We start from the raw sequence: 56,508 nt of genomic DNA on the forward strand, positions 1-56,508 counted from the left end.
CGCATTGTCAGTTTTTTCTCTCAGCGGGGCGATCATCTGGCCGCTGGCGCTGGCAATGGCGCTCGCCGCCTTTCTGGGCGCACAATTGGGGGCTCGCTGCGCAGTTCGCTTCGGCTCGCGCCTCATAAAACCGCTGCTGGTCAGCGTCTGCTGCATCATGGCACTCAAACTGCTGCTCGATACCGGCAACCCGCTCGGCGAATGGCTCAACCAGTTCCTCTAGAGAGCACCATGCACATTGATATGGCTTCCCCGCAGCGCGTGAAGTGGCAGTTTGACGAGCCCGCCCCGGGCAAAGAGCTGTTCATCAATGAAGTCTTTGAAAACTACCAGCAACAGGCGCGATTGCTGGTACCTGATATCGAGCGCGCAGCCCCCGCATTCGTTTTGGGGGGCGCGCGTTCCGACTTTACCCGGCTCAACCCTCTGCTTTATCGCCTGCAAACCGCAGGCATTGGTTCACTCACTGGCAATCTGTCAGGTCATAGCCTCGCCAGCGAGCCAGGCGCGATGTCGCCGTCACTGGCTACGAACCTTGATGAAGCAAAGCGTTTCCACGCGCATATCGCGCCTCGATGCCGAACGCTCATTGGCCACAGCCTTGGCGCGGCAATTACGCTTAAGCTTGCAGCACAGTTGCCACAAGTGGACAGCATCGTATTGATCTGCCCTGCAGTTTATCCAGACGATGCCCACCAGGCGCCGTTCGGCCCGGCATTCACTGCCGCCATCAACAAGCCTTTCGGTTTTCTGGAGAGCGATAGCTACACCTTCCTCAACCAGTTTCGAGGAAGAGTATTGATGGTGATCGGCGAGTACGACGGGCTCAACTCCCAGCGATTCGGCAAAGGCCCCGGCACCAGCGCTGGCAACCTGTGGCTTGCTGGCACTGAACGCTATAGCCCGATTCCTGAAGAAGTTACCCTCGCCTTGATGCGAGCAGTTTCAGCGTCACGTTTGCAATGCCTGTTTCTTACCGACTGCGACCATGGCATCACAGCTCATTTGCGCAGTACTCCGGCAATAGCGGACCAGGTTGCCGACACGGTCGCAACGTTCATCCTCGACAATGCTAAAGGCGTTTAGCATTACTCGATCTCGAACAGACCATTGCGCAATGGCGCCACGCTCAATCGCTCGCGCACATCGTCATCTATGCGCGGATCATCCGGCCGGTACAGTTTCACCTGCCGATACGCATTGATGCGATTGATCTCCTCGCCCAGGTATTCCCACACCACCCGGGTACAGGCCGGGTTTCGCCGGTCACCGCTGGATACGCCGGCCTTCAAGCCATTCAGCCGGGTAATGCGGCTTTTGAAGCTGGGGATGAGGATGGTCTGGCTCATTTCGTTGAACGTCAGCGACTCGTAGTCGATGAGGAACATCCGGTCCTGCAGCTGGAACGCCGCCCCCAGGTAGCGGCAGCGTACCTCGGCATGCTGATCGGTGGCACTGGAGCGCTCCTGCCGTTCCTGGCGCTCGAACAGAAAACGGCCGCGTTCTTCCCACAGGTGCACCAGCGACACGAGGGTCGTGCCCGGCACCGACATGCAGTTGGAGTACTCGAAGTAGTAACCGCAATAGCGCGAAAGGTTGCCGCCATGTTCGTGCAACGGGCGGAACAACTCGCTGATCGGGTCACTGGGCTGCTGGGCCTGGGGCGATACCCGCGCACCGATCAGACGGGCGAACTGCTCGGCGGGCAGGTTCAGTTCGTAATCCTCGACACCGAAGAAGTCGCCGATACGCTTCAGGTTGAAAGCCGTCGGACGGCTTTGCCCGCTCAGGTACTTGTTGAACTGCGCGCGGTTGATCGACAGCTGGCGGCAAACTTCGGAAATAGAGCGGTAGTGACTGCAGGCAAGTTTGAGGTTTGTAGCGAAGTGATCGCTCATATGCGGAATCCAGGTGACGCGAATGACGCCATTGTAGCATCAAGTCGCATCAAGTCAGAGCAATCCGCGAAATTGTAACCACTCTTGTCATAGCCAACCATGCGCCCCAACGAATAGCGGTGCGCCTGCCGTCCGCTGGTCTTTCCACACGAAGAATAAGAATCGAGGTCATTTTCCAATGCTCGAAGTAATCAACGATTTCCTTTCGGGGAAACTCCTCATCGTGCTGATCGTCGGGCTGGGTAGCTACTTCACCATCCGCTCCCGGTTCGTCCAGTTCCGCCACTTCACCCATATGTTCAGCGTGTTCAAGGAATCGCTGCGTGGCCAGGCAGGCCAGCTGAGCTCCTTCCAGGCCCTGATGCTGAGCCTGGCCGGCCGCGTGGGCGCCGGCAACATCGCCGGTGTCGGTATCGCAGTGACCCTGGGTGGCCCTGGTGCCGTGTTCTGGATGTGGGTTACCGCACTGGTGGGCATGTCCAGCAGCTTCTTCGAATGCACCCTGGCCCAGGTGTACAAGCGCGCTGATGGCGACGGCCTGTACCGTGGCGGCCCGGCCTACTACATCCAGCACGGGCTGAAGCGCAAGAGCATGGCCATCGTGTTCTCGATCTTGCTGCTGGTCACCTACGGCTTCGCCTTCATCGGCCTGCAGTCGTACACCGTCACCCACTCGCTGCAGAATGCCTTTGCCTTCGACCCAAGCCACACCGGTATTGTGCTGGCCGTACTGCTGGCCATCACCTTCATCGGCGGCATCAAGCGCATCGCGGCGGTGTCGGACCTGCTGGTACCCGTCAAGACCCTGGCCTACATCGGCGTGACCCTGTACGTGATCGGCACCCAGATCGAACACGTGCCAGCCATGCTGGAAACCATCTTCAAGAGCGCCTTCGGCCTCGACCCGGCGTTTGCCGGCCTGCTCGGCAGCGCCATCGTCATGGGCGTGAAACGTGGCGTGTTCGCCAACGAAGCAGGCCTGGGCAGCGCGCCGAACGTCGCCGCCGTGGCCGCGGTGAAACACCCGGGCGCACAGGGCGTGGTCCAGGCCTTCAGCGTGTTCCTCGACACCTTCGTGATCTGCACCTGCACCGCCTTGCTGATCTTGCTGTCGGGCTTCTACACCCCGGGCTTCGAAGGTGACGGCATCGTCCTGACCCAGAACTCGCTGGCCGCCGTAGTCGGTGACTGGGGGCGCGTGTTCGTCAGCGTGGCGCTGTCGCTGTTCGTCTTCACCTGCATCCTCTACAACTACTACCTCGGCGAGAACAGCCTGCAATTCCTCAGCCGTAACCGCGCAGTGTTGATGGTGTTCCGTGGCCTGGTGCTGGCACTGGTCGTGTGGGGTTCGATGCAAGACCTGTCGACCGTGTTCGCCTTCGCCGACATCACCATGACCTGCCTGGCCTTCGTCAACCTGGTGGCCCTGGCCCTGCTGTTCAAGGTCGGCCTGCGGGTCATGCGCGACTACGACGACCAGCGCAAGGCCGGTGTAAAGCAGCCTGTGTTCGACTCGTCCAAGTTTGCCGACCTGGACCTGGACCGCAATGCCTGGCCTGCCAATCCGCAGGTGGAAACAGCCACTGACAAAGCAGTCGGCCAAGTTCAGACGCAGCGCTGATATCCTCCCCTGCCCAGCCGCCCCTTCCGCGGGCGGCTTTTCTTTGTCCGCTCACCGCTACGGATGCTTTCCATGCGCGCAGTAAAGAATCTTCTCGTTCTCTATACCGGTGGCACCATCGGCATGCTCGAAACACCCGAAGGCCTGGCACCGGCCGGTGGTTTTGACGCGCGGATGCGTGAACACTTTGCCCAGATGGCCAATGCACCCCAGGTGCAATGGACACTGCACGAGCTGAACCCGCTGCTCGACAGCGCCAATATGCAACAGCACAACTGGCTGGCGATGCGCGATGCCATCGTCGCGGCGGTGGATGTCGCGGGCCACGATGGCGTGTTGGTGCTGCACGGTACCGACAGCATGGCCTACAGCGCTGCTGCGTTGTCGTTCCTGTTGCTGGGCCTGCCAGCACCAGTAGTGCTGACCGGCTCGATGCTGCCGGCAGGTGCCCCGGACAGCGATGCCTGGGACAACCTGTGCGGCGCATTGCGCCAGTTCGAACACGGCCTGGAAGATGGCGTGCAGCTGTACTTCCACGGTCAGCTGCTGCATGGCTGTCGGGCGTCGAAGCTACGCAGCGAAGCGTTCGATGCCTTTGCTGCGCTGCCACGCCACCGTGACGCTGAGCGGGCCGATACGATCCCTGCCGAGCTGGGCTACAAGCAACCGCGCAAACCGGTCAACCTGGCGGTTGTGCCGGTGTTCCCGGGGCTTCAGGCCGGGCATTTGCAGGCCTTGATCGACAGTGGTGTGCAGGGTTTGCTGCTGGAGTGCTACGGCAGCGGGACCGGGCCATCGGATGACCAGGCGCTGCTGAATGTGCTGAGCGCAGCGCGCCAGCGCGGCGTGATGCTGGCGGCTATCAGCCAGTGCCCGGAAGGCTCGGTGGTGTTCGACACCTATGCAGCGGGCAACCGCTTGCGCGGGGCCGGGCTGGTCAGTGGCGGTGGCATGACCCGTGAAGCAGCGCTGGGCAAGATGGTGGCGCTACTGGGCGCAGGGTTGGATGCTGACGCAGCAGACCGCTGGTTTGTCCTGGATCTGTGTGGCGAACGGGCTTGATCAGCGCCTTTTAGGGCCTCTTCGCGGATAAACCCGCGCCTACGACGATTGCGTTTCCTGTGTAGGAGCGGGTTCACCCGCGAAGAGGCCCTGAAGGGTGAAAAAATGGCGGAAGGCAGCGGGAGTCGAACCTGCCCGGGAACGGCTGCCGTCCCCAACCGGGTTTGAAGCCCGGCCGCGCCACCGGGCGCGATTGCCTTCCTTGAACTCAGTGCCTGGCCTGCTGTTGGGCCAGGGCGCTGTCGGCGCGGATGTGACGCTGGTCGGCCACCCTCCGGGTCAGACCGATGCGGTCGAAGTATTCCAGAATCTGCACACTGCGCTTTCGACCGATGCCCAACATATCGCGAAACGCGGCAACCTGCACTATCTGCGTTTCGCTGGCCTGCCCCAGCATCAACGCTGCCATGCGCTGCAGCGTAGCCTCTGGATAGAACAGGTCGCGCACCACCTGATGCACCAGGCCCAACCGGGCCAACTTGCGCAGTAACAGGCGCACATCGGCTTCGGCACGGTTCTCCTCACCCGCCAGCGTCCTGACCCAAGGTGGGTCGTATTGCCCTGCGATCAACTTCGGCTGCAGACGTGCCCACAATGCACTGTCGGCTTCGCTCAACTGCACCTTGTGATCGGGCAGATGCAGCCATGGCCCGCTGCTGGCGATGGCGCTGTCGTCGAGCAGTTCATCCAGCAGGCTGACGAAAGCCGGCCGTTCCAGGGGCAAGGCTACAAAGCGCCGCAGGCGATCGCGGTCCGGGCCGAGCTGGTCGGGCTCTTGCTCGTGAAAGCGCGCCAGCTGTTCCAGAACCTGCTGCTTGAGCGCCTGCCATTGGGCGTTGGCGAACAGCAGTTGGCCCTGCCGGGTGGCCACCACCCGCACATCATCCGGTAACTGCCAGGTTTCCCGCAGGCGGTTGAACTGCCGCTCGAGTCGCTGCGGGCTAATGCCGCCCGGTGCACTGGCGAGCAGTGCTGGCAGTGCCTGCTCCAGATCCGCTGCATCGCGCAGCACCTGCAACTGCTGCAGACGGGCATCGCTGCGGCGTTGGCGGCTTGGTGCGAACGGGTCGAGCACCTTGCCGCCGCCCAGTGTGCGTTGGGCGCGCTGATCGCGCAGCACCAGGCGGTCGCCGTGCACGGCCTGCAACGGCGCGTTGAGCAACAACTGGGCAAACATGCGTTGGCCGGCAGCCAGGCTTTCGCCTTCGAGCAAGGCGACCCGGGCCGTTACATCCTGGGTGCCGAGGTGCACATGCACAGCACTGAAATGTTCGAAAGCACGCTTCTCGCCAGGTAACAGGTTCAGCTCGATATCCACCCGAACACTGGGCGCATGCAACCATTCGGGCACCAGCCAGTCGCCCCGGTGCACCTGCTCCACGGCCAGGCGCTCGGCAGCGATGTTCAGCGCCACCCGTTGGCCTGCTTCTGCCACCAACGCGGCCTGGTTCTGTGCATGCAGGCCACGCACGCGTACCACCTTGCCGGCCTTGCCCAGCAACAACGTATCACCCGCACTGACCCGCCCGGCCAGTGCCGTGCCGGTGACCACCACACCGGCGCCGGTAACCGCAAAGGCACGGTCGACGGCCAGGCGAAAACCACCGAAGACACTACGCTGCCGTGTACCTGCTTCGGCCTCCAGCAGGGCCTGACGCAACGCGTCCACGCCCTCCCCGCTGATGCTCGACAGCGGAAACTGCCGCGCACCGGCATATGGCCCAGGCGCCAGCAATTCACTGACTTGCATCTGCACCTCGGCCAGACGCGACGGCTCGACCCGGTCGCATTTGCTGATCGCCACCAAGGCCTGGGGAATGCCCAGCAGCTCGATGATCGCCAGGTGCTCACGGGTCTGCGGCATGACCCCGTCGTCGGCCGCCACTACCAACAGCACCAGGTCGATGCCATGGGCGCCGGCCAGCATGTTGTGGATAAAACGCTCGTGGCCCGGCACATCGATGAAGCCGGTCAGCGGCGCGCCTTCGCTCAGCGCCGCATAGCGGTAGCCAAGGTCGATGGTCATGCCGCGGGCGCGCTCTTCTTGCCGCTGATCGCCGGCCTGGCCGGTCAGCGCCAGCAGCAGTGCGGTCTTGCCGTGGTCGATGTGGCCAGCGGTACCAACGATCACTGCACCGGCCCCAGCTGCAGGGCTGGCAACTGGGCCAGCCACTGGGCTTCGTCATCCAGCTGGCGCAGGTCCAGCCACAGGGCATCGTCATCAATGCGGCCCAGCACCGGCACCGGTAGGTCACGCAGGGCTCGCTCCAGCACATGCAGGCTGCGCCCGCGCAACTTCTTCGACACTTGCGGGCGCAGGCACAGCGCGGCACTGGGCAAGCGTGCAACCGGCTGGCTGCCACTGCCGATCATGCCCAACGCGGGCTCTACACGGATGGCCCATTGCTCGCCGAGGCGCGCCTGGAGCTCAGGCGCCAGGCGCTCGGCCTGGGCCTGAATCTCGGCCTGGCTGCGAGTCAGCAAGCGCAGGCTGGGCAGGCGCTCGGCCAGGCGATCGGGGTTACGGTACAGCGCCAGCACCGCTTCGAGTGCAGCGAGGGTGATCTTGTCGACGCGCAACGCACGCTTGAGCGGATTTTTCTTGATCCTGGTGATCAAGTCCTTGTGGCCGACGATGATCCCGGCTTGCGGCCCCCCCAGCAGTTTGTCGCCACTGAAGGTGACGATATCGGCACCATCGGCCAGGGCCTGGCGTACCGTGGGTTCGGCGGGCAGGCCCCAGCGGGTAAGGTCGAGCAGGCTGCCGCTGCCCAGGTCTTCAAGCAGTGGCAGTTGATGTTGGTGGGCGATACGTGCCAGCTCGACAGTAGGCACCTGGGTGGTGAAGCCCTGGATGCTGTAATTGCTGCAATGCACCCGCATCAGCAGGCCAGTGCGCGGGCCGATGGCCGCCTCGTAGTCGCGGGCGTGAGTACGGTTGGTGGTGCCAACCTCGTGCAGCTTCACACCGGCACGGGCCATGATGTCGGGAATGCGGAAGGCACCACCGATCTCGATCAGTTCACCGCGAGAGATGATGCCTTCCTTGCGCGCGCCCAGGCTGTTGAGCGCTAGCAGCACGGCGGCGGCATTGTTGTTGACCACAGTGACGGCTTCGGCGCCGGTCAGCTCGCGGATCAGGCCTTCGATCAGGTCATCACGGTCGCCACGTTTGCCGGTGGCCAGGTCGAATTCCAGGTTGAGCGGGTAACGAGCCGCGGTCTGCATGGCCTCGATGGCTTCTTCCGGTAGCAAGGCGCGGCCCAGGTTGGTGTGCAGCACGGTCCCGGTGAGATTGAACACGCGGCGAACCTGGCTGCGTTGCTGGAGGGCGAGGCGTTCGCCGCTGCGGCCAAGGAGGATTTCCGGAGCCAGTTCGGCGCTGCCGAGTTCGCCATTACGGGCGGGTTCGCGCAGGTCGTCGAGCAGCTGGCGCAGGGTATTCAGCACGGCGTCGCGGCCGTGGCGATCGATCAGTGGGAGGCAAGCCGGGTGGCGAAGGAGAGTATCGATGGACGGCAGGCGTGGGGTGTCGCTGGCTAGGCTGTTGGACATGCGGTACTACCTTGGACTGATCCGTTGTCTGTGCTGGCCCATTCGCGGGTGAACCCGCTCCTACAAGTACAGCGTGATCCGGAAGGTTGGCGCAATTACCTGTAGGTACGAAGGCAAGTCGGTGATTCAGTGTAGACCCTCAGCCACTACCCGGGGCGAGCATCAGGTTGGGCGCCAGGCGATGGAAGCCCTCCCCGTCCAGGCGTATATCCAGGGCCAGGCTGGCCAGATCATCGGCCAGCGGCTCGGCCGCCGCATCGTTCTCCAGGTAGTTCTGCTTCAGGTAGCTGTCGCACCCGGGGCAGCATTCCGCGCGCAGCGGCGCTTTGCCTGGCGCATGGCGATCATCCTCAAGGCTGGTGTAACGCAAATCCTTGCTCGACTCGCAGTACACACACTTGACCCGCACCACATGCCACTCACAGGCACACAACGAACAGGCCAGGTAACGCAAGCCGTTGTGCTTTCCACGGTTGCGCACCACCCCGGCCATCGCCGGCGAACCACAAGCCGGGCATTGGGCCAGGCTGCCGGCAGGCTTGAGCTGGTGTGCGGGCAGCGCCAGCAACCAGCTGGACCAGGCCGCCTGCAACGCGGCACCGAGAAACGGCACCAGTGCTGCAGGCACACCATCGTACTGGCCTGCCAGCAAAGCAATGCCCCAGCCCTTGCGCTGATTGTCATCACTGCGTCGTAGCACCTGCAGCGCCTCACCCATCGGGCCACGGGTTTCGCCGCTGAGGTGCTCTAGCAGTGCCTGCAACCAGACCAGCCATGGCCCTTCACGCACCAGGCTGTCAGCCGCCAGCGGCGGCAAACCATGATCCATGCACAGGCGCTGACGCGCCTCGGCCACGGGCAAGCCGCTGGGCGGGTTATCCACAAGCTGCTGCTGGATGCGGCATAAACGGGCAATCAGCCTCAGGTAATCGCCAAGCGCGTTGCCCTCAGCCAGTTGCTCCAGGCGCGCGGCGCGCAGTTCAAACAGGTTGGCGACAGGCAGGTGCAGAAATGGCGGCGTGACTGCCGACGCTTCGATCTGCCCGGGTTCGAGTAGGGTGCTCAAGCGCTTATCCTTCTTTTCGTCCGTGATCACCCGGCGTCTTGTCGCCGGTCACTTCGCGGTACCACAACTCATGATGCTTGCGGGCCCAGGCGCGGCTGACCCAGCCATGCAGCATGGCGCCGATCGAGCCCTTGATCCAGATGCCGGCGTAGATGTGCACGATGATGCTGAGAATCAGCACGAAGGCCGCCAGCGCATGCAGCAGCGCAGACAAGCGAATGGCATCGATGCCAAACCAATGGCTGAAGTATGCGCGCCAGATCACCACACCACTGACCAGCAGCACCAGCATGCACACCAGCAGGGTCCAGAACAGCAGCTTCTGCCCGGCATTGTACTTGCCGATCGGCGGTACGCCCTCCTCCTCGTTGCGCATTACCCGGTCCACCCGGCGCAGCCACAGGCGGTCATTGGCGGTGATGAAGTTGGCCCGCCAGAAGCGCAATACCAGGCCGAGGAAAAACACGAACATCGCCACCCCGATGAAGGGATGCAGAATGCGCGTCCACGGCCCGCCGCCGAACAGGTTGCTGAGCCAGAATAGCGCCGGATGGAACAGCGCAAGCCCCGACAGCCCAGCCAGGATGAACAGGATCGCCACCACCCAGTGGTTGCTACGCTCGTTGGCGTTGTAGCGCAGGATGGGTTTGTTGTCGTTCATGGCCGCTGCTCCCCTTGCCCACCGGGCTGCTTCGGATCATAGACATGGACCGACGGGTCCACTTGATGCACGCTTTCGTCCGGCGGTGTCGGGTGTTCATCCTCCTCGACACGCTGTGGGCCGATCCGCACATAGTGGAAGAACCCCGCCAGCACCGCCGCGCCCATGGCCAACAGCGCCAGCGGCTTGGTGAAGCCCTTCCACAACCCCACCAACGGGCTGATCACCGGCTGGTCCGGCAGGCCGGCATACAGCTTCGGCGTGTCGGCATGGTGCAGCACGTACATCACGTGGGTACCACCGACGCCATCCGGGTCGTACAACCCGGCCTTGTCGTAGCCCCGCGACTTCAGATCGACGATGCGCTCGGCCGCATGCACTTTCATCTCGTCCTTGCTGCCGAACACGATCGCTCCGGTCGGGCAGGTTTTCACACACGCCGGCTCCAGCCCCACGCTGACGCGATCGGAACACAGGGTGCACTTGTACGCCTTGTGGTCTTTCTGCGAGATACGCGGGATGTTGAACGGGCAGCCGGTGATGCAGTAGCCGCAGCCGATGCAGTGGTCCTGGTTGAAGTCGACGATACCGTTGGCGTGCTTGATGATCGCGCCCGGGCTCGGGCATGCCTTCAGGCAACCTGGGTCGGCACAGTGCATGCAGCCGTCCTTGCGGATCAGCCACTCCAGGTTGCCGTCGTCGCGCTCATGCTCGGTAAAGCGCATCAGTGTCCAGGTCTCGGCAGTGAGGTCCTGGGGGTTGTCGTAGGTGCCGTGGTTGTGGCCAACCTCGTCACGCAGTTCATTCCACTCCGAGCACGCCACCTGGCAGGCCTTGCAGCCGATGCACTTGGTAGTGTCGATCAGCTTGGCGACCTGCTCCTGCTGACGCACCGAGGGCGGCACGGTAGTGGTGGCCGAGCGGGCGATGATGTCTTGGCTGGCCATCAGAGTTTCTCCACTTTCACGAGGAACGACTTGGACTCTGGCGTCTGGGTATTGCCGTCACCGAGGAACGGCACCAAGGTATTGGTCAGGTAGCCATGCCGGGTAGCGCCGGTGAAGCCCCAGTGCAGCGGAATGCCGATTTGGTGCACGGTCTGATTTTTGACCTGCAGCGGGCGAATCCGCTTGGTCACCACCGCCACCGCATCGATATGCCCACGCTTGCTCGACACCCGTACCCGGTCGCCGGCCTTGATGCCTTTCTCGTTGGCCAGCACCTCGCCTATCTCGACGAACTGCTCGGGCTGGGCAATGGCGTTGAGCCGGCAATGCTTGCTCCAGAAGTGGAAATGCTCGGTTAGCCGGTAGGTGGTCGCCGCATAAGGGAACTCATCGTGCGTGCCGAGGGTGTCCCACACAGAATCGAAGATGCGCCCGGCCGGGTTGCTGGTGGCCTTCTTGTTCTGCGGGTGCAGCGGGTTGATGCCGATCGGTGTTTCGAAGGGCTCATAGTGCTCGGGGAACGGGCCTTCGGCCATTTTGTCGATGGCGAAGAAACGCGCCACGCCTTCGGGGTTCATGATGAAGGGGTTCATCCCCGCCTCGGGCGGCGAGTCGACCTTGAAGTCCGGCACGTCGGTGCCGGTCCAGGCCTTGCCGTTCCACCATACCAGGCGCTTTTTCTCCGGGTCCCACGGCTTGCCTTGCGGGTCGCTGGAGGCACGGTTGTAAAGGATGCGGCGGTTGGCCGGCCAGGCCCAGGCCCAGTTCTGCACCTGGTGCATGCCATACGGGTCGCTGTTGTCGCGGCGAGCCATCTGGTTGCCCTGTTCGGTCCAGCTACCGGCAAAGATCCAGCAGCCAGACGCGGTGCTACCGTCGTCCTTGAGCTGACCGAAGCCCGCCAGTTGCTGGCCCGCCTTGATCACCGCGCCAGTCGGGTCGGTGACATCGGCCACCGCCCAGCCGTTCATCTCCTTGGCCAGCTCCTCCGGGGAGGGCTCTTCAGGGATCTTGTACGGCCAGCTGATATTCATTATCGCGTCAGGGTAGGCGCCCCCTTCGGCCTGGTAACGTTGGCGCAGGCGCAGGAACAGCTCGCTCATGATCTGCACGTCGGTGCGCGTCTCGCCCGGGCCGTCTGCGCCCTTCCAGTGCCATTGCAGCCAGCGGCTGCTGTTGACCAGCGAGCCGTCTTCCTCGGCGAAGCAGGTAGTGGGCAAGCGGATCACTTCGGTCTGGATAGAGGCCGTGTCGACATCGTTGAACGGCCCGACGTTACGCCAGAATTCCGAGGTCTCGGTGGCCAAGGGGTCCATGATCACCAGCCACTTGAGCTTGCCCAGTGCCGCAGTGACGCGGTTTTTGTCCGGCAGCGCGGCGATCGGGTTGAAGCCCTGGCACATATAACCGTTGACTTTGCCCTGGCCCATCATCTCGAACATGCGCAGCACGTCGTAGGCCGGTACATCGAGTTTGGGCAGCCAGTCATAACCCCAGTTGTTTTCCGCCGTGGCATTGGCGCCGTACCAGGCCTTCATCAGGCTGACGTGGAACTTGCCGTAGTTCTGCCAGTACGACAACTGCCCAGGCCGCAGCGGCTTGGAAGCGCGCTTGTCGATGTAGGCGGCGTAGTCCTGCTCGGCGTCACCGGCCAGGGTCAGGTAGCCCGGCAGCGAATTGGACAGCAGGCCGAGGTCGGTCAGGCCCTGGATGTTGGAGTGCCCGCGCAGGGCATTGACCCCGCCACCGGGCATGCCGACGTTGCCGAGCAGCAGCTGGACCATGGCCGCACTGCGGATAATCTGCGCACCGATCGAATGCTGCGTCCAACCTAGCGCATAAAGGATCGTCATGGTCTTGCCCGGAACCGAGCAGGAGGCGATCTCTTCCCAGACCTTCATCATGGCGTCCTGTGGCATGCCACAGGTCATGCTCGCCAGTTCCGGGGTATAGCGGCTGTAATGCTGCTTCATCAGCTGGAACACGCAGCGAGGATGCTGCAGTGTCGGGTCGACCTTGGCATAGCCGTCCTCACCCAGCTCGTAACCCCAGCCGGACTTGTCGGCGTACACACGCTTGGCCTCGTCGTAGCCGCTGAACAAGCCATCCTCGAAGCCATAGTTCTCTTTGACGATGAACGACACGTCAGTGTAGTTGCGCACGTACTCGTGCTGGATCTTGTCGTTGCTGAGCAGGTAGTTGATCAGCCCGCCCATGAAGGCGATATCGGTGCCGGTCCGGATCGGCGCGTAGTAGTCCGCCACCGAAGCGGTACGGGTAAACCGCGGGTCGACCACAATAAGCCGCGCCTTGTTGTGCGCTTTGGCCTCGGTCACCCACTTGAAGCCGCACGGATGCGCTTCTGCTGCGTTGCCACCCATCACCAGGACCAGATTCGCGTTGGCGATATCGGACCAGTGGTTGGTCATGGCGCCACGGCCGTACGTCGGGGCAAGACTTGCCACCGTCGGGCCATGTCAGACACGTGCCTGGTTATCGAACCCCAGCATGCCTGTTGCGCGGATGACCTTGTGGGTCAGGTAGCCAGCCTCGCTGGAAGCAGCGGAAGCGGCAAGAAAACCGGTGGTGAGCCAGCGGTTGACCGTTTGGCCTTGGGCATTCTTCTCGATGAAGTTGGCATCGCGGTCCTGCTTCATCAGGTCGGCGACGCGGTCCAGCGCCTCGTCCCAGCTGACCCGCACCCACTCTTTGCTGCCCGGCTTGCGAACCTCGGGGTACTGCAGGCGGCTCGGGCTGTGGATAAAGTCCAGCAAGCCGGCGCCTTTCGGGCAAAGTGTGCCGCGGTTGACCGGGTGGTCGGCGTCCCCTTCGATATGGATGATGTTCTGTTTGACGTTCTTCCCCGCATCACCCTGGCTGTACAGGATCAGGCCGCAGCCGACCGAACAGTAGGGGCAGGTGTTACGGGTTTCTTTGGTATGCGCCAGCTTGAAGTGACGCACCTGCTCGGCGAATGCCGGCGTTGGGGCCATGCCCAACGCCGCAAGGCTCGAGCCTCCAAGGCCGACGGCGGCGACCTTGAAGAACTGCCGACGGTTCAGGTCCATCGTGCACTCCTGATCAGGTGGTGGACGCGCGGAACATTGCCGGCGCCTCTTGGTAGTCACGGTGGCGGCCAATTGATGGCCGCCAAAGGATAAGACTAGTCAAGAATCCAGAAGGTGCGATGACCTGGGTCAGTGGTGCGGCCCCGATCAGGCACGTGGCAAGTTGCGCACCACATTCAGCGCCGCACTGCTCTGCGCCACAGGCATGATCTCGATGGTATTGATATTCACATGCGCCGGCTGCTCGGCAACCCAGGCTACCGTTGCTGCGATGTCCTCCGGCAGGAGGGCCTCTACATCCCGATACAAGGCCTGCACGGCGTCCAGGTCGCCATTGAGGCGCACCACCGAGAAGTCAGTGCCTGAGCACAGCCCCGGCTCGATATTGCTCACCCGCACGCGGGTGCCAGCCAGGTCGGCACGCAGGTTGAGGCTGAACTGGCGGACGAACGCCTTGCTGGCGCCATACACGTTACCGCCCGGGTAGGGGTAAGTGCCGGCGATCGAGCCGATGTTGATGATCATGCCGCTATCGGCTTCCACCATTTGCGGCAGGATCTTGTGGGTGACCATGGCCAAGCCGGTGATGTTGGTGTCGATCATCTGCTGCCAGTTTGCGGCACTGCTGGTTTGGGCTCGATCCACGCCCAGCGCCAGCCCCGCGTTGTTGACCAGCAGATCGATCTGCAGCGACGCCTCACGCAGCTGCTCGACCGCCTTCTCGAGCGATTCGGGGTCAGTGACATCCAGCGCCAGCGGAATGAAATTTACGCCCAGTTCGTCCTCAAGTGCTTTCAGTTTGTCCATGCGCCTGGCGCCACCGACCACACGGTAGCCTTTGCCGATCAGGGTGCAGCAGATGGCGCGGCCAAAGCCTGAGGAAGCACCGGTTACAAATGCGGTTTTCATTCGTTATCTCCTATCAATGGGTCAGGTCAGGTACTTCACGCCCAGGCTGGTGAACAGGCAGAGCATCGAGAACACCAACGCCTTGCGCACCACATCGTTGCCTTTACGCAAGGCCAGGGAACTGCCCAGGTGGTTACCGAGGATGTTGCAGGCCACAAGTGGCAATGCCAGCAGGTAGACGACCTTGCCTGCGCTGACGAACGCCACCAAAGCACCGATGTTGGAAGCGAAGTTGAAGGTTTTGGAGTTGGCTGAACTGGAGACCAGGTCCATGCGCAGCAGGTAATGGAAAGCGATGATGAACATGCTGCCGGTACCGGGGCCGAAGAAGCCGTCATAGAAGCCGATGACCAGGCAAGTCAACGGCACTACGGTGTACAGCATTCGCGAAGACAGCTCGCGCTCCTCGACCGGACGATCCTTGGGGGTAAGGAAAATGAGAATGCCGAGCGGGATCAGTGCCAGGATGATCTTGCCCACCGTTTCCTGCGAGATCGATACGATCAGGTGTGCCCCCAGGTAGGCGCCTAATAGCGAAAACGGCACCCCGACCAACGCTACCTGCCAGACCATCTTGCTGTTGGCCAGGAAGTTGCGGATAGCCGCCAGCGTGCCGAGGGTACTGACCAGTTTTTCCTGGCCCAGTGCCACTTGGGGCGGCAGGCCAACCAGCAGAAAACCCGGCACCAGAAACAAACCACCACCACCGGCAATGCTGTCGACGAAGCCCGCAACGAAGGCGATCGCGCCAAGTATGAGGACTGCCAGCAACCAGTGCTCCGCCCAGTAAGAACCCAACATTTCCATAGCGATGTCCATCCAGTGGAGCGTTATGCCAGGCGCAGCCCGAGTGTGGCCGGTCTGATCGGTGCGATGATTGTAATTTCAAAAATTGAATCGATTCAATCTAAAATAAATTCAACTCAATTTAACCAATTACCATCATTACCTGCATCCGAGCTTTCATGCTAGGCTTTCGCGCTCTTGCAGAGCCTGGTGCCATCTCCCATGTGGGTTCCCCAATACAGCCATCAAACACAGCCGGTTTACCTGATGATCGCTGATGCCCTTGAACAGGACATCGAACGTGGTCGGCTTGCAGAAGGTGATCGCTTACCCACGCTCAAGGACCTGGCCGAGGCGCTGAATGTAACCCCCGGCACGGTTGGCAGGGCCTACGACGAAGCAGCCAAGCGTGGTTTGGTGGCTGGCGAGGTAGGCCGAGGCACATTTGTCAGGCAACTGCGGCAGCCATTACCCGCCCCGTCGGTGCCCACACCCGTTGCCGGCGAAAGTAGCCAGATCGACCTCTCGATCATCAAGCCCAACGACGCTCACATGAGCGAGTGGCTAGGCACGGCTATCCGCGAACTGGCCGCCTCCTCGGACTTGGGGCAGGTACTCGACTATGTGACAGAAGGTGGCCACACGTCCCACAAACAAGCCGGTGCGACCTGGATACAGCGCTGGCTGCCTGATGCTCGCTGGCAGCAGGTGGTACTGACCGCTGGCGCCCAGCATGGGCTGCTGGTGGCCATCAGCAGCCTGTCGAAGAGTGACGATGTGGTGCTGTGCGAGTCGCTCTGCTACCCGGGCATCATATCCCTGGCCCACAGCCTGGGCCGGCGCCTGCGCGGCGTCGCCATGGACGAACACGGGCTCATCCCGGAGGCATTGCGCGCGGCCTGCCTGGAACACCGCCCTTCCCTGCTGGTGTGCGTCACCACGCACCAGAACCCGACCAACTCGATCATGCCCCCAGCAAGGCGTCAGGCTATCGCCGAGATCGCCCGTGAGTTCGACCTGTTCATCGTGGATGACGATATCTACGGTTTTCTCGAGCCCGACCCGGGCTACAAGCCGCTTGCAGCGTATGCGCCTGAACGCTCGGTGTACCTCACCAGCCTGTCCAAAAGCGTGCTGCCGGCACTGCGCATCGGCTACCTGTACGCCCCGCCGCAAACCCTGTCGCGGTTATCATCGATGGTACGCAGCAGCGTGTGGATGCCATCGCCACTGATGGCGCAACTGGCCAGCAACCTGATCAACAGCGGCAAGGCCGACCAGCTGGTGCGTATGCAGCAACAGGAGGCGGCCGCGCGCCAGCACATGGCCCGGGAGATTCTTGGCCAATACAAGATCCGCACCCAGCCTCACAGCTTCCATATCTGGCTGGAGCTGCCAGAACCGTGGACCAGCGACGAGTTTGCCAACCTGGCGCGTGATAACGGCGTAACGGTGGTCAGCGGCAGCCAGTTCCTGCCAGAACGCAGCCACCCCACCAGCGGTGTGCGCATCGCCCTGATGGCACCCAGCCGCCAGGCACTGGGCTTTGCCCTGACCAAGCTGGCAAGCCTGCTGGATTCGGCGGAGCCGCGGTTGTTCTACTGAAAGCGATGCCAGATACGCGGTGCTGCCCATAAAAAACCCAGGGCAACTGCCCTGGGTTTCTGGTCTTGCTGAACGCCTTACCGCTCTGATCAGAACGGAATATCGTCATCGAAGCTGTCGAAGTCAGCAGCCGGCTGCGGCGCAGGCTGTTGCGGCGCTGGGCGCTGAGGGGCCTGTTGCGGGCGCTGGGCCTGCTGGCGTGGCGGTGCCTGGTTGTACTGTTGCTGCTGGCCGCCACCGTAATTGCCGCCACCCTGGTTGTATGGGTCGCCGCCCTGCTGCTGGCCTTGCGGACGACCGCCGAGCAGCTGCATGGTGCCGTTGATGTCGACGATGATCTCGGTGGTGTAGCGCTTGATGCCGTCTTTTTCCCACTCGCGGGTCTGCAGCTTGCCTTCGATGTAGCACTGCGAACCCTTGCGCAGGTACTCGCCAGCGATTTCGGCAACCTTGCCGAACAGCGACACACGGTGCCACTCGGTACGCTCGACCTTCTGGCCCGACTGCTTGTCAGTCCACTGCTCGCTGGTGGCCAGGCTCAGGTTGGTCACGGCGTTACCGTTGGGCAGGTAGCGGACTTCGGGATCCTGGCCACAGGTACCGACCAGAATGACTTTGTTAACCCCACGGGCCATAACGTTCTCCTAGGCTTCGCACGCCGAAGAGGCTGGATTCACCAGTCGCTCGAGGGTCGCACGGTCCAAAATTTTCGTATCCAGTTTGATATAGATGGCGGCTTCTTCTGCCACCACCACAGCGTCGGTCACACCCGGCACGGCCATCAGGCGCTCGGTCAGGCCGGCTTCCCGGACCGCCTCAGGCGTCAGGGGCATGCGCAGGCTGGTCACATATGGCGGCTCGTTCATGCGCAAGGCGACGATCAGCCAGATAGCACACAGCACCGCGCTACCGAGGAACACCGTGTTCAGCCCACCGTGCTGGAACAGCCAGCCGCCAAGGATCCCGCCTAACGCTGCACCGAGGAACTGGCTGGTGGAATACACCCCCATTGCCGTCCCCTTGCCACCGGCAGGCGATACCTTGCTCACCAGAGAAGGCAGCGAAGCCTCCAGCAGGTTGAATGCGGTAAAGAATACCACGGTGCCAATCACCAGTCCGCGCAAACCGTCAGCCCACTCCCAGAAGTATATCTCTGTGAGCAGCAAGACGCTGACTGCGCCGGCCAACACACGTTTCATCTTGCGCTTTTTTTCGCCGTAGATGATGAACGGGACCATTGCAAAAAATGAGATGAACAGCGCAGTCAGGTACACCCACCAGTGCTGCTCCTTGGGCAGGCCGCCACGCTCGACGAACGCCAGTGGCAGCGCAACGAAGCTGGCCATGAGGACGGCGTGCAGGATGAAAATGCTTATGTCCAGGCGCAGAAGGTCCGGATGACGCAGTGTCGGGCCGATGGCTTGGCGCGCCACCCCCGACTCGCGGTGCTGCAAAATGCTGTGGGTGTTGGGTACGACAAACGCGATCAACAGGATGCCGACCAAGGCAAGCCCGGCCGTAACCAGGAACAAACCTGACAAACCAAAGGCACTTGTCAGCAATGGACCAACGACCATGGCGACAGCAAACGACAGCCCGATGCTCATGCCGATCATGGCCATGGCCTTGGTCCGGTGTTGTTCGCGGGTGAGGTCCGACAGCAGTGCCATCACCGCGGCAGAAATTGCCCCCGCGCCCTGCAGGATGCGCCCGGCAATCACGCCCCAGATAGAGTCAGCCTGGGCCGCCAGCACACTGCCCAGGGCAAAGATCACCAGCCCCAGATAAATCACCGGCCGGCGACCGATGCGGTCGGAAACCATCCCGAACGGGATCTGCAATACCGCCTGAGTCAGGCCATAGGCACCAATGGCCAGGCCGATCAGGGCAGGCGTGGCACCAGCCAGGTCCATGCCGTAGGTGGCCAGTACCGGCAAGACCATGAACATGCCCAGCATACGAAAGGCAAAGACCAGGGCAAGGCCGCCAGCGGCGCGGGTTTCGCCGCCACTCATACGCTCGTTGTGGGTGTCGTGCATGGATTAACCTCGTGTGAACCGGCGGCGATTCTATCAGTCCGACAGCTTGACGGCATCAACGCGACGCTTTGCCGCGTCATACTGGCGCGCCGTATACTTCCTTGTTTATGCCCGCCAAGCGAGGCCGCAGTGGACAAGATCCTGATTCGTGGGGCACGTACCCACAACCTGAAGAACATCGACCTGACCCTGCCCCGGGACAAGTTGATCGTGATCACCGGCCTGTCCGGTTCCGGCAAGTCGTCCCTGGCGTTCGATACCTTGTACGCCGAAGGCCAGCGCCGCTACGTGGAATCGCTGTCGGCCTACGCCCGGCAGTTCCTGTCGATGATGGAAAAGCCCGACGTCGACACCATCGAAGGCCTGTCGCCGGCGATTTCCATCGAGCAGAAGTCGACCTCGCACAACCCGCGCTCCACGGTCGGCACCATCACCGAAATCTACGACTATCTGCGCCTGTTGTACGCCCGCGTCGGTACTCCACGCTGCCCGGACCACGATATCCCGCTGGAGGCGCAAACGATCAGCCAGATGGTCGACCTGGTGCTGGAGCGCCCGGAAGGCAGCAAGCTGATGCTGCTCGCGCCGGTGGTGCGCGAGCGCAAGGGCGAGCACCTGGCGGTGTTTGACGAGCTTCGCGCCCAGGGCTTCGTGCGGGCCAGGGTCAACGGCAAGCTCTACGAACTCGATGAATTGCCCAAGCTGGACAAACAGAAGAAGCACAGCATCGATGTGGTGGTGGACCGCTTCAAAGTCCGCGCCGACCTGCAACAGCGCCTGGCCGAATCGTTCGAAACCGCGTTGAAGCTGGCCGACGGTATTGCCCTGGTGGCACCGATGGACGACGAACAAGGCGAAGAGACGATCTTCTCCGCGCGCTTCGCCTGTCCGGTGTGCGGCCACGCAATCAGCGAGCTGGAACCGAAGCTGTTTTCCTTCAACAACCCGGCGGGCGCTTGCCCGACTTGCGACGGCCTGGGGGTCAAGCAGTTCTTCGACACCAAACGCTTGGTCAACACGGAACTGACCTTGGCCGAAGGCGCGATCCGCGGCTGGGACCGGCGTAACGTGTACTACTTCCAGATGCTCGGTTCGTTGGCTGCGCACTATGGCTTCAGCCTGGAGGAGCCTTTCGGCGAGCTGTCAGCCGAACACCAGAAAGTGATCCTGCAGGGCAGCGGCAAGCAGAGTGTCGATTTCAAGTACCTCAACGACCGAGGCGATATCGTCAAGCGATCGCACCCGTTCGAAGGCATTGTGCCGAACCTTGAGCGCCGCTACCGTGAAACCGAATCGGCCACAGTGCGTGAAGAACTGGCCAAATTCCTTGGTACGCAACCGTGCCCGGATTGCCGGGGTACGCGCCTGCGCCGCGAGGCGCGCCATGTGTGGGTGGGCGAGAAAACCCTGCCGGCGGTAACCAATTTGCCGATTGGTGAAGCCAGCAACTACTTTGGTCAACTGACCCTCACCGGCCGCCGTGGCGAAATCGCGGCAAAAATCCTCAAGGAAATCTGCGAACGACTTCAGTTCCTGGTCAATGTCGGCCTCGACTACCTGACCCTGGATCGTAGCGCCGACACCCTGTCCGGCGGTGAAGCGCAACGTATCCGACTCGCCAGCCAGATCGGCGCCGGTCTGGTGGGGGTGATGTACATCCTCGATGAACCGTCCATCGGCCTTCATCAACGCGACAACGACCGCCTGTTGGCCACCCTCAACCATTTGCGCGACCTGGGCAACACGGTGATCGTGGTGGAACACGACGAGGACGCCATTCGGCTGGCCGACTACGTGGTCGATATCGGCCCAGGCGCCGGTGTTCACGGTGGGCAGATCGTCGCCGAGGGCTCGCCCCAGGAGGTCATGAACCATCCCGATTCGCTGACTGGCAAGTACCTGTCCGGGCGCAAGAAGATCGTCGTGCCGGCCAAGCGCACGCCGCGCAACAAGAAGCTGCAGCTCAAGCTCAAAGGCGCGCGTGGCAACAACCTGCAGAACGTCGACCTGGAAGTACCGATCGGCCTGCTGACCTGCGTGACTGGTGTATCCGGCTCGGGCAAATCGACGCTGATCAACAACACCCTTTTCCCCTTGGCCGCCACGGCACTCAATGGCGCAAGCAGTCTGGAAGCCGCACCGCACAGCAGCATGGACGGCCTGCAGCACCTGGACAAGGTGGTGGATATCGACCAGAGCCCGATCGGCCGCACACCACGCTCCAACCCGGCGACCTACACCGGCATCTTCACGCCGATCCGCGAGCTGTTCTCCGGTGTACCGGAGTCACGCTCGCGGGGTTATGGTCCGGGGCGTTTCTCATTCAACGTCAAGGGGGGCCGTTGCGAGGCCTGCCAGGGCGATGGCCTGATCAAGGTGGAAATGCACTTCCTGCCGGACATCTACGTGCCGTGTGACGTGTGCAAGAGCAAGCGCTACAACCGCGAAACCTTGGAGATCAAGTACAAGGGCAAGAACATCCACGAGGTGCTGGAAATGACCATCGAGGATGCCCGAGAGTTCTTCGATGCGGTGCCGGCGCTGGCGCGCAAGCTGCAAACGTTGATGGATGTGGGCCTGTCGTACATCAAACTGGGGCAATCAGCGACCACGTTGTCCGGCGGTGAGGCGCAGCGGGTGAAGCTGTCGCGCGAATTGTCCAAGCGCGATACCGGCAAGACCTTGTACATCCTCGACGAACCTACTACCGGTCTGCACTTTGCCGATATCCAGCAACTGCTGGATGTGTTGCATCGCCTGCGCGACCACGGCAATACCGTGGTGGTGATCGAGCATAACCTGGATGTGATCAAGACTGCCGACTGGCTGGTTGACCTGGGGCCTGAGGGCGGCTCCAAGGGTGGGCAGATCATTGCCTGCGGTACGCCAGAAGAGCTGAGCGAGATGAAGCAGTCATATACCGGCCATTACCTGAAACCATTGCTGGAGCGGGATCGGGCCTAAGTGTTGCCAGCGCAATGAAAAAGCCCCTGGTACCGAGGGTGCCAGGGGCTTTTACTTGAGCCTGTGGGTAACTTACATCTGCGACTGCAGGTAGTTTTCCAGCCCAATGGCCTTGATCAGGCCCTGCTGCTTCTCAAGCCAGTAGGTGTGATCTTCTTCGGTGTCGGCCAGCTGCGCACGCAGGATGTCACGACTGACGTAGTCCTTGTGCAGTTCGCATAGCTCGATGCCTTTACAAAGCGCACCGCGCACCTTGTATTCGAGCTTGAGGTCTGCCTCGATCATTTCCGGCACGGTGCTACCGACCTCCAGGTCATCCGCACGCATGTCAGGGGTCCCTTCGAGCATGAGGATACGACGCATCAGGGCATCGGCGTGCTGCGTCTCTTCCTCCATCTCGTGGTTGATGCGCTCGTAGAGCTTGGACAGGCCCCAGTCTTCGTACATGCGCGAATGAATGAAGTACTGGTCGCGTGCCGCCAGTTCGCCCTTCAGCAGCGTGACGAGATAGTTGATTACATCCGGGTGGCCTTGCATCGCCCTGATTCTCCATGTGAAAACGTCTATGCCACATAGTGTGAACCAGCTTTTGCCTATGGTCACTGAAAAACGCGCAATCAGACGCAAAAAATCGGTTAACCAGTAGTGATATTCATTGAAAAACCGCCCAAATGAGGGCGGTTCTTCTTATCACTTCGACTTAGGCGAGATTGATGCCCAAAGCCTTCGCAATCCCTTCGCCATAGGCCGGATCCGCCTTGAAGAAGTACTGTAGCTGACGCTGAATCACGTCTTCGCTGACACCCGCCATGGCACCGGCGATGTTGCTGATCAGCAGGGCTTTCTGCTCATCGCTCATCAAACGGAACAACGCGCCGGCATGACTGAAGTAGTCAGTGTCCTCACGGTGATCGTAGCGATCAGCCGAACCATTCAGGGCCAATGCTGGCTCAGCATGACGTGGCGACTGTTTCGGGGCATCGCTGTAGCTGTTTGGCTCGTAGTTCGGTGCACTACCGTAACTGCCGGTGGCCATCGAGCCGTCGCGCTGATAGCTGTTGACCGGGCAACGTGGCGCGTTGACTGGCAATTGCTGGTGGTTGGTGCCCACGCGATAGCGGTGCGCGTCGGCGTAGGCGAATACACGGCCTTGCAGCATGCGGTCCGGTGAAAGACCGACGCCGGGCACCATATTGCTCGGGCCGAACGCGGCCTGCTCGACCTCTGCAAAATAGTTGAGTGGGTTACGGTTGAGCTCCAGCACACCCACCTCGATGAGCGGATAATCCTTCTGCGACCAGGTTTTGGTCACGTCGAATGGGTTCTCGTCGCGGCTGGCAGCCTCGGCTTCGCTCATCACCTGAATGCAGACAGTCCAGCGCGGGTAGTCGCCACGCCCAATGGCCTCGAAGAGGTCGCGCTGAGCGTAATCCGGGTCGGTACCTGCCAGGCGTGCAGCGTCTGCCGGGGTGAGGTTCTTGATGCCTTGTTGGGTCTTGAAGTGCCACTTGACCCAAGTGCGTTCGCCCTTTGCATTGATCAGGCTGTAGGTGTGGCTGCCGAAGCCATGCATGTGACGGTAGCCGTCCGGAATGCCACGGTCGGAAAACAGGATGGTGACCTGATGCAGCGCTTCTGGGGAGTGCGACCAGAAATCCCACATCATCTGAGCGTTCTTCAGGTTGGACTGCGGGTGGCGTTTCTGGGTGTGGATAAAGTCCGGGAATTTCAGTGGATCGCGAATGAAGAACACTGGCGTGTTGTTACCGACGATGTCCCAGTTGCCTTCCTCGGTGTAGAACTTCACCGCGAAGCCACGCGGGTCACGCTCGGTATCTGCAGAGCCGCGCTCGCCACCAACGGTGGAGAAACGCAAGAAAGTCTCGGTTTGTTTACCGACCTCTTCGAACAGCTTGGCGCTGGTATAGCCGGTGATATCGTGAGTAACGGTAAAGGTACCGTAGGCGCCCGAGCCTTTGGCATGGACGCGGCGCTCAGGAATGTTCTCGCGATTGAAATGGGCGAGCTTCTCGATCAGGTGGAAGTCGTCGAGCAACAGCGGACCGCGCGGGCCGGCGGAGCGGGAGTTCTGGTTGTCGGCTACAGGTGCACCGCTGGCGGTGGTGAGAATCTTGCTCATGGGCTCTCCTTTTCGGTCTTCAAGGGCCGGCTAATCGGCTGTAGAGAGAGTATTGACGAGCAAGATTACAGGGACAAATTCATTACATGACTTACATCAATAGAAATAAACAATAGATGTAAAAACAAAAAACCGGGCACTAGGCCCGGTTTTCTGTAGCAGACAGAACGTCTTACTCAGCAGCTTCTACAGCACCGCCGACCGGACGATCAACCAGCTCGACGTACGCCATAGGCGCGTTGTCGCCAGCGCGGAAACCGCACTTCAGGATGCGCAGGTAGCCGCCCTGACGGGTGGCGTAACGCTTGCCCAGATCGTTGAACAGTTTGCCAACAGCGGACTTCGAACGGGTACGGTCGAAGGCCAGACGACGGTTAGCAACGCTGTCTTCCTTGGCCAGGGTGATCAGCGGCTCGGCAACGCGGCGCAGTTCCTTGGCTTTCGGCAGGGTGGTTTTGATCAGCTCGTGCTCGATCAGCGACACTGCCATGTTCTGGAACATAGCCTTGCGGTGAGAGCTGGTGCGGCTCAGGTGACGTCCACTTTTACGATGACGCATGATTCATTCCTTACCAAACACTACGTTCGGTGATTACGACGATCAGGCGGTCGCCTTGTCGTCTTTCTTAAGACTTGCAGGCGGCCAGTTGTCGAGGCGCATGCCGAGAGACAGACCACGAGAGGCCAGAACGTCCTTGATTTCAGTCAGGGACTTCTTACCCAGGTTAGGAGTCTTCAACAGCTCTACTTCGGTACGCTGAATCAGGTCGCCGATGTAGTAGATGTTCTCCGCCTTGAGGCAGTTGGCCGAACGTACAGTCAGTTCCAGGTCGTCAACCGGACGCAGCAGGATCGGATCGATCTCGTCTTCCTGCTCGACTACGACAGGCTCGCTGTCACCTTTGAGGTCGACGAACGCGGCCAACTGCTGTTGCAGAATGGTCGCAGCGCGGCGGATAGCCTCTTCAGGATCCAGGGTGCCGTTGGTTTCCAGATCAATGACCAGTTTGTCCAGGTTGGTACGCTGTTCAACACGGGCGTTCTCGACCACATAGGCGATACGACGCACCGGGCTGAAGGAGGCGTCCAACTGCAGACGGCCAATGCTACGGCTTTCGTCTTCGTCGGTTTGACGGGAGTCGGCCGGCTCGTAACCACGACCACGAGCTACAGTGAGCTTCATGTTCAGAGCGCCGTTCGACGCCAGGTTCGCGATTACGTGATCGGGGTTGACGATCTCGACATCGTGATCCAGCTGAATATCGGCAGCGGTAACCACCCCCGAACCCTTTTTCGACAAGGTCAGCGTAACTTCGTCACGACCATGCAGTTTGATAGCGAGACCTTTCAGGTTCAACAGGATTTCAATTACGTCTTCCTGAACACCTTCGATCGCGGAGTACTCATGGAGTACGCCATCGATCTCGGCCTCGACTACTGCACAGCCAGGCATGGAGGACAACAGGATGCGGCGCAGCGCGTTGCCCAGGGTATGGCCGAAACCACGCTCGAGAGGCTCGAGCGTAATTTTGGCGCGGGTCGGACTGACTACCTGCACATCAATGTGGCGGGGAGTCAGGAACTCATTTACCGAAATCTGCATGGATGCACCTATTTTCTAGCCCTTACTTGGAGTAGAGCTCGACAATCAGGTTTTCGTTGATGTCGGCAGACAGGTCGCTGCGAGCAGGAACGTTCTTGAAAACGCCCGACTTTTTAGCAGCATCCACATCAACCCACTCAACGCGGCCACGCTGGGCGCACAGTTCAAGGGCTTGAACAATGCGCAACTGGCCCAGCGATTTCTCGCGGACTGCGACCACGTCACCCGGACGAACTTGGTAGGATGGAATGTTTACAGTCTTACCGTTGACGCTGATCGCTTTGTGCGAAACCAGCTGACGGGACTCGGAACGAGTCGAGCCGAAGCCCATACGGTAAACGACGTTATCCAGACGGCACTCGAGCAGTTGCAGCAGGTTCTCACCGGTTGCGCCTTTTTTCGAGGCAGCAGCTTGGTAGTAACCGCGGAACTGACGCTCCAGAACACCGTAGATACGACGGACTTTTTGTTTCTCACGCAGCTGGGTGCCGTAGTCGGACTGACGGCCACGGCGCTGGCCGTGGATACCTGGGGCTGCTTCGATATTGCACTTCGATTCCAGAGCGCGAACGCCGCTCTTCAGGAACAGATCGGTGCCTTCACGACGAGACAGTTTGCATTTTGGACCAATGTAACGTGCCATTCTTCTGTCTCCTGATTACACGCGACGCTTCTTCGGCGGACGGCACCCGTTGTGCGGGATTGGCGTCACGTCGGTGATGCTGGCGATCTTGTAGCCGCAGCTGTTCAATGCACGAACGGCGGACTCACGACCTGGACCTGGACCCTTGACGTTAACGTCGAGGTTCTTCAGACCGTATTCCAGCGCAGCTTGACCAGCACGCTCAGCAGCGATCTGAGCTGCGAACGGGGTGGATTTGCGCGAACCACGGAAACCCGAACCACCGGAGGTCGCCCAGGACAAAGCATTGCCCTGACGGTCGGTGATGGTCACGATGGTGTTGTTGAAAGAAGCATGGATGTGGGCGATGCCATCAACCACTGTCTTTTTGACTTTCTTACGAGGACGAGCAGCAGGTTTTGCCATGTCTATATTCCTGGGCGATTACTTGCGGATCGGCTTACGCGGGCCCTTACGGGTGCGTGCGTTGGTCTTGGTGCGCTGACCGCGAACCGGCAGACCTTTACGATGACGCAGGCCGCGGTAGCAACCCAGGTCCATCAAGCGCTTGATCTTCATGTTGATGTCACGACGCAGGTCACCTTCGGTGGTGAACTTCGCGACTTCGCCACGCAGGGTTTCGATTTGCTCGTCGCTCAGATCCTTGATCTTAGCGGCTGGGTTTACACCAGCGTCTGCACAAATCTTCTGTGCAGTTGTGCGACCGACACCATAGATGTAGGTCAGCGAGATAACAGTATGCTTGTTATCTGGAATGTTGACGCCTGCAATACGGGCCATTCAGTGGGACTCCAATTGACAGCTACCTACGCCCCGGAAGCCAAGAAATAGGGCGCGAGATAATATCGCTGTAGAAACGAATAATCAACCCAGCAGCACACTAGCTGCTGGGTTTGAAGCGCAGATCACACTCAGCCTTGGCGCTGTTTGTGACGCGGTTCCGCGCTGCAGATCACTCGTACGACGCCTTCGCGACGGATGATCTTGCAGTTACGGCACAGCTTTTTCACCGATGCACGAACTTTCATTACCGACTCCTCGAACCTTAGGGGCGTATCAGCGCAGCAAACCGCTGCCACCGTAGCCTTTCAGGTTGGCTTTCTTCATCAGGGATTCGTACTGGTGCGAAACGAGGTGCGATTGTACTTGGGACATGAAGTCCATCACAACCACTACCACAATCAGCAACGAGGTCCCGCCAAGGTAGAACGGCACATTTGCTGCCACCACCAGGAACTGGGGCAGAAGGCAGACGGCCATCATGTAAAGAGCACCGAACATGGTCAAACGGGTCAGAACGCCATCAATGTAGCGCGCCGACTGCTCACCAGGACGGATACCCGGAATAAAGGCACCGGACTTCTTCAGGTTTTCCGCTACGTCTTTCGGGTTGAACATCAACGCTGTGTAGAAGAAGCAGAAGAAAATGATCCCTGCACTAAACAGCAGAATGTTCAACGGCTGACCAGGAGCGATCGACTGCGAGATGTCCTGCAGCCAGCCCATACCTTCGGACTGACCAAACCAGGCACCCAGCGAAGCCGGGAACAGCAAAATGCTGCTCGCGAAAATGGCCGGGATAACCCCCGCCATGTTCACCTTCAGCGGCAAGTGGCTAGTCTGCGCAGCGAAGACCTTGCGGCCCTGCTGACGCTTGGCGTAATGAACGGCGATACGACGCTGACCACGCTCAATGAACACCACAAAACCGATAATCGCTACTGCCAGCAAACCGATGGCGACCAAGGCGAAAATGTTGATATCGCCTGTGCGTGCAGACTCGAAAGACTGCCCGATTGCTCTCGGAAGACCGGCAACGATACCTGCGAAGATCAACATCGAGATACCGTTGCCCACACCGCGCTCGGTGATCTGCTCGCCCAGCCACATCATGAACATCGCGCCTGCCACGAAAGTGGAAACAGCGACGACGTGGAAGCCCAGGCCTGCAGAAAACGCCACGCCCTGGTTGGCCAGGCCAATGGACATGCCAATGGCTTGGACCAGTGCCAGGATAACGGTGCCGTAGCGGGTGTACTGGCTGATCTTGCGACGGCCAGCTTCACCTTCCTTCTTCAACTGCTCCAGTTGCGGGCTGACCGCCGTCATCAACTGCATGATGATCGATGCCGAGATGTACGGCATGATCCCCAGTGCAAAGATGCTCATGCGCTCGAGCGCGCCACCGGAAAACATGTTGAACAAGCTAAGAATGGTCCCCTCATTCTGCCGAAACAGATCCGCCAGACGGTCCGGATTGATGCCGGGAACCGGGATATGCGCACCTATCCGATAGACGATGATCGCCATGAACAGAAAGCGCAGACGAGCCCAGAGTTCCGACATCCCGCCCTTACCGAGCGAAGAGAGAGCACCTTGCTTAGCCATTTATTCCTCGAATTTGCCGCCAGCTGCTTCGATAGCCGCACGCGCACCCTTGGTGGCTGCGATACCCTTGATGGTGACTGCGCGAGTAACTTCGCCAGACAGCATGATTTTCACACGCTGAATGTGCTGGTTGATCACGTTGGCATCCTTCAGGGATTGCACGGAGATCACGTCGCCTTCCACTTTGGCCAGCTCGGACAGACGCACTTCAGCGCGGTCCATGGCTTTCAGGGAAACGAAGCCGAACTTCGGCAGGCGACGGTGCAGCGGCTGTTGACCGCCTTCGAAGCCAGGAGCGATCGAACCACCCGAACGGGAAGTCTGACCTTTGTGGCCACGGCCGCCGGTCTTACCCAGACCGCTACCGATACCACGACCTGGACGATGCTTCTCGCGACGGGAACCCGGCGCTGGACTCAGATCATTGAGTTTCATCGATTAGCCCTCGACCTTCAGCATGTAGTAAGCCTTGTTGATCATCCCGCGGTTCTCGGGAGTATCCTGGACTTCTACAGTGTGACCGATGCGACGCAGACCCAGGCCTTTAACACACAGCTTGTGGTTAGGCAGACGGCCCGAGACGCTCTTGATCAGCGTTACTTTTACGGTTGCCATGATCAGAAGATCTCCTCGACGCTCTTGCCACGCTTGGCGGCAATGGATTCAGGAGATTGCATGGCTTTCAGACCCTTGAAGGTGGCGTAAACCACGTTCACTGGGTTGGTCGAACCGTAGCACTTGGCCAGAACGTTCTGAACACCAGCAACTTCCAGGACAGCACGCATTGCGCCACCGGCGATGATACCGGTACCTTCCGAGGCAGGCTGCATGTAAACCTTCGAGGCGCCGTGGGCAGCCTTGGTGGCGTACTGCAGGGTGGTGCCCTTCAGGTCAACCTGGATCATGTTGCGGCGAGCAGCTTCCATGGCTTTCTGGATCGCGGCTGGTACTTCGCGCGACTTGCCACGGCCGAAGCCAACACGACCTTTACCATCACCAACCACGGTCAGCGCGGTGAAGGTGAAGATACGGCCGCCTTTTACGGTTTTGGCAACGCGGTTAACTTGAACCAGCTTCTCGATGTAGCCTTCGTCGCGCTTTTGATCGTTATTTGCCATAACTTAGAACTCCAGCCCGCCTTCACGAGCAGCATCAGCCAGCGCTTTGACGCGGCCATGGTACTTGAAGCCGGAACGGTCAAAGGCAACTTGAGATACACCGGCGGCTTTCGCACGCTCAGCTACCAGCTTGCCAACCTTAGTGGCCGCGTCGATGTTGCCAGTGGCGCCATCACGCAGGTCTTTGTCCAAGGTCGAGGCGCTTGCCAGAACCTTGCTGCCGTCGGCCGAAATGACCTGGGCGTAGATGTGCTGCGAGGAGCGGAACACGCACAGGCGCACGACTTCGAGTTCGTGCATCTTGAGACGTGCTTTGCGAGCGCGACGCAGTCGAATAACTTTTTTGTCGGTCATTTACTAGGCCCTACTTCTTCTTGGCTTCTTTACGACGGACTACTTCGTCCGCGTAACGCACACCTTTACCTTTGTAAGGCTCTGGCGGACGGAAGTCGCGGATTTCAGCGGCCACCTGACCTACCAGCTGCTTGTCGATACCCTTGATCAGGATGTCGGTCTGGCTAGGTGTTTCAGCGGTGATACCGGCTGGCAGTTCGTAGTCCACTGGGTGAGAGAAGCCCAGGGCCAGGTTCAGGACGGTGCCTTTAGCCTGTGCCTTGTAACCAACACCGACCAGCTGGAGCTTGCGCTCGAAGCCTTGGCTTACGCCTTGGACCATGTTGTTGACCAGAGCGCGGGTGGTACCGGCCATGGCACGAGCTTGCTGGTCACCATTGCGAGCGACGAAACGCAGCTCACCAGACTCTTCGGTAACTTCAACAGACGAGTGAACGTTCAGTTCGAGAGTACCTTTGGCACCCTTCACCGAAAGCTGCTGACCGGCGAATTTGACTTCGACACCGGATGGCAGCTTAACGGGGTTCTTAGCGACGCGAGACATGTCTATCCCCCCTTAGAACACTGTGCACAGAACTTCGCCGCCGACACCGGCAGCGCGCGCAGCGCGATCAGTCATCACACCTTTGTTGGTGGAGACGATAGACACGCCCAGACCGCCACGTACTTTCGGCAGATCGGTGACGGCCTTGTACTGGCGCAGGCCTGGACGGCTGGAGCGCTTCAGTTCCTCGATGACCGGACGGCCTTCGAAGTACTTCAGTTCGATCGACAGGGAAGGCTTGGCCTCACCAGTTACCTGGTAGCCAGCGATGTAACCTTCGTCCTTCAGAACTTTGGCAACCGCGACCTTCAGGGTAGAGGAAGGCATGCTTACGACGGACTTTTCAGCCATCTGGGCATTACGGATGCGAGTTAGCATGTCCGCTAACGGGTCCTGCATACTCATGGGCTAGATGCTCCTGATACAAGAATTATTAGCCTTGCGGCTATGACAACCACCCGAACGGCTTGGGCAAAAACCCAGGCTCAGGTGAGCCGGTCATTCTAGACACAAGGCAGAAACGAAACAAGCCCCATATAGGGGCTTGTTTGTTGGCAAGGTCACCGGCGGTCGGAAGATTGCTCCCCTTCCACCCGCGCCTTGCCTGCAGCGATTACCAGGAGGCCTTGACCAGGCCTGGTACGTCACCGCGCATTGCAGCTTGACGCAGCATGTTACGGCCCAGGCCGAACTTACGGTATACACCGTGAGGACGACCGGTCAGGCGGCAACGGTTGCGCAGGCGCGAGGCGCTAGCGTCGCGTGGCTGCTTCTGCAGAGCGACAACGGCAGCGAAACGCTCTTCTGGAGAGGCGTTCAGGTTGACGATGGTCGCTTTCAGCTCAGCACGCTTCTTGGCGAACTTTGCTACCGTGAGCTGACGCTTCAGCTCGCGGTTTTTCATGCTCTTCTTGGCCATTTTCCTACTCCAATCAGTTGCGGAACGGGAACTTGAAAGCACGCAGCAGAGCGCGGCCTTCGTCGTCCGAACGAGCAGTGGTGGTCAGGGTGATGTCCAAACCGCGCAGAGCATCGATCTTGTCGTAGTCGATTTCCGGGAAGATGATCTGCTCTTTCACGCCCATGCTGTAGTTGCCACGACCATCGAAGGACTTGGCATTCAGGCCGCGGAAGTCGCGAACCCGAGGCAGGGAGATCGCCAGCAGGCGGTCCAGGAATTCGTACATCTTGTCGCTACGCAGGGTCACCTTGACGCCGATCGGCCAGCCTTCGCGGACTTTGAAGCCAGCGATGGATTTGCGAGCGAAAGTCACGACCGGCTTTTGACCGGTGATCTTTTCCAGGTCGGCAACAGCGTGCTCGATGACTTTCTTGTCGCCGATCGCTTCGCCCAGACCCATGTTCAGGGTGATCTTGGTAACGCGCGGAACTTCCATCACGTTCGACAGCTTAAGTTCTTCCTTAAGCTTAGGAGCGATTTCGTTCCGGTAAATCTCTTTCAGTCGTGCCATGGTCTTCTACCTAGCAGTGTTCAAGCATCAACCGCTTTTTGGGTCGACTTGAAGACACGAATTTTTTTACCGTCTTCTACTTTGAAACCAACGCGGTCAGCCTTGTTGGTTTCACCGTTGAAGATGGCAACGTTGGAAGCGTGCAGAGGCGCTTCTTTCTCGACGATACCGCCCTGTACGCCCGCCATCGGGTTAGGCTTGGTATGACGCTTGACCAGGTTCACGCCACCGATAACCAGACGGTCATCAGCCAGAACCTTCAGCACCTTACCGCGCTTACCTTTGTCTTTGCCGGCGATCACGATGATCTCGTCGTCACGACGAATCTTTTGCATGTCGGATCTCCTTACAGCACTTCAGGGGCGAGCGAGACGATCTTCATGAACTTCTCAGTACGAAGTTCACGGGTCACTGGCCCGAAGATGCGAGTGCCGATCGGCTCTTGCTTGTTGTTCAGCAGAACAGCAGCGTTGCCGTCGAAACGAATGATGGAACCGTCAGCGCGACGAACACCATGACGGGTACGTACGACGACTGCGGTCATCACCTGGCCTTTTTTGACCTTACCGCGCGGAATTGCTTCCTTGACGGTTACTTTGATGATGTCACCGATACCGGCGTAACGGCGGTGCGAACCGCCGAGTACCTTGATGCACATGACGCGACGAGCGCCGCTGTTATCGGCCACATCGAGCATGGATTGAGTCTGAATCATAAAATTTCTCCGACCCCTAGCCCTTAGACTTCAACAGCGCGTTCGAGGACTTCAACCAGTGCCCAGGACTTGGTCTTGGCCAGCGGACGGGTTTCACGGATGGAAACCTTGTCGCCGATCTTGCACTGGTTGGCTTCGTCGTGCGCGTGCAGCTTAGTCGAACGCTTAACGTATTTACCGTAGATCGGGTGCTTTACGCGACGCTCGATCAGAACGGTGATGGTCTTGTCCATTTTGTCGCTGACGACACGGCCAGTCAGCGTACGGACGGTTTTTTCAGCTTCAGCCATGATCACTTACCTGCCTGCTGGTTGAGCACAGTTTTCACGCGAGCGATGTCACGCTTAACTTGCGAGAGCAGGTGCGACTGCCCCAACTGGCCAGTTGCTTTCTGCATACGCAGATTGAACTGGTCGCGCAGCAAGCCGAGCAGTTGCTCGTTCAGTTGCTGTGCCGATTTTTCACGAAGTTCATTCGCTTTCATCACATCACCGTCCGCTTAACAAAGGAGGTGGCGAGAGGCAGCTTTGCAGCAGCCAGGGCGAAAGCTTCGCGCGCCAGCTCTTCAGAAACACCCTCGATCTCGTACAGGACTTTGCCTGGCTGAATCTGGGCAACCCAGTATTCCACGGAGCCCTTACCTTTACCCATACGAACCTCAAGAGGTTTTTTGGAGATCGGCTTGTCCGGGAACACACGGATCCAGATCTTACCGCCACGCTTAACGTGACGGGTCAGCGCACGACGTGCGGACTCGATCTGGCGAGCGGTGAGGCGACCGCGAGCAACAGCTTTCAGGGCGAATTCGCCGAAGCTGACTTTGCTACCGCGCAGTGCCAGACCACGGTTGTGGCCAGTCATCTGCTTGCGGAATTTTGTACGCTTTGGTTGCAACATTTGGCGTACCCCTTACTTAGCAGCTTTTTTACGAGGCGCTGGTGCTTGTGGTTTCAGTTCTTCTTGGCGACCACCAATAACTTCGCCTTTGAAGATCCAAACCTTCACACCGATCACACCGTAAGTGGTGTGAGCTTCGTAGGTGTTGTAGTCGATATCGGCACGCAGGGTGTGCAGAGGCACACGACCTTCGCGATACCACTCGGTACGAGCAATCTCAGCACCGCCGAGACGACCGCTCACCTGGATCTTGATGCCCTTGGCACCAATACGCATGGCGTTCTGTACCGCGCGCTTCATGGCGCGACGGAACATTACACGGCGTTCCAGCTGCTGAGCTACGCTCTGCGCAACCAGCATAGCGTCGAGTTCCGGCTTGCGGATCTCTTCGATGTTGATGTGCACAGGCACACCCATCTGCTTGGTCAGGTCCTGACGCAGCTTCTCGACATCTTCACCTTTCTTACCGATAACGATACCGGGACGAGCGGTGTGGATGGTGATGCGTGCAGTTTGAGCCGGACGATGAATATCGATACGGCTTACGGACGCGCTTTTTAGTTTGTCTTGGAGGTACTCACGCGTTTTCAGATCCTTCAACAGGTAATCTGCGTAAGTAGCACCGTCTGCGTACCAGACGGAGGTGTGCTCCTTGACGATTCCCAGGCGAATGCCAGTGGGATGTACTTTCTGACCCATCTGATCGACTCCGTTACTTGTCCGCAACCTTGACAGTGATATGGCAAGACCGCTTGACGATGCGATCAGCACGGCCTTTGGCACGTGGCATGATGCGCTTCAGCGAACGCCCTTCGTTGACGAAGACGGTGGAGACCTTCAGGTCATCAACGTCTGCGCCTTCGTTGTGTTCGGCGTTGGCTACGGCCGACTCGAGGACTTTCTTCATGATTTCAGCGGCTTTTTTGCTGCTGAAGGCCAACAGGTTGAGCGCTTCGCCCACCTTCTTCCCGCGGATCTGGTCGGCGACCAAGCGGGCTTTCTGGGCGGAGATGCGAGCGCCCGACAACTTAGCGGCTACTTCCATTTCCTTACCCCTTAACGCTTGGCTTTCTTGTCAGCCACGTGCCCGCGATAGGTGCGGGTACCGGCGAACTCGCCCAGTTTGTGGCCGACCATGTCTTCGTTCACGAGAACTGGAACATGCTGGCGACCGTTGTGAACCGCGATGGTCAGACCGACCATTTGTGGCAGGATCATCGAACGGCGCGACCAGGTTTTAACTGGCTTGCGATCGTTCTTCTCCACCGCCACTTCGACCTTCTTCAACAGGTGAAGATCGATAAAAGGACCTTTTTTCAGAGAACGTGGCACTGTCGTATCCCTCTAGTTACTTGCGACGACGGACGATCATGTTGTCGGTACGCTTATTACCACGGGTTTTAGCACCCTTGGTTGGGAAGCCCCATGGCGATACCGGATGACGACCACCGGAGGTACGACCTTCACCACCACCGTGTGGGTGGTCAACCGGGTTCATGGCAACACCACGAACGGTTGGGCGAACGCCGCGCCAGCGTTTGGCACCAGCTTTACCCAGCGAACGCAGGCTGTGCTCGGAGTTCGAGACTTCGCCCAGGGTCGCACGGCACTCAGCCAGGACTTTACGCATTTCACCAGAGCGCAGACGCAGGGTCACGTAGACACCTTCGCGAGCGATCAGCTGAGCCGAAGCACCAGCGGAACGAGCGATCTGAGCACCTTTACCCGGCTTCAGTTCGATGCCGTGAATGGTGCTACCTACTGGAATGTTGCGCAGCTGCAGGGAGTTACCGGCCTTGATTGGGGCCAGGGCACCTGCGATCAGCTGGTCGCCAGCGCTCACGCCTTTAGGCGCGATGATGTAGCGACGCTCACCGTCTGCGTAGCACAGCAGGGCGATGTGAGCAGTACGGTTTGGATCGTATTCGATACGCTCGACAGTGGCTGGAATGCCATCTTTGTCGTTGCGACGGAAGTCGACCAGACGGTAATGCTGCTTGTGACCACCACCAACGTGACGAGTGGTAATGCGGCCATTGTTGTTACGACCACCAGACTTCGATTTTTTCTCGATCAGCGGTGCGTGAGGAGCGCCTTTGTGCAGCTCCTTGTTGACCACCTTGACCACGAAACGGCGGCCAGGGGAAGTCGGTTTGCATTTAACGATTGCCATGATGCACCCCTTCCTTACTCAGCACTGCTGCTGAAATCGAGATCTTGGCCTGGCTGAAGGGAGACGATCGCCTTCTTCCAGTCATTACGCTTGCCCAGACCACGTGCGGTACGCTTGGTTTTACCCAGAACGTTAACAGTCGACACGTTTTCAACTTTTACGTTGAACAGGCCTTCGACAGCTTTCTTGATTTCCAGCTTGGTTGCATCAGTAGCAACCTTGAATACGAACTGGCCTTTTTTCTCAGCCAGAACGGTAGCCTTCTCGGAAACGTGCGGGCCAAGGAGGACTTTGAATACGCGTTCCTGGTTCATCCCAGCAGCTCCTCGAATTTCTTCACGGCCGAGACAGTGATCAACACTTTCTCGTATGCGATCAGACTGACCGGGTCGGAACCTTGTACGTCACGTACATCGACGTGCGGCAGGTTACGAGCAGCCAGGTACAGGTTCTGATCAACAGCGTCGGAAACGATCAACACGTCGCTCAGACCCATGCCGTTCAGCTTGTTCAGCAGATCTTTGGTTTTCGGTGCTTCAACAGCGAAGTCCTGAACCACGACCAGACGGTCGCTACGCACCAGCTCAGCGAGGATGGAGCGCAGAGCTGCGCGATACATCTTCTTGTTGAGCTTTTGCGAGTGATCTTGAGGGCGAGCTGCGAAGGTTACACCACCGCCACGCCAGATCGGACCACGAGTGGTACCAGCACGAGCACGGCCAGTACCCTTCTGACGCCATGGGCGCTTACCGCCACCAGCCACGTCGGAACGGGTCTTCTGCTGCTTGGTACCCTGACGGCCGCCAGCCATGTAGGCCACGACTGCTTGGTGAACCAGCGTCTCGTTGAATTCGCCACCGAAAGTCAGTTCGGAAACTTCGATCGCCTGAGCGTCATTTACATTAAGTTGCATGTCAGTTTCCCCTTAACCGCGAGCCTTGACAGCTGGACGTACAACCACGTCGCCGCCAGTAGCGCCAGGTACGGCACCCTTGATCAGCAGCAGGTTGCGTTCAGCGTCTACGCGAACTACTTCCAGGGACTGAACAGTCACGCGCTCGGCGCCCATGTGACCGGACATTTTCTTGCCCTTGAACACACGACCAGGAGTCTGGCACTGGCCGATGGAACCAGGAACACGGTGCGACACGGAGTTACCGTGGGTGTTGTCCTGACCACGGAAGTTCCAGCGCTTGATGGTACCGGCGAAGCCTTTACCTTTGGACTGACCAGTAACGTCAACCAGCTGGCCTGCAGTGAAGAGTTCAGCTTTGATCAGATCGCCAGCCTGGAAATCGCCTTCTTCAAGACGGAACTCCCAAACACCGCGACCAGCGGCAACGTTGGCCTTGGCGAAGTGGCCTGCCTGAGCGGCAGTCACACGCGAAGCACGACGCTCGCCGACAGTGACTTGCACTGCACGGTAGCCATCGGTTTCTTCAGTTTTGAACTGGGTGACGCGATTCGGCTCGATCTCAATGACCGTGACCGGAATGGAGACACCTTCTTCGGTGAAAATGCGGGTCATACCGCACTTGCGACCGATTACACCAATAGTCATGTTGTAAACCTCATGAGTGTACGGGGCTTTCACCCGCTATGGCCGCCCATTTCAGAGCGTTACACGACTAGACCGAAGTCTTAGCCGAGGCTGATCTGTACTTCCACACCTGCCGCCAGATCAAGCTTCATCAGCGCGTCAACGGTTTTATCCGTTGGCTGGACGATGTCCAGAACACGCTTATGAGTGCGAATCTCGTACTGGTCACGCGCGTCTTTGTTGACGTGCGGGGAAACCAGAACGGTGAAACGCTCTTTGCGGGTAGGCAGTGGAATTGGACCACGCACTTGTGCACCAGTACGTTTCGCGGTTTCCACGATTTCCTGGGTGGATTGGTCGATCAGGCGATGGTCGAAAGCCTTCAACCTGATACGGATTTGCTGATTTTGCATTGGATTTCAGACTCCAGGCTGTTCCCAACGGACGCACTACGCCCGCTAAAAGGAGGCGTGATTCTATAGACGCCCCCAATTAGTGTCAACCCAATAAAAAAAACCCCCGCTGAGCGGGGGTTTTTTCAATCGGTCGAGTGATTACTCGATGATTTTGGCCACAACGCCGGCGCCGACGGTACGACCGCCTTCACGGATAGCGAAGCGCAGACCGTCTTCCATTGCGATGGTCTTGATCAGGGTAACAGTCATCTGAATGTTGTCACCTGGCATTACCATTTCAACGCCTTCCGGCAGTTCGCAGTTACCGGTCACGTCAGTGGTACGGAAGTAGAACTGTGGACGGTAGCCTTTGAAGAACGGCGTGTGACGGCCGCCTTCTTCCTTCGACAGGACGTAGACTTCTGCGGTGAACTTGGTGTGCGGCTTGACCGAACCTGGCTTGACCAGAACCTGACCACGCTCAACGTCGTCACGCTTGGTGCCACGCAGCAGAACGCCGCAGTTCTCGCCAGCACGACCTTCGTCCAGCAGCTTGCGGAACATCTCAACACCGGTGCAGGTGGTGGTGGTGGTGTCACGCAGACCAACGATTTCCAGCGGATCCTGAACGCGGACGATACCACGCTCGATACGACCGGTAACAACGGTACCACGACCCGAGATCGAGAATACGTCTTCGATCGGCATCAGGAACGGCTGGTCGATAGCACGAACTGGCTCAGGAATGTAGCTGTCCAGAGTTTCTACCAGCTTCTTAACAGCGGTAGTGCCCATTTCGTTGTCGTCTTTGCCTTCCAGCGCCATACGAGCCGAACCGATGATGATCGGGGTGTCGTCGCCTGGGAAGTCATAGGTGGACAGCAGGTCGCGAACTTCCATCTCGACCAGTTCCAGCAGCTCAGCGTCGTCTACCAGGTCAGCCTTGTTCAGGAAGACCACGATGTACGGAACGCCTACCTGACGGGACAGCAGGATGTGCTCACGGGTTTGTGGCATCGGACCATCGGCGGCCGAGCAAACCAGGATCGCGCCGTCCATCTGGGCAGCACCGGTGATCATGTTCTTCACGTAGTCAGCGTGACCTGGGCAGTCAACGTGAGCGTAGTGACGAATGGTCGAGTTGTACTCAACGTGAGCGGTGTTGATGGTGATACCGCGCGCTTTTTCTTCCGGAGCCGAGTCGATCTTGTCGAACTCAACGATTGCCGAACCGAAAACTTCGGAGCAAACGCGAGTCAGAGCTGCGGTCAGAGTGGTCTTACCGTGGTCAACGTGGCCGATAGTGCCGACGTTAACGTGGGGAAGGGAACGATCAAATTTTTCTTTAGCCACGACAGTGAACCTCTTGCCTAAAGGGGATTAGCCTTGTTTTTTAACGAGTGCTTCGACGATGTTCGACGGAGCTTCGGCGTATTTGGAGAATTCCATGGAGTAGCTTGCGCGACCCTGAGACATGGAACGAACGTCGGTTGCGTAACCGAACATCTCTCCGAGCGGTACTTCAGCACGGACGACACGGCCAGAGACCGACTCATCCATACCCTGGACCAGACCACGACGACGGTTCAGGTCACCCATCACGTCACCCAGGTAGTCTTCCGGGGTTACAACTTCGACTTTCATGATCGGCTCGAGAACCACGCCACCGCCCTTCTGGGCCAGTTGCTTGGTCGCCATCGAAGCAGCGATTTTGAACGCCATTTCGTTGGAGTCGACGTCGTGGTACGAACCGTCGAATACCGCGGCCTTCAGGCCGATCAGAGGATAACCGGCAACAACGCCGTTTTTCATCTGCTCTTCGATACCCTTCTGGATCGCAGGGATGTATTCCTTAGGAATCACACCACCAACGACTTCGTTGGAGAACACCAGACCTTCAGTGATGTTGCCCTTGTCGTCCACGTCCGGCTCGGAGAAGCGAACCCAGCAGTGACCGAACTGACCACGACCACCCGACTGACGAACGAACTTGCCTTCGATCTCGACGTTGGATTTGGTGATCTTCTCGCGGTACGAAACCTGCGGCTTGCCGATGTTGGCTTCGACGTTGAATTCGCGCTTCATGCGGTCAACGAGGATATCCAGGTGCAGCTCACCCATACCGGAGATGATGGTCTGACCGGTTTCTTCATCGGTCTTGACGCGGAACGATGGGTCTTCCTGAGCCAGCTTGCCCAGTGCGATACCCATCTTCTCCTGGTCCTGCTTGGTTTTCGGCTCTACAGAGAGCGAAATCACAGGCTCAGGGAAGTCCATACGCTCAAGGATGATCGGCTTGTCGGCGTTGCACAGGGTATCACCAGTGGTGACGTCCTTCATGCCGATCAGAGCAGCGATGTCGCCTGCACGTACTTCTTTGATCTCTTCACGCTGGTTGGCGTGCATCTGGACCATACGACCAACGCGCTCTTTCTTGCCCTTGACCGAGTTGATGACGGAGTCACCGGAGGTCAGGAAGCCCGAGTAAACGCGAACGAAGGTCAGAGTACCAACGAACGGGTCGGTGGCAATCTTGAAGGCCAGGGCCGAGAACGGCTCGTCGTCGTCAGCATGACGCTCGTCGAATTGCTCTGGCTTGACTTCGTCCTTAGGCACATCGATCAGGTCAGGGTGGATACCCTTGATCGCAGGGATCTCGGTCGGAGCTGGCAGGAAGTCGATAACGGCGTCGAGAACCAGGGGAACACCCTTGTTCTTGAACGACGAACCGCAGACAGCCGGAACGATCTCGCTGGCCAGGGTGCGCGCGCGCAGGCCTGCCTTGATCTCTTCGACGGACAGCTCACCTTCTTCAAGGTACTTGTTCATCAGCTCTTCGGTGGCTTCGGCGGCGGCTTCAACCATGTTGTTGCGCCATTCGTTAGCCAGCTCGACCATATCCGCAGGAATTTCTTCCTCGCGGTAGGTAGTACCCTTGTCGTCGTCGTTCCAGTAGATAGCCTTCATCTTGATCAGGTCAACCTGACCCTGGAAGTTATCTTCCGAACCGATGGCCAGCTGAACAGGAACCGGAGTGTGACCCAGACGGTTCTTGATCTGACCTACGACGCGCAGGAAGTTTGCACCAGCACGGTCCATCTTGTTCACGTAAACAACACGCGGAACGCCGTACTTGTTGGCCTGACGCCATACGGTTTCGGACTGCGGCTCAACGCCGGAGGTGCCACAGAACACAACGACCGCGCCGTCGAGTACACGCAGCGAACGCTCTACTTCAATGGTGAAGTCAACGTGGCCAGGGGTATCGATGACGTTTACGCGGTAGTTGTCATACTGACCACGGGAACCTTTCCAGAAGGTGGTAACGGCAGCGGAGGTAATGGTGATACCCCGCTCCTGCTCCTGCACCATCCAGTCGGTGGTCGCGGCGCCGTCATGCACCTCGCCCATTTTGTGGCTCAGACCTGTGTAGAACAGGATCCGCTCGGTAGTGGTGGTCTTGCCCGCGTCAACGTGGGCACAGATACCAATGTTACGGTAGCGGTTAATTGCTGTAGTACGAGCCATAAAGCCCTCGCAAAAAGATTGATGCTTGAATTAGAAGCGGTAGTGCGAGAACGCTTTGTTGGCTTCAGCCATACGGTGAACGTCTTCACGCTTCTTGACTGCAGCACCCTTGCCTTCGGCAGCATCCAGCAGCTCGCCGGCCAGACGCAGAGCCATCGACTTCTCGCCGCGCTTGCGGGCGTAGTCTACGAGCCAGCGCATTGCCAGAGCGTTACGACGGGATGGACGAACTTCAACCGGAACCTGGTAAGTGGCACCGCCGACACGACGGGACTTTACTTCGACCAGCGGAGCGATGGCGTCGAGAGCTTTCTCGAAGATTTCCAGGGGGTCGCTGTTCTTGCGTGCTTTGACGGTATCCAGGGCACCGTAAACGATGCGCTCGGCTACGGCCTTCTTGCCGCTTTCCATCACGTGGTTCATGAACTTCGCGAGGATCTGGGATCCGTACTTCGGATCGTCAAGGATCTCACGTTTTGCTGCTACACGACGTCTTGGCATGATAAGCCCTCAAACGGTCTTCAGGTTAGCCCGGGACCAGGTCATTCGACCCACGCCCGACCTTACTCTTATCGACTCAAAAAAATGGATGTCTGCAAACGACCGATTACTTCGGACGCTTGGTACCGTACTTCGAACGACCCTGGTTACGGCCTTTAACGCCCGAAGTATCCAGAGAGCCGCGAACGGTGTGGTAACGAACACCTGGCAAGTCTTTTACACGGCCGCCACGAATCAGGACGACGCTGTGCTCTTGCAGGTTGTGGCCTTCACCACCGATGTACGAGGAAACCTCGAAACCGTTGGTCAGACGCACACGGCATACTTTACGCAGTGCCGAGTTAGGTTTTTTCGGCGTGGTGGTGTACACACGGGTGCACACGCCACGACGCTGCGGGCAGTTCTGCAGCGCAGGAACGTCGGACTTCTCGACCGAACGCTTACGCGGCTGACGTACCAGCTGGTTGATAGTTGCCATCTACTAGCTCCACTGATTGTCTTGCGACTCTATTGTCTTGCAAGAAAGCCAAAAATTGGCGAGACGGAGCCTCACCAAATTTAAGGGTACAAAAGTCTAAAGAGGATCTTGCACCCAGTCAAGACGAGGCCCCGGCCCTCCCCGCCCGATCATCGGCAACATTTCATGTCGCCGATGCTCGCCCGAGGCTTGCCGGGGCCTTGCCCTGTACTTAGTTACCGCTGGAATTCAGCGCTTCGGTCAGTGCAGCTTCCACTTCACTGGCGCTTACACGCAGCGGTTTGTCGGCATCACGGCGACGCTTACGCTCGCTGTGGTAGGCCAGACCAGTACCAGCCGGGATCAGACGACCCACGACCACGTTCTCTTTCAGGCCGCGCAGGTAGTCGCGCTTGCCGGTTACAGCCGCTTCGGTCAGTACGCGGGTGGTTTCCTGGAAGGAAGCCGCGGAGATGAACGACTCGGTGGACAGCGAGGCCTTGGTGATACCCAGCAACACACGGGTGAACTTGGAGATGAACTTGTCCTCGCTAGCGAGACGCTCGTTCTCTACCAGCACCTGGGTCAGTTCCATCTGGTCGCCCTTGATGAAGCTGGAATCGCCCGACTCGGAGATCTCGACCTTGCGCAGCATCTGACGCAGGATGGTCTCGATGTGCTTGTCGTTGATCTTCACGCCTTGCAGACGGTAAACATCCTGGATCTCGTTGACGATGTACTTCGCCAGCGCGCTCACACCCAGCAGACGCAGGATGTCATGCGGATCGCTCGGGCCGTCGGAGATAACTTCGCCGCGGTTTACCTGTTCACCTTCGAAGACGTTCAGGTGGCGCCACTTCGGAATCAGCTCTTCGTACGGATCGCTACCGTCGGTCGGAGTGATCACCAGGCGACGCTTGCCCTTGGTCTCTTTACCGAATGCGATGGTGCCGCTGACTTCAGCCAGAATCGAGGCTTCTTTCGGACGACGCGCTTCGAACAGGTCGGCAACACGCGGCAGACCACCGGTAATGTCACGGGTCTTCGACGTTTCTTGCGGGATACGCGCGATAACGTCACCAACACCGATCTGCGCACCGTCAGCCACACCGACAAGGGCGTTGGCTGGCAGGAAGTACTGGGCAGGTACGTCAGTACCTGGCAGGTACAGGTCCTTGCCTGAGGCATCGACCATCTTGATTGCTGGACGGATTTCCTTGCCTGCGGCAGGGCGATCCTTGACGTCCAGTACTTCAATGTTGGTCAAGCCAGTCAGTTCATCGGTCTGACGCTTGATGGTGATGTTTTCTTCCATGCCCACGAAGGTCACGGTACCTTTCAGCTCGGTAACGATCGGGTGAGTGTGCGGGTCCCACTTGGCGACGATGGCGCCAGCTTCGACCTTTTCACCTTCCTTGACCGAAATCACCGCACCGTAAGGCAGCTTGTAGCGCTCACGCTCACGACCGAACTCGTCGGCAATCGCCAACTCACCCGAACGCGATACGGCAACCAGGTTACCGTCGGCACGCTCAACCTGCTTCAGGTTGTGCAGACGCACCATACCGCCATTCTTCACCTGGACGCTGTCGGCAGCCGAAGTACGGCTTGCGGCACCACCGATGTGGAACGTACGCATGGTCAGCTGGGTACCCGGCTCACCGATCGACTGGGCAGCGATAACGCCGACAGCTTCACCGATGTTCACCTGGTGACCGCGAGCCAGGTCACGACCGTAGCACTTGGCACAGATGCCGTAGCGGGTTTCGCAGTTGATCGGCGAACGCACGATCACTTCGTCGATGCTGTTCAGCTCGATGAACTCAACCCACTGCTCGTCGACCAAGGTACCGGCCGGAACGATAACGTCCTCGGTGCCTGGCTTGAACACGTCACGGGCGATGACACGACCCAATACACGCTCACCCAGCGGCTCTACAACGTCGCCGCCTTCGATGTGTGGCGTCATCACCAGGCCCTGATCGGTGCCGCAGTCGATCTCGGTCACAACCAGATCCTGGGCAACGTCCACCAGACGACGAGTCAGGTAACCGGAGTTAGCGGTTTTCAGTGCGGTATCCGCCAGACCCTTACGAGCACCGTGAGTCGAGATGAAGTACTGAAGTACGCTCAGACCTTCACGGAAGTTCGCAGTGATCGGCGTCTCGATGATGGAGCCGTCCGGCTTGGCCATCAGACCACGCATACCGGCCAACTGACGGATCTGGGCTGCGGAACCCCGCGCACCCGAGTCAGCCATCATGTACATCGAGTTGAAGGACTCTTGCTCGACTTCCTTGCCTTCGCGGTCGATGACCTTCTCTTTCGAGAGGTTGGCCATCATCGCCTTGGACACTTCGTCGTTCGCCTTCGACCACAAGTCGATGACCTTGTTGTACTTCTCGCCCTGGGTTACCAGACCGGAGGCGTACTGGCTCTCGATTTCCTTCACTTCGTCGGTAGCGTTACCGATGATGCGGGCTTTCTCGTCCGGGATAACGAAGTCGTTAACACCGATGGAAACGCCGGAAATGGTCGAGTAAGCGAAACCGGTGTACATCAGCTGGTCGGCGAAGATAACGGTCTCTTTCAGACCAACCACGCGATAGCACTGGTTGATCAGCTTGGAGATCGCCTTTTTCTTCATCGGCTGGTTGACCACGTCGTACGGCAGACCTGCTGGCACAACCTGGAACAGCAGCGCACGGCCGACGGTGGTGTCGACGATGCGGGTGTTCTTGACCACCGAGCCATCACGCTCTTTCACGGTTTCGTTGATACGAACCTTGATTTTCGCGTGCAGGGCGGCTTCGCCGGCGCGGAATACGCGGTCGACTTCCTGCAGGTCGGCGAACACGCGACCCTCGCCCTTGGCATTGATCGCTTCACGGGTCATGTAATACAGACCCAGTACAACGTCCTGCGACGGAACGATGATTGGCTCACCGTTGGCTGGCGACAGGATGTTGTTGGTCGACATCATCAGCGCACGCGCTTCGAGCTGGGCTTCCAGGGTCAGCGGCACGTGAACGGCCATCTGGTCGCCGTCGAAGTCGGCGTTGTACGCAGCACAGACCAGCGGGTGCAGCTGGATAGCCTTACCTTCGATCAGTACGGGTTCAAACGCCTGGATACCCAGACGGTGAAGAGTCGGTGCACGGTTGAGCAGTACGGGGTGTTCGCGAATCACTTCGGCGAGAACGTCCCAAACCTCTGGCAGCTCGCGCTCGACCATCTTCTTGGCAGCCTTGATGGTGGTCGCCAGACCACGCATTTCCAGCTTGCCGAAAATGAACGGCTTGAACAGCTCGAGGGCCATCTTCTTCGGCAGACCGCACTGGTGCAGACGCAGGGTCGGACCTACGGTAATTACCGAACGGCCGGAGTAGTCAACACGCTTACCGAGCAAGTTCTGACGGAAGCGACCTTGCTTACCTTTGATCATGTCGGCCAGGGACTTCAGCGGACGCTTGTTCGAGCCAGTGATGGCGCGACCACGGCGGCCGTTATCCAGCAGGGCGTCGACCGCTTCCTGCAGCATGCGCTTTTCGTTGCGCACGATGATGTCCGGCGCCGACAGATCCAGCAGGCGCTTCAGACGGTTGTTACGGTTGATCACCCGACGATACAGGTCGTTCAGGTCGGAGGTCGCAAAACGGCCACCATCCAGCGGCACCAGCGGACGCAGGTCCGGCGGCAGCACTGGCAGAACGGTCAGGACCATCCACTCAGGCAGGTTGCCCGAGCCCTGGAAAGCTTCCATCAGCTTCAGACGCTTGGAAAGCTTCTTGATCTTGGTTTCCGAGTTGGTCTGCGGAATTTCTTCGCGCAGGCGGCCGATCTCGTGCTCCAGGTCGATAGCGTGCAGCAGCTCGCGGACAGCCTCGGCACCCATGCGGGCATCGAAGTCGTCACCGAACTCTTCCAGCGCTTCGAAGTACTGCTCGTCGTTCAGCAGCTGGCCCTTTTCCAGGGTAGTCATGCCCGGGTCGATAACGACATAGCTCTCGAAGTAGAGCACGCGCTCGATATCACGCAGGGTCATGTCCATCAGCAGGCCGATACGGGACGGCAGCGACTTCAGGAACCAGATGTGGGCAACCGGCGAGGCCAGCTCGATGTGCGCCATGCGCTCACGACGAACCTTCGCCAGGGCAACTTCAACGCCGCACTTCTCGCAGATTACGCCGCGGTGCTTGAGGCGCTTGTACTTGCCGCACAGGCACTCGTAGTCCTTGACTGGGCCAAAGATCTTGGCGCAGAACAGGCCGTCACGCTCAGGCTTGAACGTACGGTAGTTGATGGTTTCCGGCTTCTTAACTTCACCGAACGACCACGAACGGATCATTTCAGGCGACGCCAGACCGATGCGGATGGCGTCGAACTCTTCGACTTGACCCTGGTTTTTCAGCAAATTCAGTAGGTCTTTCAAGGCCTTTCCTCCTGGCGGAGCAGGGAGCGGGCATTACCTGCCCCACTCCCCTTCGCGTCACGTGTTATTCGGTTTCCAGATCGATATCGATACCGAGCGAACGGATCTCTTTGATCAACACGTTGAAGGACTCGGGCATGCCCGGCTCCATACGGTGATCGCCATCCACGATGTTCTTGTACATCTTGGTACGGCCGTTCACGTCGTCCGACTTCACTGTGAGCATTTCTTGCAGGGTGTATGCCGCGCCGTATGCTTCCAGCGCCCACACTTCCATCTCCCCGAAACGCTGACCACCGAACTGTGCCTTACCACCCAGCGGCTGCTGGGTAACCAGGCTGTAGGAACCAGTGGAACGCGCGTGCATCTTGTCGTCCACCAAGTGGTTCAGCTTGAGCATGTACATGTAACCAACGGTCACAGGACGCTCGAACTTGTTGCCGGTACGGCCGTCGAACAGCACCATCTGGCCGCTCTCTGGCAGGTCGGCCAGCTTCAGCATGGCCTTGATCTCGCGCTCCTTGGCACCATCGAAGACCGGGGTAGCCATCGGCACGCCTTTCTTCAGGTTGTTAGCCAGGGCCAGGATCTCTTCGTCGGTGAACTCGTCGAGGTTTTCCTGACGACCGCCGATCTCGTTGTAGACCTCGGTCAGGAACACGCGCAGCTCAGCAGCTTTACGCTGCTCTTCGAGCATGCGGTCGATCTTCTCGCCCAGACCCTTGGCCGCGAGGCCCAGGTGGGTTTCAAGGATCTGACCAACGTTCATACGCGAAGGTACACCCAGCGGGTTCAGTACGACGTCAACCGGAGTACCGTTGGCATCGTGCGGCATGTCTTCAACCGGCATGATGACCGAGACAACACCCTTGTTACCGTGACGACCGGCCATCTTGTCACCCGGCTGGATGCGACGGCGGATTGCCAGGTAAACCTTGACGATCTTCAGTACGCCCGGTGCCAGGTCATCGCCCTGCTGCAGCTTGCGCTTCTTGTCTTCGAACTTGTCGTCCAGCAGACGGCGACGGTCGACGATGTACTGCTGAGCCTTTTCCAGCTGCTCGTTCAGTGCATCTTCAGCCATGCGCAGTTTGAACCACTGGCCGTGCTCCAGACCGTCCAGCACCTCGTCAGTGATCACGGTGCCTTTCTTCAGGCCCGCACCACCATCAACCACCTGACCGTTCAGGGCAGAACGCAGACGCTCGAAGGTTGCACCTTCAACAATGCGGAACTCTTCGTTGAGGTCCTTGCGGATCTCGTCGAGCTGCATCTTCTCGATGGCCAGCGCGCGGCTATCGCGCTCCACGCCATCACGGGTGAAGACCTGTACGTCGATGACAGTACCCTTGGTGCCGGTTGGCACACGCAGGGAGGTGTCCTTAACGTCGCTGGCCTTCTCACCGAAGATTGCGCGCAGCAGTTTTTCTTCCGGAGTCAGTTGGGTTTCGCCTTTTGGCGTGACCTTGCCAACCAGGATGTCGCCAGCGCCAACTTCAGCACCTACGTAAACGATACCGGCTTCGTCCAGCTTGTTCAGTGCGGCTTCACCCACGTTCGGGATGTCCGCAGTGATTTCCTCTGGGCCGAGCTTGGTGTCACGCGCCACACAGGTCAGTTCCTGAATGTGGATGGTGGTGAAGCGATCTTCCTGAACCACACGCTCGGACAGGCAGATGGAGTCTTCGAAGTTGAAGCCGTTCCACGCCATGAACGCGATGCGCATGTTCTGACCCAGAGCCAGCTCACCCATGTCGGTGGACGGGCCGTCGGCCATGATGTCACCACGCTGAACCTTGTCACCTTTGCTCACCAGCGGACGCTGGTTGATGCAGGTGTTCTGGTTCGAACGGGTGTACTTGGTCAGGTTGTAGATATCCACACCTGCTTCGCCGGTTTCCACTTCGTCGTCGGCAACGCGAACAACGATACGGCTAGCGTCGACCGAGTCGATCACACCACCGCGGCGAGCAACCACGCAGACACCGGAGTCACGGGCAACGTTGCGCTCCATGCCGGTACCTACCAGCGGCTTGTCGGCACGCAGGGTTGGTACAGCCTGACGCTGCATGTTCGAACCCATCAACGCACGGTTGGCGTCGTCGTGCTCGAGGAACGGAATCAGCGACGCTGCAACGGAAACAACCTGCTTCGGCGAAACGTCCATCAGGGTGACGTCTTCCGGCGCCTTGACGGTGAATTCGTTCAGGTGACGAACTGCTACCAGCTCATCGATCAGTTGCTTCTTGTCGTTCATCGCGGCCGAAGCCTGTGCGATGACGTGATCCGCCTCTTCGATTGCCGACAGGAACACGATGTCGTCGCTGACAACGCCTTCCTTCACCACGCGGTACGGGCTTTCCAGGAAGCCGTACTGGTTGGTGCGGGCGTAGGCCGCCAAGGAGTTGATCAGACCGATGTTCGGACCTTCAGGGGTCTCGATCGGGCACACACGGCCATAGTGGGTCGGGTGTACGTCACGGACTTCGAAGCCGGCCCGCTCACGGGTCAGACCGCCAGGGCCGAGTGCAGAGACGCGGCGCTTGTGGGTAATCTCCGAGAGAGGGTTGTTCTGGTCCATGAACTGGGACAGCTGGCTGGAACCGAAGAACTCTTTCACCGCCGCCGCTACCGGCTTGGCGTTGATCAGGTCTTGCGGCATCAGGCCTTCGCTTTCCGCCATCGACAGGCGTTCCTTGACCGCGCGCTCCACACGCACCAGGCCAACACGGAACTGGTTCTCGGCCATCTCGCCGACGCAACGTACGCGGCGGTTACCCAGGTGGTCGATGTCGTCGACGATACCTTTGCCGTTACGGATATCGACCAGGGTCTTCAGAACCTCGACGATGTCTTCCTTGCTCAGCACGCCCGAACCCTCGATCTCGGTACGACCGATACGACGGTTGAACTTCATGCGGCCTACGGCGGACAGATCGTAACGCTCGGCACTGAAGAACAGGTTGTTGAACAGGGTCTCGGCTGCATCCTTGGTTGGCGGCTCGCCTGGACGCATCATGCGGTAGATCTCGACCAGAGCTTCCAGCTGGTTGCTGGTGGTATCGATCTTCAGAGTGTCAGAGATGAACGGACCGCAATCGATGTCGTTGGTGTACAGGGTCTCGATACGGACAACCTGCGCCTTGGCGACCTTGATCAGCAGCTCGGTGGTCATCTCGGTGTTGCATTCGGCGAGAATTTCGCCGGTAGCCGGATGCACGATAGCCTTGGCGGTAGTGCGGCCCAGGACGTATTCCATTGGAACGTCCAGTTGCTTGACGCCGGCCTTCTCGAGCTGGTTGATGTGGCGCGCGGTAATACGGCGGCCTTGCTCGACGATGACTTTGCCGGTTTCGTCATGGATGTCCATGACTGCAACTTCACCACGCAGACGCTGTGGCACCAGTTCCAGGCTGAGTTTTTCGCCGGAAATGTGGAACACGTTGGTGGTGTAGAAGGTATTCAGCACTTCTTCAGTGCTGTAACCCAGGGCGCGCAGCAGCACCGAGGCCGGCAATTTGCGGCGACGGTCGATACGCACGAACACGCAGTCCTTCGGGTCGAACTCGAAGTCCAGCCAGGAACCGCGGTAAGGGATGATGCGAGCGGAGTACAGCAGCTTGCCCGAGCTGTGGGTCTTGCCACGGTCGTGGTCGAAGAACACACCAGGCGAACGGTGCAGTTGGGAAACGATCACACGCTCGGTACCGTTGATAACGAAGGTACCGTTCTCAGTCATCAGGGGGATTTCACCCATGTAGACTTCTTGCTCTTTGATGTCCTTGATCGCTTTGTTCGACGATTCCTTGTCGAAGATGATCAGGCGCACCTTGACCCGCAGTGGGACCGCGAAGGTCACGCCACGCAGGACACATTCCTTCACATCGAAGGCGGGTTCGCCCAGGCGATAGCCTACGTACTCCAGGGCAGCATTGCCGGAGTAGCTGATGATCGGGAATACCGATTTGAAGGCCGCGTGCAGGCCGACGTCGCGGAAGTGATCCTTGGATGCTCCCGCTTGCAGGAATTCGCGATACGAATCCAGCTGGATGGCCAGGAGGTAAGGCACATCCATGACGTCCGGCAACTTGCTAAAGTCCTTGCGGATACGTTTTTTCTCAGTGTATGAGTAAGCCATCAGCGTTCCCCAGCTTGGTCACCTGCTTGTTTGGCTTCTCCCGGCGGGAGCAGCCAGAAAATCGTGCAAACCCCTTGGTTTGCGCCACCCACATGGGTGTCTTGCAGCTCGTTATCGGGACCGGCCTGACCGGCCACCAATAACGGAAAAAGGCCGGTGGCATAAGCCACCAGCCATCAGCCTTTCGCTCAACGCTCAGGCTGGCATCGCAAGGTCGAGATTACTTCAGCTCGACTTTAGCGCCTGCTTCTTCCAGCTTCTTCTTAGCGTCTTCAGCGGCTTCTTTCGAAACGCCTTCAGCTACAACCTGAGGAGCGCCATCGACTTTCTCTTTGGCTTCTTTCAGGCCCAGACCGGTCAGTTCGCGAACGGCTTTGATCACGTTCACTTTCTTGTCGCCGGCTTCAACCAGAACAACGTTGAACTCGGTCTGCTCTTCAACAACGGCAGCAGCAGCAGCTGGGCCAGCAGCGGCAACAGCAGCGGTAACGCCGAAGGTTTCTTCCATTGCTTTGATCAGCTCAACAACTTCCAGAACGGTTTTCTGGCCGATTGCTTCGATGATTTGTTCGTTAGTCAGAGACATGACTCAATCCTGTATTGGGGTGACAGCCTACGCAGCCATCAAATTAAACGTATGATTTTGAAAGAGTTCGCACGCCTTAGGCGGCGGTAGCTTCTTTCTGGTCGCGAATGGCTGCCAGAGTACGAGCCAGCTTGCTGGTGGCGCCTTGAATAACGCTCATCAGTCGTGCAATAGCTTCGTCGCGGGTCGGCAGGGTAGCCAACACGTCGATCTGGTTCGCTGCAATGAAATTGCCGTCAAACGCAGCTGCCTTGATCTCGAACTTGTCCTGACCCTTGGCGAACTCTTTGAACAGACGAGCAGCAGCGCCCGGGTGTTCGTTGGAGAAAGCAATCAGGGTCGGGCCTTTGAACGCGTCGTTGAGGATCGAGAATTCGGTGCCTTCAACAGCGCGCTTGAGCAGGGTATTACGCACTACACGTACGTATACGCCAGCTTCGCGGGCCTCTTTACGGAGTCCGGTCATTGCGCTTACAGTCACACCACGGGCATCAGCCACGACAGCGGACAGAGCGACTTTGGCAGCCTCGTTGACTTCAGCGACGATGGCCTTCTTGTCTTCGAGTTTAATTGCCACGGGTTTACTCCTGGTTTTTACCGTTTCATCTGGCCGAGGCCGGATGTCGTTTTGGTGTCTGATTCGGTAACGAATCGGGAGCACCATCTGCGTGGGCTGATATTTTAAGGCTTGCGCCGCCTACGGTCTTGGATAGCCCCCGCCAGGCAGGGACCCCAATTTTTGCTGGCGGCGCGACTGGTCGCGCCGCCATGTTCTTACACGTTCAGCGAGCTCTGATCGATGACCAGACCTGGGCCCATGGTGGTGCTCAGGGTAACGCGCTTAACGTAGATACCTTTCGAGGAAGCTGGCTTGATACGCTTCAGGTCAGCGATCAGGGCTTCAACGTTTTCCTTCAGCTTGTCAGCTTCAAAGCCGATCTTGCCAACGGAGGTGTGGATGATACCGTTTTTGTCGGTACGGTAGCGAACCTGACCAGCCTTGGCGTTTTTCACGGCAGTGGCTACGTCTGGGGTCACGGTACCAACTTTCGGGTTAGGCATCAGGCCGCGAGGACCCAGAACCTGACCCAGCTGACCTACAACGCGCATGGCATCAGGCGATGCGATAACGACGTCATAGTTCAGGTCGCCGCCTTTCATTTCGGCAGCCAGATCATCCATACCTACGCGATCAGCGCCGGCAGCCAGAGCAGCTTCAGCAGCTGGACCCTGGGTGAAGACAGCAACGCGAACGGTCTTGCCAGTGCCGTGTGGCAGCACGGTAGCGCTACGTACGACCTGGTCGGATTTACGCGGGTCAACACCGAGGTTAACGGCGATGTCGTAGGACTCGACGAACTTGGCAGCAGGCAGCGAGGCCAGCAGAGTTGCCGCTTCTTCGAAGTTGTAGGCCTTGCCTGCTTCGATTTTCTCGGCGATTGCCTTTTGGCGTTTGGTCAGCTTAGCCATTACACACCCTCCACGTTCAGGCCCATGCTGCGGGCAGAGCCAGCGATGGTGCGTACAGCAGCGTCCAGGTCAGCGGCAGTCAGGTCAGCCTGTTTGGCTTTCGCGATGTCTTCCAGCTGAGCACGGGTAACGGTACCGACTTTAACGGTGTTCGGGCGAGCCGAACCACTGGTCAGGCCAGCAGCTTTCTTCAGCAGAACCGAGGCAGGGGTGCTCTTGGTCTCGAAGGTGAAGCTACGGTCGCTGTAGACAGTGATGATCACTGGAGTCGGCAGGCCGGCTTCTTGACCCTGGGTACGGGCGTTGAAGGCCTTGCAGAATTCCATGATGTTCACACCATGTTGACCCAGAGCTGGACCAACGGGTGGGCTTGGGTTGGCCTGGCCGGCCTTAACTTGCAGCTTGATGTAAGCCTGAATCTTCTTAGCCATGAGCTACTCCAAAATCGGGTACGAACGCCTGATGGCTCCCCGGATGACTTGCGTTTTATCCCAGTGACGACAAAACCCCGCAGCACACAGGGCTGCGGGGTATGGGATGCTTCGTCCGCCTAGACCTTTTCGACCTGGCTGAACTCGAGCTCCACCGGAGTAGAGCGACCGAAAATGAGCACCGCAACCTGCAGGCGACTCTTTTCGTAGTTAACTTCTTCGACACTACCATTGAAGTCAGCGAACGGACCATCAATGACTCGAACCACTTCACCTGGCTCGAACAGCGTCTTGGGCTTCGGCTTATCGCTACCGTCGGCAACGCGACGCAGGATGGCCTCAGCTTCTTTATCGGTAATCGGCGCAGGCTTGTCAGCAGTACCGCCGATAAAGCCCATCACGCGAGGGGTATCCTTGACCAAGTGCCAAGTCCCTTCATTCATCTCCATCTGGACCAGTACATAGCCAGGGAAGAATTTACGCTCACTCTTGCGCTTCTGGCCGTTGCGCATTTCGACGACTTCTTCGGTCGGGACCAAGATCTCGCCGAAACCGTCTTCCATGCCAGCCAGCTTGACGCGCTCGATGAGGGAGCGCATTACATGCTTCTCGTAACCCGAGTAAGCATGCACAACATACCAACGCTTAGCCACGGGACACCTTTAGCCAACGATCAAGGAGACCGCCCAGCCGAGCAGGGAGTCGAGCCCCCACAGCAGCAGTGCCATAACCAGCACGACAGCCACGACAATCAGCGTGGTCTGGGTGGTTTCCTGGCGGGTCGGCCACACGACTTTACGAATCTCGGTACGAGCTTCCTTCGCCAACGCAAAGAACGACTTGCCCTTCGCAGTCTGCAGAGCTACAAAGCCCGCGACAGCAGCAAGGACGAGAAGCACAAGAACGCGATACAGGATTGGAGAGGCGGAGTAATATTGATTACCCACGACACCAACAACCACCAAAGCCACTACAGCCAGCCACTTGAACAGATCAAAACGCGATTCTTGGGCTTCAGTTTTGGGGGTCATCGAGGAGGATCCTGTAAGAAGAAAGCCATCACACCGAGGTGAAATGGCAGGTCAGGAGGGAATCGAACCCCCAACCTACGGTTTTGGAGACCGTCGCTCTGCCAATTGAGCTACTGACCTGTAACGCTGTATCAGGCCGGCCATTATACCGGCCTGATCAAGTAAATCAACTACTTATTCAATAATTTTTGCCACGACACCGGCGCCGACGGTACGACCGCCTTCACGGATAGCGAAGCGCAGACCGTCTTCCATTGCGATGGTCTTGATCAGGGTAACAGTCATCTGAATGTTGTCACCTGGCATTACCATTTCAACGCCTTCCGGCAGTTCGCAGTTACCGGTCACGTCAGTGGTACGGAAGTAGAACTGTGGACGGTAGCCTTTGAAGAACGGCGTGTGACGGCCGCCTTCTTCCTTCGACAGGACGTAGACTTCTGCGGTGAACTTGGTGTGCGGCTTGACCGAACCTGGCTTGACCAGAACCTGACCACGCTCAACGTCGTCACGCTTGGTGCCACGCAGCAGAACGCCGCAGTTCTCGCCAGCACGACCTTCGTCCAGCAGCTTGCGGAACATCTCAACACCGGTGCAGGTGGTGGTGGTGGTGTCACGCAGACCAACGATTTCCAGCGGATCCTGAACGCGGACGATACCACGCTCGATACGACCGGTAACAACGGTACCACGACCCGAGATCGAGAATACGTCTTCGATCGGCATCAGGAACGGCTGGTCGATAGCACGAACTGGCTCAGGAATGTAGCTGTCCAGAGTTTCTACCAGCTTCTTAACAGCGGTAGTGCCCATTTCGTTGTCGTCTTTGCCTTCCAGCGCCATACGAGCCGAACCGATGATGATCGGGGTGTCGTCGCCTGGGAAGTCATAGGTGGACAGCAGGTCGCGAACTTCCATCTCGACCAGTTCCAGCAGCTCAGCGTCGTCTACCAGGTCAGCCTTGTTCAGGAAGACCACGATGTACGGAACGCCTACCTGACGGGACAGCAGGATGTGCTCACGGGTTTGTGGCATCGGACCATCGGCGGCCGAGCAAACCAGGATCGCGCCGTCCATCTGGGCAGCACCGGTGATCATGTTCTTCACGTAGTCAGCGTGACCTGGGCAGTCAACGTGAGCGTAGTGACGAATGGTCGAGTTGTACTCAACGTGAGCGGTGTTGATGGTGATACCGCGCGCTTTTTCTTCCGGAGCCGAGTCGATCTTGTCGAACTCAACGATTGCCGAACCGAAAACTTCGGAGCAAACGCGAGTCAGAGCTGCGGTCAGAGTGGTCTTACCGTGGTCAACGTGGCCGATAGTGCCGACGTTAACGTGGGGAAGGGAACGATCAAACTTTTCCTTAGCCATCGATACAATCCTCCGCAGAAGAAATAGTCTTGCGCTGATAAAACAAAGGCAGATATTTTCATATCTGCCTTGTTTATATGGAGCTCTTGAGCGGACTTGAACCGCTGACCTCACCCTTACCAAGGGTGTGCTCTACCAACTGAGCTACAAGAGCGAAACACTTTGTGCAAAATCCGGCAAACTTGGAGCGGGTAGCGGGAATCGAACCCGCATCATCAGCTTGGAAGGCTGAGGTTCTACCACTAAACTATACCCGCGGAGCTTGCGGCTCTCGCTAAAACTGGTGGAGGGAGAAGGATTCGAACCTTCGAAGCTCTCGCAACGGATTTACAGTCCGTCCCCTTTGACCGCTCGGGAATCCCTCCAGATGTGGCCGGCATTCTATTTGTCTGCCGTCCTAGTG

The 56,508-nt window shown here is 58.9% G+C and carries 60 protein-coding genes and 5 tRNA genes (1 of these 65 only partly in view); 6 read left to right on the plus strand and 59 right to left on the minus strand.

The features are described from left to right. Together I8746_RS16520 and I8746_RS16525 are read left to right on the plus strand one after the other, a co-directional pair. A protein-coding gene (locus I8746_RS16520; RefSeq protein ID WP_221100846.1) for a TSUP family transporter crosses the window boundary here: on the plus strand, positions 1–223 show its end. Its footprint begins 569 nt before the window's first position; only the last 223 of its 792 coding nucleotides appear in the window; the start codon falls outside the window, past its left edge; its stop codon occupies positions 221–223. Between the two features lie 8 nt (positions 224–231). After that, positions 232–1,086: an alpha/beta hydrolase gene (locus I8746_RS16525; protein ID WP_221100847.1), complete on the plus strand. Its 855-nt coding sequence runs from the start codon at positions 232–234 to the stop codon at positions 1,084–1,086. A 2-nt stretch (positions 1,087–1,088) separates the two neighbouring features. Here the strand turns inward: I8746_RS16525 and I8746_RS16530 are convergent, their stop codons facing one another. Then, positions 1,089–1,898 (minus strand): helix-turn-helix transcriptional regulator, encoded by an 810-nt coding sequence (locus I8746_RS16530; protein ID WP_003255426.1) that lies wholly within the window; start codon positions 1,896–1,898, stop codon positions 1,089–1,091. A 178-nt stretch (positions 1,899–2,076) separates the two neighbouring features. Between I8746_RS16530 and I8746_RS16535 the strand changes: the two genes are divergently transcribed. Continuing rightward, positions 2,077–3,519, plus strand: a complete 1,443-nt coding sequence (locus I8746_RS16535) for a sodium:alanine symporter family protein (RefSeq protein WP_221100848.1) — start codon at positions 2,077–2,079, stop codon at positions 3,517–3,519. A 63-nt stretch (positions 3,520–3,582) separates the two neighbouring features. After that, positions 3,583–4,581, plus strand: a complete 999-nt coding sequence (locus I8746_RS16540) for an asparaginase (protein ID WP_011953333.1) — start codon at positions 3,583–3,585, stop codon at positions 4,579–4,581. 106 nt (positions 4,582–4,687) lie between these two features. On the opposite strand, the gene I8746_RS16545 is transcribed toward I8746_RS16540, so the two are convergent. From I8746_RS16545 to I8746_RS16585, 9 genes are all read right to left on the minus strand, one after another. Next, positions 4,688–4,783, minus strand: a tRNA-Sec gene (locus I8746_RS16545). A 6-nt stretch (positions 4,784–4,789) separates the two neighbouring features. Further along, the gene (gene selB / locus I8746_RS16550; protein ID WP_003255430.1) at positions 4,790–6,712 is read right to left on the minus strand and encodes a selenocysteine-specific translation elongation factor; all 1,923 of its coding nucleotides are present in this window, start codon (positions 6,710–6,712) and stop codon (positions 4,790–4,792) included. Beyond that, positions 6,709–8,136, minus strand: a complete 1,428-nt coding sequence (gene selA / locus I8746_RS16555) for an L-seryl-tRNA(Sec) selenium transferase (protein ID WP_221100849.1) — start codon at positions 8,134–8,136, stop codon at positions 6,709–6,711. The genes selB and selA overlap by 4 nt, the downstream gene beginning before the upstream one ends. A gap of 139 nt (positions 8,137–8,275) precedes the next feature. Continuing rightward, complete coding sequence (gene fdhE / locus I8746_RS16560) at positions 8,276–9,202, minus strand: formate dehydrogenase accessory protein FdhE (protein WP_221100850.1); 927 nt, start codon at positions 9,200–9,202, stop codon at positions 8,276–8,278. 4 nt (positions 9,203–9,206) lie between these two features. After that, positions 9,207–9,863 carry a formate dehydrogenase subunit gamma gene (locus tag I8746_RS16565; RefSeq protein ID WP_011953329.1) on the minus strand — a complete coding sequence of 219 codons (657 nt, stop codon included), beginning with the start codon at positions 9,861–9,863 and terminating at the stop codon, positions 9,207–9,209. Further along, positions 9,860–10,810 (minus strand): formate dehydrogenase subunit beta, encoded by a 951-nt coding sequence (gene fdxH, locus I8746_RS16570; RefSeq protein ID WP_011953328.1) that lies wholly within the window; start codon positions 10,808–10,810, stop codon positions 9,860–9,862. The genes I8746_RS16565 and fdxH overlap by 4 nt, the downstream gene beginning before the upstream one ends. Continuing rightward, positions 10,810–13,878 (minus strand): formate dehydrogenase-N subunit alpha, encoded by a 3,069-nt coding sequence (gene fdnG / locus I8746_RS16575; RefSeq protein ID WP_221100851.1) that lies wholly within the window; start codon positions 13,876–13,878, stop codon positions 10,810–10,812. The genes fdxH and fdnG overlap by 1 nt, the downstream gene beginning before the upstream one ends. A 147-nt stretch (positions 13,879–14,025) precedes the next feature. After that, positions 14,026–14,787 (minus strand): SDR family NAD(P)-dependent oxidoreductase, encoded by a 762-nt coding sequence (locus I8746_RS16580; RefSeq protein ID WP_004576896.1) that lies wholly within the window; start codon positions 14,785–14,787, stop codon positions 14,026–14,028. 21 nt (positions 14,788–14,808) lie between these two features. After that, positions 14,809–15,594, minus strand: a complete 786-nt coding sequence (locus I8746_RS16585) for a TSUP family transporter (RefSeq protein WP_017148059.1) — start codon at positions 15,592–15,594, stop codon at positions 14,809–14,811. Between the two features lie 201 nt (positions 15,595–15,795). Here I8746_RS16585 and I8746_RS16590 point away from each other — a divergent pair, with 201 nt between their 5' ends. Then, the gene (locus tag I8746_RS16590) at positions 15,796–17,178 is read left to right on the plus strand and encodes a PLP-dependent aminotransferase family protein (RefSeq protein ID WP_003255445.1); all 1,383 of its coding nucleotides are present in this window, start codon (positions 15,796–15,798) and stop codon (positions 17,176–17,178) included. 89 nt (positions 17,179–17,267) lie between these two features. On the opposite strand, the gene I8746_RS16595 is transcribed toward I8746_RS16590, so the two are convergent. Both I8746_RS16595 and I8746_RS16600 read right to left on the minus strand, forming a co-directional pair. Then, complete coding sequence (locus tag I8746_RS16595) at positions 17,268–17,813, minus strand: single-stranded DNA-binding protein (RefSeq protein ID WP_003255446.1); 546 nt, start codon at positions 17,811–17,813, stop codon at positions 17,268–17,270. A gap of 9 nt (positions 17,814–17,822) precedes the next feature. Next, positions 17,823–19,217 carry an MFS transporter gene (locus I8746_RS16600; RefSeq protein ID WP_003255447.1) on the minus strand — a complete coding sequence of 465 codons (1,395 nt, stop codon included), beginning with the start codon at positions 19,215–19,217 and terminating at the stop codon, positions 17,823–17,825. A gap of 129 nt (positions 19,218–19,346) precedes the next feature. Here I8746_RS16600 and uvrA point away from each other — a divergent pair, with 129 nt between their 5' ends. Continuing rightward, on the plus strand, positions 19,347–22,181 hold the full coding sequence (gene uvrA, locus I8746_RS16605) for an excinuclease ABC subunit UvrA (protein WP_060538760.1): 2,835 nt from the start codon (positions 19,347–19,349) through the stop codon (positions 22,179–22,181). A gap of 72 nt (positions 22,182–22,253) precedes the next feature. Here uvrA and bfr read toward each other — a convergent pair whose 3' ends face one another. From bfr to I8746_RS16840, 47 genes are all read right to left on the minus strand, one after another. Next, on the minus strand, positions 22,254–22,718 hold the full coding sequence (bfr, locus tag I8746_RS16610) for a bacterioferritin (protein ID WP_003255449.1): 465 nt from the start codon (positions 22,716–22,718) through the stop codon (positions 22,254–22,256). Positions 22,719–22,881: 163 nt separating this feature from the next. Then, on the minus strand, positions 22,882–24,321 hold the full coding sequence (locus I8746_RS16615; RefSeq protein ID WP_221100852.1) for a catalase: 1,440 nt from the start codon (positions 24,319–24,321) through the stop codon (positions 22,882–22,884). A gap of 172 nt (positions 24,322–24,493) precedes the next feature. Beyond that, complete coding sequence (gene rplQ, locus I8746_RS16620; protein WP_003255451.1) at positions 24,494–24,880, minus strand: 50S ribosomal protein L17; 387 nt, start codon at positions 24,878–24,880, stop codon at positions 24,494–24,496. Between the two features lie 42 nt (positions 24,881–24,922). Further along, positions 24,923–25,924, minus strand: a complete 1,002-nt coding sequence (locus tag I8746_RS16625; RefSeq protein ID WP_003255452.1) for a DNA-directed RNA polymerase subunit alpha — start codon at positions 25,922–25,924, stop codon at positions 24,923–24,925. A gap of 22 nt (positions 25,925–25,946) precedes the next feature. After that, complete coding sequence (gene rpsD / locus I8746_RS16630) at positions 25,947–26,567, minus strand: 30S ribosomal protein S4 (RefSeq protein ID WP_003255453.1); 621 nt, start codon at positions 26,565–26,567, stop codon at positions 25,947–25,949. A 15-nt stretch (positions 26,568–26,582) separates the two neighbouring features. Next, complete coding sequence (gene rpsK / locus I8746_RS16635; protein WP_003255454.1) at positions 26,583–26,972, minus strand: 30S ribosomal protein S11; 390 nt, start codon at positions 26,970–26,972, stop codon at positions 26,583–26,585. An 18-nt stretch (positions 26,973–26,990) separates the two neighbouring features. Further along, a complete protein-coding gene (gene rpsM / locus I8746_RS16640) occupies positions 26,991–27,347 on the minus strand; it encodes a 30S ribosomal protein S13 (RefSeq protein ID WP_003255457.1) in 357 nt (118 codons plus the stop codon). A gap of 131 nt (positions 27,348–27,478) precedes the next feature. Continuing rightward, positions 27,479–27,595, minus strand: a complete 117-nt coding sequence (rpmJ, locus tag I8746_RS16645; RefSeq protein WP_002555468.1) for a 50S ribosomal protein L36 — start codon at positions 27,593–27,595, stop codon at positions 27,479–27,481. A 28-nt stretch (positions 27,596–27,623) separates the two neighbouring features. Further along, positions 27,624–28,955, minus strand: a complete 1,332-nt coding sequence (gene secY, locus I8746_RS16650) for a preprotein translocase subunit SecY (protein ID WP_003255459.1) — start codon at positions 28,953–28,955, stop codon at positions 27,624–27,626. Further along, positions 28,956–29,390, minus strand: coding sequence for a 50S ribosomal protein L15 (gene rplO, locus I8746_RS16655; protein ID WP_003255461.1), 435 nt, complete (start codon positions 29,388–29,390; stop codon positions 28,956–28,958). A gap of 3 nt (positions 29,391–29,393) precedes the next feature. Then, entirely contained in the window at positions 29,394–29,570 is a 177-nt protein-coding gene (rpmD, locus tag I8746_RS16660; protein WP_003255463.1) for a 50S ribosomal protein L30, read from the minus strand. Between the two features lie 2 nt (positions 29,571–29,572). Next, positions 29,573–30,073 carry a 30S ribosomal protein S5 gene (gene rpsE / locus I8746_RS16665; protein WP_003255465.1) on the minus strand — a complete coding sequence of 167 codons (501 nt, stop codon included), beginning with the start codon at positions 30,071–30,073 and terminating at the stop codon, positions 29,573–29,575. Positions 30,074–30,076: 3 nt separating this feature from the next. Continuing rightward, positions 30,077–30,427 carry a 50S ribosomal protein L18 gene (gene rplR / locus I8746_RS16670; protein WP_003255467.1) on the minus strand — a complete coding sequence of 117 codons (351 nt, stop codon included), beginning with the start codon at positions 30,425–30,427 and terminating at the stop codon, positions 30,077–30,079. Positions 30,428–30,437: 10 nt separating this feature from the next. Beyond that, positions 30,438–30,971: a 50S ribosomal protein L6 gene (gene rplF / locus I8746_RS16675; protein WP_003255469.1), complete on the minus strand. Its 534-nt coding sequence runs from the start codon at positions 30,969–30,971 to the stop codon at positions 30,438–30,440. A gap of 12 nt (positions 30,972–30,983) precedes the next feature. Beyond that, positions 30,984–31,376 carry a 30S ribosomal protein S8 gene (rpsH, locus tag I8746_RS16680; protein ID WP_003255471.1) on the minus strand — a complete coding sequence of 131 codons (393 nt, stop codon included), beginning with the start codon at positions 31,374–31,376 and terminating at the stop codon, positions 30,984–30,986. A gap of 208 nt (positions 31,377–31,584) precedes the next feature. After that, a complete protein-coding gene (rpsN, locus tag I8746_RS16685) occupies positions 31,585–31,890 on the minus strand; it encodes a 30S ribosomal protein S14 (RefSeq protein WP_003255472.1) in 306 nt (101 codons plus the stop codon). A 13-nt stretch (positions 31,891–31,903) separates the two neighbouring features. Continuing rightward, a complete protein-coding gene (gene rplE, locus I8746_RS16690; RefSeq protein ID WP_003255474.1) occupies positions 31,904–32,443 on the minus strand; it encodes a 50S ribosomal protein L5 in 540 nt (179 codons plus the stop codon). Positions 32,444–32,463: 20 nt separating this feature from the next. Continuing rightward, positions 32,464–32,778: a 50S ribosomal protein L24 gene (gene rplX / locus I8746_RS16695; protein ID WP_003255476.1), complete on the minus strand. Its 315-nt coding sequence runs from the start codon at positions 32,776–32,778 to the stop codon at positions 32,464–32,466. An 11-nt stretch (positions 32,779–32,789) separates the two neighbouring features. Continuing rightward, a complete protein-coding gene (rplN, locus tag I8746_RS16700) occupies positions 32,790–33,158 on the minus strand; it encodes a 50S ribosomal protein L14 (RefSeq protein WP_002555479.1) in 369 nt (122 codons plus the stop codon). A gap of 23 nt (positions 33,159–33,181) precedes the next feature. Beyond that, on the minus strand, positions 33,182–33,448 hold the full coding sequence (rpsQ, locus tag I8746_RS16705) for a 30S ribosomal protein S17 (protein ID WP_003255478.1): 267 nt from the start codon (positions 33,446–33,448) through the stop codon (positions 33,182–33,184). Between the two features lie 2 nt (positions 33,449–33,450). After that, entirely contained in the window at positions 33,451–33,642 is a 192-nt protein-coding gene (gene rpmC, locus I8746_RS16710; protein ID WP_002555481.1) for a 50S ribosomal protein L29, read from the minus strand. Continuing rightward, entirely contained in the window at positions 33,642–34,055 is a 414-nt protein-coding gene (gene rplP, locus I8746_RS16715; protein ID WP_003255479.1) for a 50S ribosomal protein L16, read from the minus strand. Before rplP ends, rpmC begins: the two co-directional genes overlap by 1 nt. A 12-nt stretch (positions 34,056–34,067) precedes the next feature. Further along, positions 34,068–34,754 (minus strand): 30S ribosomal protein S3, encoded by a 687-nt coding sequence (gene rpsC / locus I8746_RS16720; RefSeq protein WP_003255481.1) that lies wholly within the window; start codon positions 34,752–34,754, stop codon positions 34,068–34,070. Between the two features lie 13 nt (positions 34,755–34,767). After that, entirely contained in the window at positions 34,768–35,100 is a 333-nt protein-coding gene (gene rplV, locus I8746_RS16725) for a 50S ribosomal protein L22 (protein WP_003103908.1), read from the minus strand. Positions 35,101–35,111: 11 nt separating this feature from the next. Next, the gene (rpsS, locus tag I8746_RS16730) at positions 35,112–35,387 is read right to left on the minus strand and encodes a 30S ribosomal protein S19 (RefSeq protein WP_003255482.1); all 276 of its coding nucleotides are present in this window, start codon (positions 35,385–35,387) and stop codon (positions 35,112–35,114) included. A 16-nt stretch (positions 35,388–35,403) separates the two neighbouring features. Continuing rightward, positions 35,404–36,228 carry a 50S ribosomal protein L2 gene (rplB, locus tag I8746_RS16735; RefSeq protein ID WP_003255483.1) on the minus strand — a complete coding sequence of 275 codons (825 nt, stop codon included), beginning with the start codon at positions 36,226–36,228 and terminating at the stop codon, positions 35,404–35,406. Between the two features lie 14 nt (positions 36,229–36,242). Continuing rightward, positions 36,243–36,542, minus strand: a complete 300-nt coding sequence (gene rplW, locus I8746_RS16740) for a 50S ribosomal protein L23 (RefSeq protein ID WP_003255484.1) — start codon at positions 36,540–36,542, stop codon at positions 36,243–36,245. Continuing rightward, the gene (gene rplD, locus I8746_RS16745) at positions 36,539–37,141 is read right to left on the minus strand and encodes a 50S ribosomal protein L4 (protein ID WP_003255485.1); all 603 of its coding nucleotides are present in this window, start codon (positions 37,139–37,141) and stop codon (positions 36,539–36,541) included. The genes rplW and rplD overlap by 4 nt, the downstream gene beginning before the upstream one ends. A 12-nt stretch (positions 37,142–37,153) precedes the next feature. Beyond that, positions 37,154–37,789, minus strand: a complete 636-nt coding sequence (gene rplC, locus I8746_RS16750; RefSeq protein ID WP_003255486.1) for a 50S ribosomal protein L3 — start codon at positions 37,787–37,789, stop codon at positions 37,154–37,156. 80 nt (positions 37,790–37,869) lie between these two features. Beyond that, positions 37,870–38,181 (minus strand): 30S ribosomal protein S10, encoded by a 312-nt coding sequence (gene rpsJ, locus I8746_RS16755; protein WP_003186070.1) that lies wholly within the window; start codon positions 38,179–38,181, stop codon positions 37,870–37,872. A 141-nt stretch (positions 38,182–38,322) separates the two neighbouring features. Then, positions 38,323–39,516 carry an elongation factor Tu gene (gene tuf / locus I8746_RS16760; protein ID WP_003255489.1) on the minus strand — a complete coding sequence of 398 codons (1,194 nt, stop codon included), beginning with the start codon at positions 39,514–39,516 and terminating at the stop codon, positions 38,323–38,325. A 27-nt stretch (positions 39,517–39,543) separates the two neighbouring features. Continuing rightward, complete coding sequence (fusA, locus tag I8746_RS16765; RefSeq protein ID WP_003255490.1) at positions 39,544–41,691, minus strand: elongation factor G; 2,148 nt, start codon at positions 41,689–41,691, stop codon at positions 39,544–39,546. A gap of 30 nt (positions 41,692–41,721) precedes the next feature. Next, a complete protein-coding gene (gene rpsG, locus I8746_RS16770; RefSeq protein WP_003246741.1) occupies positions 41,722–42,192 on the minus strand; it encodes a 30S ribosomal protein S7 in 471 nt (156 codons plus the stop codon). Between the two features lie 106 nt (positions 42,193–42,298). Further along, complete coding sequence (gene rpsL / locus I8746_RS16775; RefSeq protein ID WP_003255492.1) at positions 42,299–42,670, minus strand: 30S ribosomal protein S12; 372 nt, start codon at positions 42,668–42,670, stop codon at positions 42,299–42,301. Positions 42,671–42,881: 211 nt separating this feature from the next. After that, positions 42,882–47,081 (minus strand): DNA-directed RNA polymerase subunit beta', encoded by a 4,200-nt coding sequence (gene rpoC, locus I8746_RS16780; RefSeq protein WP_014755148.1) that lies wholly within the window; start codon positions 47,079–47,081, stop codon positions 42,882–42,884. A gap of 64 nt (positions 47,082–47,145) precedes the next feature. Further along, positions 47,146–51,219, minus strand: a complete 4,074-nt coding sequence (gene rpoB / locus I8746_RS16785) for a DNA-directed RNA polymerase subunit beta (RefSeq protein ID WP_003255495.1) — start codon at positions 51,217–51,219, stop codon at positions 47,146–47,148. A 220-nt stretch (positions 51,220–51,439) separates the two neighbouring features. Beyond that, entirely contained in the window at positions 51,440–51,805 is a 366-nt protein-coding gene (gene rplL, locus I8746_RS16790) for a 50S ribosomal protein L7/L12 (protein WP_003255496.1), read from the minus strand. A gap of 76 nt (positions 51,806–51,881) precedes the next feature. Next, positions 51,882–52,382, minus strand: a complete 501-nt coding sequence (gene rplJ / locus I8746_RS16795; protein ID WP_003255497.1) for a 50S ribosomal protein L10 — start codon at positions 52,380–52,382, stop codon at positions 51,882–51,884. Between the two features lie 197 nt (positions 52,383–52,579). Further along, positions 52,580–53,275 (minus strand): 50S ribosomal protein L1, encoded by a 696-nt coding sequence (gene rplA / locus I8746_RS16800; RefSeq protein WP_003255499.1) that lies wholly within the window; start codon positions 53,273–53,275, stop codon positions 52,580–52,582. Then, positions 53,275–53,706 (minus strand): 50S ribosomal protein L11, encoded by a 432-nt coding sequence (gene rplK, locus I8746_RS16805; protein ID WP_003255500.1) that lies wholly within the window; start codon positions 53,704–53,706, stop codon positions 53,275–53,277. Before rplK ends, rplA begins: the two co-directional genes overlap by 1 nt. Positions 53,707–53,825: 119 nt before the next feature. Then, the gene (gene nusG, locus I8746_RS16810) at positions 53,826–54,359 is read right to left on the minus strand and encodes a transcription termination/antitermination protein NusG (RefSeq protein WP_003255501.1); all 534 of its coding nucleotides are present in this window, start codon (positions 54,357–54,359) and stop codon (positions 53,826–53,828) included. A 9-nt stretch (positions 54,360–54,368) separates the two neighbouring features. Further along, a complete protein-coding gene (secE, locus tag I8746_RS16815; RefSeq protein WP_003255502.1) occupies positions 54,369–54,737 on the minus strand; it encodes a preprotein translocase subunit SecE in 369 nt (122 codons plus the stop codon). A gap of 44 nt (positions 54,738–54,781) precedes the next feature. After that, positions 54,782–54,857: transfer RNA gene (locus tag I8746_RS16820), tRNA-Trp, on the minus strand. 54 nt (positions 54,858–54,911) lie between these two features. Further along, positions 54,912–56,105 carry an elongation factor Tu gene (tuf, locus tag I8746_RS16825; RefSeq protein WP_003255489.1) on the minus strand — a complete coding sequence of 398 codons (1,194 nt, stop codon included), beginning with the start codon at positions 56,103–56,105 and terminating at the stop codon, positions 54,912–54,914. Between the two features lie 78 nt (positions 56,106–56,183). After that, a tRNA-Thr gene (locus I8746_RS16830) sits at positions 56,184–56,259 on the minus strand. A gap of 29 nt (positions 56,260–56,288) precedes the next feature. Continuing rightward, a tRNA-Gly gene (locus I8746_RS16835) sits at positions 56,289–56,362 on the minus strand. Positions 56,363–56,386: 24 nt separating this feature from the next. Continuing rightward, positions 56,387–56,470, minus strand: a tRNA-Tyr gene (locus tag I8746_RS16840). Positions 56,471–56,508: the final 38 nt, after the last annotated feature.

Source organism: Pseudomonas sp. USTB-Z (genome assembly GCF_019691255.1).
Lineage (GTDB): Bacteria > Pseudomonadota > Gammaproteobacteria > Pseudomonadales > Pseudomonadaceae > Aquipseudomonas > Aquipseudomonas alloputida.

Bases quoted from the DNA above. Each gene is read 5' to 3' on its own strand.
- I8746_RS16615 (WP_221100852.1), bottom strand. From the start codon at position 24,321: ATGAGCAAGATTCTCACCACCGCCAGCGGTGCACCTGTAGCCGACAAC.
- rplF (WP_003255469.1), bottom strand. From the start codon at position 30,971: ATGTCTCGCGTCGCTAAGAACCCCGTTAAGCTGCCATCCGGTGTCGAA.
- rplB (WP_003255483.1), bottom strand. From the start codon at position 36,228: ATGGCAATCGTTAAATGCAAACCGACTTCCCCTGGCCGCCGTTTCGTG.
- rplE (WP_003255474.1), bottom strand. From the start codon at position 32,443: ATGGCACGACTGAAAGAGATTTACCGGAACGAAATCGCTCCTAAGCTT.
- rplC (WP_003255486.1), bottom strand. From the start codon at position 37,789: ATGACTATTGGTGTAATCGGTCGCAAGTGCGGTATGACCCGCATTTTC.
- rplN (WP_002555479.1), bottom strand. From the start codon at position 33,158: ATGATTCAGACTCAATCCATGCTCGATGTGGCCGATAACAGCGGCGCT.
- tuf (WP_003255489.1), bottom strand. From the start codon at position 56,105: ATGGCTAAGGAAAAGTTTGATCGTTCCCTTCCCCACGTTAACGTCGGC.
- rpmC (WP_002555481.1), bottom strand. From the start codon at position 33,642: ATGAAAGCGAATGAACTTCGTGAAAAATCGGCACAGCAACTGAACGAG.
- I8746_RS16585 (WP_017148059.1), bottom strand. From the start codon at position 15,594: ATGGAAATGTTGGGTTCTTACTGGGCGGAGCACTGGTTGCTGGCAGTC.
- rplX (WP_003255476.1), bottom strand. From the start codon at position 32,778: ATGCAAAAGATTCGTCGTGACGACGAGATCATCGTGATCGCCGGCAAA.
- rplL (WP_003255496.1), bottom strand. From the start codon at position 51,805: ATGTCTCTGACTAACGAACAAATCATCGAAGCAATCGGCCAGAAAACC.
- rpsN (WP_003255472.1), bottom strand. From the start codon at position 31,890: ATGGCCAAGAAGAGCATGAAAAACCGCGAGCTGAAGCGTCAGCTCACG.
- I8746_RS16530 (WP_003255426.1), bottom strand. From the start codon at position 1,898: ATGAGCGATCACTTCGCTACAAACCTCAAACTTGCCTGCAGTCACTAC.
- rplK (WP_003255500.1), bottom strand. From the start codon at position 53,706: ATGGCTAAGAAGATTCAGGCTTACATCAAGCTGCAAGTTAAGGCCGGC.
- rpsC (WP_003255481.1), bottom strand. From the start codon at position 34,754: ATGGGTCAGAAAGTACATCCCACTGGCATTCGCCTGGGAATCGTCAAG.
- rpsD (WP_003255453.1), bottom strand. From the start codon at position 26,567: ATGGCACGTTACATTGGTCCAAAATGCAAACTGTCTCGTCGTGAAGGC.
- secY (WP_003255459.1), bottom strand. From the start codon at position 28,955: ATGGCTAAGCAAGGTGCTCTCTCTTCGCTCGGTAAGGGCGGGATGTCG.
- rpsQ (WP_003255478.1), bottom strand. From the start codon at position 33,448: ATGGCTGAAGCTGAAAAAACCGTCCGTACGCTGACTGGCCGTGTCGTC.
- rpmJ (WP_002555468.1), bottom strand. From the start codon at position 27,595: ATGAAAGTTCGTGCATCGGTGAAAAAGCTGTGCCGTAACTGCAAGATC.
- I8746_RS16540 (WP_011953333.1), top strand. From the start codon at position 3,583: ATGCTTTCCATGCGCGCAGTAAAGAATCTTCTCGTTCTCTATACCGGT.
- rplR (WP_003255467.1), bottom strand. From the start codon at position 30,427: ATGACCGACAAAAAAGTTATTCGACTGCGTCGCGCTCGCAAAGCACGT.
- rpoB (WP_003255495.1), bottom strand. From the start codon at position 51,219: ATGGCTTACTCATACACTGAGAAAAAACGTATCCGCAAGGACTTTAGC.
- I8746_RS16565 (WP_011953329.1), bottom strand. From the start codon at position 9,863: ATGAACGACAACAAACCCATCCTGCGCTACAACGCCAACGAGCGTAGC.
- rplW (WP_003255484.1), bottom strand. From the start codon at position 36,542: ATGAACCAGGAACGCGTATTCAAAGTCCTCCTTGGCCCGCACGTTTCC.
- I8746_RS16600 (WP_003255447.1), bottom strand. From the start codon at position 19,217: ATGCACGACACCCACAACGAGCGTATGAGTGGCGGCGAAACCCGCGCC.
- rpsL (WP_003255492.1), bottom strand. From the start codon at position 42,670: ATGGCAACTATCAACCAGCTGGTACGTCAGCCGCGTAAGCGTTCGGTC.
- selA (WP_221100849.1), bottom strand. From the start codon at position 8,136: ATGTCCAACAGCCTAGCCAGCGACACCCCACGCCTGCCGTCCATCGAT.
- fusA (WP_003255490.1), bottom strand. From the start codon at position 41,691: ATGGCTCGTACTACAGCAATTAACCGCTACCGTAACATTGGTATCTGT.
- rpmD (WP_003255463.1), bottom strand. From the start codon at position 29,570: ATGGCAACCGTAAAAGTAACGCTGATCAAGAGCGTCTCGGGCCGTCTG.
- rplD (WP_003255485.1), bottom strand. From the start codon at position 37,141: ATGCAACTTAATGTAAATGACGCTCAGGCGATCGAAGTTTCCGAACTG.
- I8746_RS16580 (WP_004576896.1), bottom strand. From the start codon at position 14,787: ATGAAAACCGCATTTGTAACCGGTGCTTCCTCAGGCTTTGGCCGCGCC.
- rpsJ (WP_003186070.1), bottom strand. From the start codon at position 38,181: ATGCAAAATCAGCAAATCCGTATCAGGTTGAAGGCTTTCGACCATCGC.
- secE (WP_003255502.1), bottom strand. From the start codon at position 54,737: ATGACCCCCAAAACTGAAGCCCAAGAATCGCGTTTTGATCTGTTCAAG.
- bfr (WP_003255449.1), bottom strand. From the start codon at position 22,718: ATGCAAGGCCACCCGGATGTAATCAACTATCTCGTCACGCTGCTGAAG.
- I8746_RS16595 (WP_003255446.1), bottom strand. From the start codon at position 17,813: ATGGCCCGTGGGGTTAACAAAGTCATTCTGGTCGGTACCTGTGGCCAG.
- rplO (WP_003255461.1), bottom strand. From the start codon at position 29,390: ATGAAACTCAATGATCTGAGTCCAGCGCCGGGTTCCCGTCGCGAGAAG.
- I8746_RS16590 (WP_003255445.1), top strand. From the start codon at position 15,796: ATGTGGGTTCCCCAATACAGCCATCAAACACAGCCGGTTTACCTGATG.
- rpsE (WP_003255465.1), bottom strand. From the start codon at position 30,073: ATGGCAAATAACGATCAAAAGCGCGACGAAGGCTACATCGAGAAGCTG.
- rplP (WP_003255479.1), bottom strand. From the start codon at position 34,055: ATGTTGCAACCAAAGCGTACAAAATTCCGCAAGCAGATGACTGGCCAC.
- I8746_RS16525 (WP_221100847.1), top strand. From the start codon at position 232: ATGCACATTGATATGGCTTCCCCGCAGCGCGTGAAGTGGCAGTTTGAC.
- rpsG (WP_003246741.1), bottom strand. From the start codon at position 42,192: ATGCCAAGACGTCGTGTAGCAGCAAAACGTGAGATCCTTGACGATCCG.
- rplQ (WP_003255451.1), bottom strand. From the start codon at position 24,880: ATGCGTCATCGTAAAAGTGGACGTCACCTGAGCCGCACCAGCTCTCAC.
- I8746_RS16535 (WP_221100848.1), top strand. From the start codon at position 2,077: ATGCTCGAAGTAATCAACGATTTCCTTTCGGGGAAACTCCTCATCGTG.
- rpsH (WP_003255471.1), bottom strand. From the start codon at position 31,376: ATGAGTATGCAGGACCCGTTAGCGGACATGCTAACTCGCATCCGTAAT.
- rpsM (WP_003255457.1), bottom strand. From the start codon at position 27,347: ATGGCCCGTATTGCAGGCGTCAACATTCCAGATAACAAGCATACTGTT.
- rpsK (WP_003255454.1), bottom strand. From the start codon at position 26,972: ATGGCAAAACCTGCTGCTCGTCCTCGTAAGAAAGTCAAAAAGACAGTG.
- rplA (WP_003255499.1), bottom strand. From the start codon at position 53,275: ATGGCTAAGCTGACCAAACGCCAAAAGGCAATCGCCGAGAAAATCGAA.
- I8746_RS16625 (WP_003255452.1), bottom strand. From the start codon at position 25,924: ATGCAGATTTCGGTAAATGAGTTCCTGACTCCCCGCCACATTGATGTG.
- rplV (WP_003103908.1), bottom strand. From the start codon at position 35,100: ATGGAAGTAGCCGCTAAGTTGTCGGGCGCTCGCATCTCCGCCCAGAAA.
- fdxH (WP_011953328.1), bottom strand. From the start codon at position 10,810: ATGGCCAGCCAAGACATCATCGCCCGCTCGGCCACCACTACCGTGCCG.